The organism is Streptomyces sp. NPDC041191 (genome assembly GCF_055591945.1).
Genome location: NZ_JBVIZC010000003.1, coordinates 390,552 through 446,781, shown reverse-complemented (window position 1 = coordinate 446,781; position 56,230 = coordinate 390,552). Strand labels below are relative to the sequence as shown.

The following is a 56,230-nucleotide window of genomic DNA, read 5'->3' as shown; positions in this document are numbered from 1 at the left end:
CGGGCATCGGGACCGCTTCGAGGGCGGCGAAGGAGACGCGGACGCCGTTGGGCCGGTGGGCCGCGGGGCTGTCCATGAAGTCGGCGGCGGTGCCGGTGGAACCGTACGTGGAGTCCGTGCGGCCCAGTTCGCGGTCGCGGACCCGGTACTCCTTGCCGGCGCGGATCGTGCCGGTCTCGGGGAACGCGAGGTTGTAGACGTACGGGCTCTTCGCGGTGGCCTTCCACGCGAGGGTGACCGGGCCCGCCGCCAGCCTCGTCAGGAGCGCGGTCGCCTCCGCGGAGGGGACGGAGAGGGCCGGCAGACCGGCGCCCATGAAGCCGCCGATCGGGTACCAGCGGCCGGGGGCCGCGTGGTGGACGACGACGGCGACGGCTCCGGCGGCCTTGGCGGCGCGGACGACGGGGAGCACGTCGTTGGAGTCGTCCGGGAGGCGGACGAGGGCGATGCCGCCCTTGACGTCGGCGGCCTTCAGCTCGTCCGGGGTGCCCGTTCCGGCGTCGACGAGGCGGGCGGAGCCCGTGCCGTCGAGGTTGTCGGAGGCGATGGACGCGGTGAGCGGGTGCAGGGTCAGCCCGTCACCGGTGCGCAGGGAGGTGATCTGCGGGGCGGCGCCCCGCCAGTAGCTGCCGAACTCGAAGTCGCCCTCGTGGGCACGGCCTTCGACGGAGGCGTAGTAGCCGCGGACGCTGCGCGGTCCGGCGGCGGTGCCGGCGTGTATCCAGGAGTCTCCCCAGGTGCGGGCGAACCCCAGCGTGGCACCCCGGAGTTCGACCTCCCGGTCCGTCTTCACCGACAGCCTGTGGGCCTTGCGGGCGTCGAGGACGACCGTGGTGTCCTTCGTCAGCTCCAGCTGCGGACGGCCGAGGTAGGTGAGCGAGTCGTTCAGCGTGGCGCCCTCGCCCGCGTCGGGCGTGGTGACGAAGGAGGAGAGGAAGTAGCTGCCGGGGCGCAGGCGGTAGACCTGGTCGGCGGCGCCCTCGTTGAAGCGGCGCTCCCCGGTGGCGTCGTCCGTGCCGATGAGGTCGACGGAGGAGGAGCCGGCGGCGGGCTCGCCCAGGCGGTCGATCAGCTTGACGCGCAGGGTGACGGTCTCGGGCTCGACGTACAGGGAGAACGGGGTGGAGACGTGGACGCCTCCCCTGCCGGTGGCGATCACGCGGCCGGTCACGTCGCCGTACTGGGCGCGGTCCAGGCGGGCGGCGGGGTCGAGTTCCAGCGGGACGTTCACGGTGGCGCCGGCCGGGACGGTGACGGTCCGGGCGCCGGTGCGGGCGACGGCCGACCGCACGCGGGAGCCGTCGTTGCCGGTGACCTCCTCGACGGCCAGGTCCAGGGTGACCGGGGCGGCGGAGGTGTTGGTGTACGGGACGGAGACGGTGGTGCGGTCGCTCCTGTCCTGCGGCCAGGAGAAGGTGCCGCCCTGGACGGCGGGGGCGCCGATGACCTTCTGGTCGACGGCGGCCTTCACGTCGAGGCGGCCGGCGCCGACCTCGCGGACGTCGCCGGGGACGTCGCTCTCGGCGGAGGCGACGAGCGCGGCCTTGATCCGCTGGGCGGTCCAGTCGGGGTGGCGCTGCTTGACGATCGCGGCGGCGCCCGCGACGTGCGGGGTGGCCATCGACGTACCGGACATGGACTGGTAGGCGTACGGGCCGCGACCGCCGGCCGCGGCGGCGGAGATGGCGACGCCGGGCGCCGCGATCTCGGGCTTGAGGGTGTGGTTGACGAGCGTCGGGCCGCGGCTGGAGAAGTACGCGGTGGAGTCGTCGCGGTCGGTGGCGCCGACGGTGAGCGCGCTGGGCGCGCAGCCGGGCGAGGAGACGGTGTTGAGGGAGGGCCCCTCGTTGCCGGCGGCGACGACGAAGAGGGTGCCCTCGTTCTGCGCGAGCTGCTCGGCGGCGACGCTCATCGGGTCGGTGCAGTCGGTGGGGACGGGGCTGCCGAGGCTCATGGAGACGACGTCGGCGCCCTGGGCGACGGCCCACTCCATGCCGGCGATGATCCAGGAGATCGCCCCGGAACCGGAGTCGTCGAGGACCTTGCCGTTGAGGAGCTCCGCGCCGGGCGCGACGCCCTTCTTCTTGCCGCCGCTCGCCGCGCCGGAGCCGCCGACGGTGGAGATGGTGTGGGTGCCGTGGCCCTGGTGGTCGTCGGTGGTGCCGGAATCGGTGAAGTTCTTGGAGGCGGTGACGCGGCCCTCGAGGTCGGGGTGCTCCACGTCGGCGCCGGTGTCGAGGACGGCGACCCTGGTGCCCTTGCCGTCGTAGCCGGCGGCCCACGCCTCGGGGGCGTGCACCTGCTTCGTCGAACGCTCCAGGGTGGCCTCGACCTTGCGGTCGAGCCACAGCTTGCGGATGCCGGAGGCGGTGCGGGCCTTCGGGGCGTCGATCTCGGCCCAGAAGGTGGCGGCCCCCTTCTTCTCCGTCGTGAGCGCGACGCCGTCGACGGCCGCGAGGACCTGGCCGCGCCGGGCGCCCCGGGGGGTGAGGGGGACGGAGCGGGCGACGTCGGAGCCGTAGACCGCGATGAGGGGCAGGGTCGTGGTGGCGTCGTCGTCGTAGCCCTGCCGGATCAGGCCGGTGACGTTGAAGAGCTCCTCGTCGACGCGTCCGGCGGCGAGCGCGGCGGTGGCGGCCTCGGGGTACACGTACAGGTCCTTGCCGGAGCGGCGGGTCTGGACGGAGGGAACGGTCCCGTCCTCGCGGGGCAGGGCCGTGGCCGCCGGGTCGCCCTCGGTGTCGTGGGTGACCAGGACGCGGTCGCCGGTGACCAGGGTGACCGTGGTGGCCCGTGTCCCGGTGCGGGCCTGGGCCTCGCTGCCGACCAGTGGTCTCTTTCCGGTCGTGCCGTCCGTCGGCTCATTCGCCACGGACGGCGCGACCGCGGTGGCCGCCAGGACGACGGCGGTCGCCGCTCCCAGGGCCGTACGCGAAAACGGGCGCATCGCTCTCTCCATCTGATTCCGGGAAGAGGGCGCAAGAAACCCGCTCCCAGGGGCCGTTGGTGCTGCGGTGGCGCCACATTGGCAGAGGTGGGGGCGGTGCGGGGATGATGGGGCGGGCGGGAATACGCCGTGGCCGTTTCCCGCCAGGTCACCGACGGAACGAATGCCTCCGGTGGGCGTCCCCGGTTCGTCGGGGCGCCCGGCGGAGGGGGACGAGGGGCGGGCACCCATGCTGGGAGCGATAGGGCTCGACGAACGCCAGGAGTCCGCGTACCGCGCCCTGGTCGCGCTGGGCGCGGCCGAGGTCACGGACCTGGCGCACCGGCTCGCCCTGCCCGAGCGGGAGACCGAGCGGGCCCTGCGGCGCCTGGAGGCGCAGGGGCTCGCCGCCCAGTCCTCGGCCCGTACGGGCCGGTGGGTCGCGGCCCCGCCGGGGGTGGCGCTCGGCGCGCTGCTGACCCAGCAGCGCCACGAGCTGGAACGGGCCGAGCTGGCGGCCGCGCTGCTCGCCGAGGAGTACCGGGCGGAGGCGGCGGAGGCCGCCGTGCACGACCTGGTGGAGGTGGTGACCGGCGCGAGCGCGGTGACCCACCGCTTCCTCCAGCTCCAGCTGGGCGCGTCGGAGGAGGTCTGCGCCCTGGTGACGGGCAGGCCGATCGCGGTCTCCGGCCTGGAGAACGAGGCGGAGGAACAGGCGGCCGGACGCGGGGTGCGCTACCGGGTGGTGATCGAGCGCGAGGTGCTGAGCCTGCCGTCCGGGCTCCTGGAGCTGGCGGCGGCGCTGGGCCGCGAGGAGCGCATCCGGGTCGTGGACCGGGTCCCCACGAAGCTGGTGATCGCCGACCAGTCCCTGGCGATGGTCCCGCTGACCGGGCGGGGCGCGGAGCCCGCCGCGCTCGTGGTGCACGCGAGCGGGCTCCTCGAATCGCTCACGGGCCTCTTCGAGTCGGTGTGGCGGGACGCGCTGCCGCTGCGGCTCGGGGCGGGCGCGCGGATCACCGAGGACGAGGCGCCGGGCCCCGACGTACTGGACCTGGAGATCCTCTCCCTGCTGCTGGCCGGGATGACCGACGCGAGCGTGGCGAAACAGCTGGACCTGGGGCTGCGGACGGTGCAGCGGCGGGTGAAGGGGCTGATGGAGCTGGCCGGGGTCTCGACCCGGCTGCAGCTGGGCTGGCACGCGTACGAGAAGGGCTGGGTGGCCCGGAGCTGACTCCGGACCTCTGCCCGGACCCCCGGGTGCCGGGCCCCCGCGCTCGCCCGGGCGACCCGGGGTCGTCCTCTGCCCTCTCCCGGACGGCCCGGAGTCTCCCTCTGCCCCTCATCCCGGGCGGCCCGGGGTCGTCCCCTCTTCTCATCCCGGGCGGTCCGGAGCCGGCCCGGCCCTCTCCGCCCCGTGCCCGTGGTACTCCGTCCGCCCGCCGCGGCCTGCGGGAGTCCGTGCCGTCGTGCACGCTGGCACCGTGGGTGTGTGGCAGCTCCTGATGATCGCGACGGTGATGCTGCTCGGCCTGTCCGGGGTCCTGGTGCCCGGTGTGCCGGGAACGTGGCTGGTGTGGGCGGCGATGCTCTGGTGGTCGCTGCACGAGCGGACGGGCCTTGCCTGGACCCTGCTGGTCTCCGCCACGGGTCTGCTGCTCCTCACCCAGGTGATCGTCTGGCAGCTGCCGCCGCGCCGCTTCCGGGGCGTCGGGATCACCCGCCGGATGGTGGCGTACGCCGGGACGGGCGCGCTCCTGGGCTTCGTCGTCGTTCCGGTGCTCGGCGCGGTGCCCGGCTTCGTCGGCGGGATCTACCTCGCGGAACGGCTCCGCCTCGGCGGGCACGGACAGGCCCGGGCGGCGACCCGGGCGGTGATGCGGGCGGTGGGCACGAGCGTGCTGGTGGAACTGTTCGCCTGCCTGCTGATCGCGGGGGCGTGGACGGGCGCGGTGCTCTGGGGCTGAACCCGGGCGGGGCGGGGCGGGGGGTACGGGGGTCGGCCGACGCGGCTGTCCCGTACGGGAGCCGACCCCCGGGGGACGCGTACGGGAGTCGGCCCCAGGGGGGACCCGTACGGGAGTCGACCCCAGGGGGGACCCGTACAGGAGCCGACCCCTGGGTCCCGTACGGGAACCGGTCCGGGAATCCCGTACGGGAAGCAGCCCCCACCGGGTGGTCATCCGGTGCCGTGGCCCCCGGGCGGGGTCCCGAGGTAGCGGGCGGCGTACGAGCGCCACGGCCGCCACTCCTCCGCGCCGGGACCGGCACCCCGGAACGCGTACGGGCCGTCCGCCGGGGCCACGTCGGGGTCGCCGAGGGCCCGCATGCGGATCAGGGCGGCGGTCCCCGGGGTCACTCCGGGGACGGCGAGCAGCGCCCGCTCGGCCTCGTCGCGGTCGGCGCCGGGGTCGAGGCGTACGGCTCCGTCCGCGAGCGCGCGGGCCAGTGGGCCCGCGACGGGGTGGCCGGTCAGGTCCCGGGGCTCCGGGAAGAGGTGGGTGAGGCCGCCGCAGGCGGTGGCCAGGGGGGCGCCGTGCTCCTCGACGGCCCGCGCGGCCCCCTCGGCGCCGAGGAGGGCGCGCAGCGCGAACTCCTCCGGGTCGGCCGCGCCCGGGGACCGCACACCGGGGCGGGCGGCCACCTCGGCGGCGAGGGCGGGGACGGCCCCGAGGCGTTCGGCGACGGCGTACGGGTCGGCGTCCAGGTCGAAGAGGCGGCGCAGCCGGTGCACGGCGGTGGTCAGGTCGCGCAGTTCGGTGAGGTGGATGCGGGCGTCGAGCCAGCGTCCGGCGGAACGCTCGTCCACGGAGACGACACCGGTGCCGTACGGAAGGCGGAGGGTGCGCCGGTAGGTGCGGGCGCCCGGGACGCCGACGACCTCCTCGACGCGGGGCACGGCCTCGGCGGCGAGCAGGTCGAAGACCTCTCCGGCCGCGTAGGGGCCCCGGTGGGCGAGCCGCAGCGGCACCCCGGCGGCGAGGGCGGTACGGGCTCCCGCGCCGGCCCCGGCCTCGGCGCGCAGGGCGGTGGGGGTGCGGGCGTAGACGGCGCGGATCGTGTCGTTGAACTGGCGGACGCTGGCGAAGCCGGACGCGAAGGCGATCTCGGTGACGGGCAGGCCGGTGGTCTGGAGCAACAGCCGGGCGGTGTGGGCCCGCTGGGCGCGAGCGAGCGCGACGGGTCCGGCGCCGAGTTCGGCGGTGAGCTGCCGCTGGACCTGCCGGGCGCTGTAGCCGAGGCGTCCGGCGAGGCCGGGCACGCCCTCGCGGTCGACGACGCCGTCCCCGATCAGCCGTACGGCGCGCCCGACGACGTCGGCCCGTACGTTCCACTCGGCGGAGCCGGGCACGGCGTCCGGGCGGCAGCGGCGGCAGGCGCGGAAGCCGTGGCCCTGGGCGGCGGCGGCCGTCGGGAAGAAGGCGACGTTGCGCCGCTTGGGGGTGACGGCGGGGCAGCTGGGACGGCAGTAGATGCCGGTGGTCCGGACTGCGAAGAAGAACGCTCCGTCGAACCGCGCGTCCCTGCTGCTGACCGCCTCGTAGCGGGTGTCGTCGTCCCTCACGGGTTCCAGTGTGCGGCCGCCGGGCACCCGGGGCTCGCGGTTTTCGGACACCGCGTTCCCCGGGGCCGTACGGTCGCACCACCGGGCGCGTATGGGACGGTCGTACGCCGTGTGTCCCGTACGGGACACACGGCCACACGGCCACACGCGTACGTACGGGCTACCGCAGGCGGCCGTGGCGCTTGAACTCCACGGCGGCGCGGCCCGCGGTCATCGTGCGCTTCCAGTCCCTGCGGATCTCGCCGCGCAGACGGGCGTCGGTCTTGGCCACGATCCGCTGGTTCTCCCGCAGCAGCTTGCGGTAGCTGTCCAGGCGCCGCTCGGGCAGGGTGCCGTCCTCGATCGCCGCCGTCACCGCGCAGCCCGGCTCCGCCTCGTGGGCGCAGTCGTGGAAGCGGCAGTCCCGGGCCAGTTCCTCGATCTCCGAGAAGACCTGGCCGACGCCGGCCTCGGCGTCCCAGAGCCCGACGCCGCGCAGGCCGGGGGTGTCGATGAGGACGCCCCCGCCCGGCAGGACGAAGAGGTTGCGGGTGGTGGTGGTGTGACGGCCCTTGCCGTCGACGTCGCGGGCGGCCCGGACCGACATGACGTCCTCGCCGACGAGGGCGTTGGCGAGGGTGGACTTGCCGGCGCCGGAGACGCCGAGCAGCACGGTCGTACCGCCCGCGACCACGGCGGAGAGCACGTCGAGTCCCTCGCCCGTGGCCGAGCTGAGGGGCAGCACCTGGACGCCGGGGGCGACGGTCTCGACGTCCTCGACGAGGTAGGAGAGCCCGACGGGGTCGGGTACGAGGTCGGCCTTGCTGAGGACGACGACCGGCTGGGCGCCGGACTCCCAGGCCAGGGCGAGGAAGCGTTCGATCCGGCCGAGGTCGAGCTCGACGGCGAGCGAGACGGCGATGACGGCGTGGTCGACGTTGGCGGCGAGGATCTGCCCCTCGGACCGCTTGGAGGAGGTGGAGCGCGCGAACGCGGTCCGTCGCGGCAGGCACGCCCGTACGTACCGGGGGTCGCCGGCGCCCTCCGGGTCGAGGGCGGCCCAGTCACCGGTGCAGATGACCCGCAGGGGGTCGTGCGGGGTCACGAACGCCGTGTCGGCGCGGACGGTCCCCTCGGCGGTGGCGATGTCGCACTGACCGCGGTCGACGCGGACGACCCGCCCGGGGACGAGCCCCTGCGCGGCGTACGGCTCGAAGGCGGCGGCCCAGCCGGAGTCCCAGCCGTGGGCGTCGAGCGAGGAGGAGCCGGAGGTGCGGGAAGCACGGGAGGAAAGCGGGAAAGACAAGGGGGAACCCTTCGAAGGGCGGCCCCGGCGGCGCGCTCCGAGCGCGCGGAAGTGGAGTAGGTGTCAGCCGGAGACCACAGAGGTGGGAACGATGAACTCCTGAATGCGGGCAGAGCCCGTCACCGTGACAGTCATCAATGTCCTCACCTCCTGCTTCTTCTCAACGAACCGACACCGCTCGTTCGGAGCGGGCGAGCAGAACCATAGCCCCGTCCGGGGCGCGGCACCACCGATTAAACACGGGGCTCCACGCAGCGGTGCCTGCGGCCGGCGAACCGGAACCGCACCCACAAGGCCGCCTCGGAAGAGGCAAGTTCACGGACCGAGACGTCACGCACCCACCCACGAAACCGGTCAGGACCATCACTGGCCGCGCTGCGGACACGGTGGTGAGTCGATACGGCGGGGCGCCTCGCGGATGCGAGGCGGAACGAACCGCCCGACGCGCCGTCGCCCGGCCCCCGCGCCACACCGAAGACCCGGCGGACGGACCTGCCCGAAGGAGCGGAACCAGCCCCGCGTGCGCGGGGACCACTCGACCGGTCGCGCCCGGGGCTGTCGGTCTCCCGGACCACCCCCGCATGCGCGGGGACCACGAGACGGCCTGCCGGCGCCCCGGTTAGGCGCCGGGGCCACCCCCGCGTGCGCGGGGAACACAGGCCTCGACCTGGGGTTTCGTTCGGGCGGGCAGCCGATTTTACCCACTTCTTCAGATTGCGACCAATGAGGCTTAACGGTCATCGAACACCTCTGGTCGAAGCCCTGGCGGACCTCATCCCCCGGTCGGCCGTCTCACATGGGGAAGTGAAGTCTTCCGAATGGAGGCGAGAGCGGCCGTGATCGGCCCGGCCGCCGTGGCGGTGGCGTGAGCGGGGCTCCTCGTGCGGGCACGGTTCCTGTTCGCGGCGGTCGTCGGCCACGCCCCTCCTCCCTGCCTTCTCCCGCCCGCCCGGTCGTCGCCGTCGCCGCCGCGGACCGGCGTCCGATCCGTACAAGACCGGTCCGGCGGGGCCTCCTAGTCTGCGATGCATGGACACAGCACCCCGCGCCACGCCCACGCCCACGCCCGCCCCCACGCCCTGCCTCGATCTGATCGGGATCGTCGTCTCCGACATGGCCGCCTCCCTCGCCTTCTACCGGCGTCTCGGCCTGGAGGTTCCGGAGGGGGCCGAGGCCGCTCCGCACGTGGAGGTGGCGCTGCCCGGCGGGCTGCGGGTCGCCTGGGACACCGAGGACGTGGTCCGGTCCTTCGACCCGGGCTGGACGCGGCCCCGGGGCGGGCACCGGGTCGAGCTCGCCTTCCGGTGCGGGTCTCCGGCCGAGGTGGACGCGTTGTACGGGGAGCTGGTCGCCGCCGGGCACCCGGGGCACCTGGAGCCGTGGGACGCGTTCTGGGGGCAGCGTTACGCGGTGGTCCTCGATCCGGACGGCTGCGGGGTCTCGCTCTTCGCGGACGCCGAAGGTCCCGGTCCCGCCGGCGGGGCCGTCGCGCGCGCGTAGGCGCCGGGCGTCGTGCCCGCGAGCGCGCGGACCTCGCGGGCCAGGTGGGCCTGGTCGGCGCAGCCCGCGCGGGCGGCCGTCTCCGCGTACGGCACGCCGGTCCGGATCAGGGCGAGGGCGCGCTGGAAGCGGAGGATCCGGGCGAGGGTCTTGGGGCCGTAGCCGAAGGCGTCGAGGGAGCGGCGGTGGAGCTGCCGTGCGCCGAGCCCGGTCGCGTCGGCCGTCTCCGCGACCGGCCGGCCCGCGGCGAGGCGCGCCACGACGGCCCGCAGGAGCGGGTCGGGGGCGGGGGCGCCGACGGCCCGGAGCCGTACGAACTCCTCCAGGGCGGCGGCCGGGTCGGGGGCGGCGGCGATCCGTTCGCCGGCCCGGCGTGCCCCGGCCCCGTCCCCCAGGGCGTCGAGGGGGACCAGGCGGTCGCGCAGTTCGCGGGCCGGGACGCCGAGGACGCGGGGCGCGTCGCCGGGGGCGAAGCGGAGTCCGGCGTACCGGGCGGCGGTCTCCGCCGGCAGGTGCGCGCGGGTGTCGGGTCCGGCCACCAGGAGGCGGCCGTCGGCCCAGATCAGGTCCATGCAGCCGTCGGGCAGGACCGGCCGGGCGGGCGTCGCCGGATCGGTCCCGGCGGTCCACAGGACGGCTCCCGCGAGGAGGGCCGGGCGCTCCTCGTACCACGCCCCTCCCGGTGTCAGTCCTTCTCCCGGTTCGCGTTGAGGCGGGACTTCACGTCGTCCGGGGGGAGGAACTTCGACCAGCGTTCGGGGAACTCGGAGGGCATGTCCGGGTCGTCCTCGTCCACGTCGTCGGCCTCGGCCCGTACCCGGGCGACGAGTTCCGCCGCCTGGGCGGCGCGGGCCCGCTCGTTGGCCTCGCGGGCGGCGGCGGTGGCGACGGAGGGCCAGACGCGGTCGATGGCGGCGTTCACGGCGGCGCCGACGAGGACGGCGAAGGCGGAGACGCCGATCCAGAGGAGGACGGCGATGGGCGCGGCGAGGGAGCCGTAGATGGTCGGCCCCTCGACCTGGCTGGTGAGGTAGATGCGCAGCAGGAAGCTGCCGAGGACCCACATGGCGAGCGCGACGAGGGCGCCGGGGATGTCCTCGATCCACGGCGACCGTACGGGCACGGACACGTGGTAGAGCGTGGTGAGGAAGACGATGCTGAGGAGGATGACGGCCGGCCAGTACAGGACGGAGACGACCTCCGTGCTCCAGGGGACGAGTTCGACGACCCGGTCCGGGCCGACGACGGCGAGGGGCAGCACGACGGCGCCGACGACCAGGGCCACGAGGTAGAGCAGGAAGGCGAGGAGCCGGGTCTTCACGATGCCGCGGTGGCCGTCGAGGCCGTACATGACGGTGATGGTGTCGATGAAGACGTTCACCGCGCGGGAGCCGGACCAGAGGGCGATGGCGAAGCCGAGGGAGATCAGGTCGGGCCGTTTGCCCCGGGTGACGTCGTCCAGGACCGGTTTGGCGATCTCCTCGACGCCCCGGTCGGAGAGGACCGTTCCGGCGGCGCGGAGGATGTTCTCCTGGATGCTGGTGACGGTGTCGGTGTTGGTCCAGTCGTCGGCGTAGCCCAGGAGGGCGATCAGGCCGAGGAGCAGGGGCGGCAGGGACAGCAGGGTGAAGAACGCCGCCTCGGCGGCGAGGCCGAGGATGCGGTACTCGACGCAGGAGTTGACGGTGTCCTTGAGGAGCAGCCAGACCATCTTCCGCTTCGAGACGTTGCGGTAGAGGACGCGGGCGCGGTGGAGCCTGCTTCCGGGCCGCCGCTCGGGCCGTTCGGGTGTTTCTCTTGCTGCCTGCACCTGCTTACCGTATCCGCATGGCGCGGACCACCCACACAGTGACCAATCAGCCTCCTCCCCTCGTGGAGTACGACGTCTTCACGGGCGACCGGGCCCTGGCCGAGGCGGTCGAGCGGCACCTCGGCCCGGACCTGCGCGGGGAGGCGCGGGAGGAGCTGGCGCTGCTCGGCCGGGCGACGGGCTCGGAGCAGGTGCGCGAGTGGGGCGAACAGGCGAACGAGTACCCGCCGCGGCTGCGGACCCACGACCGGTACGGCAACCGGGTGGACGAGGTCCGTTTCCACCCGGCCTGGCACCGTCTCCTGGGGCGTTCCGTGTCGGCGGGGCTCACGGACGCGTGGGGCCGTCCGGGCGGTCACGTGCGGCGGGCCGCCGGGTTCCTGGTGGCGACGCAGGCGGAGGCGGGGCACGGCTGCCCGCTGTCGATGACGCACGCGGCGGTGCCCGCGCTGCGCGTCGAGCCGGAGCTCGCGGAGGTCTGGGAGCCGGCGGCCCGTTCGCACGTGTACGAGCGGGCGCTGCTGCCGGTCGCGGAGAAGCCGGGCGCGCTGCTCGGGATGGCGATGACGGAGAAGCAGGGTGGCAGCGACGTCCGGGCGAACACCACGGAGGCGCGTCCGCTGGCCGTGGACGGCGAGTACGTCCTGACCGGGCACAAGTGGTTCTGTTCGGCGCCGATGTCGGACGCCTTCCTGGTCCTGGCGCGGGCCCCGGCGGGCCCGACGTGCTTCCTGGTGCCCCGGGTGCTCCCGGACGGGTCGCGCAACGCCTTCGCGATCCAGCGGCTCAAGGACAAGCTGGGCAACCGGTCGAACGCCTCCGCCGAGGTGGAGTTCGACGGGACGACGTGGGCGCGCCGGATCGGCGAGGAGGGGTGCGGGCTCCGTTCGGTCATGGGGGCGGTGGCGGCGACCCGGCTGGACTGCGTGCTCGGTTCGGCGGCGCTGATGCGGCAGGCGGTGGCGCAGGCCGTGCACCACTGCGCGTACCGGAGCGCCTTCGGCGGGCCGCTGATCGGGAAGCCGCTGATGCGGAACGTGCTCGCGGACCTGGCGCTGGAGTCGGAGGCGGCGACGGTCCTCGGGATGCGGCTCGCGGCGGCGTACGACGCGGTGGACGCGGCCGGGGAGGACGCCGCGCGGGAGCGGGCGCTGCTGCGGATCGCGGTGCCGGTGGCGAAGTACTGGGTGACGAAGCGGTGCACGCCGGTGGTGACCGAGGCCCTGGAGTGCCTGGGCGGCAACGGGTACGTGGAGGAGTCGGGGATGCCCCGGCTGCTGCGCGAGTCGCCGCTCAACTCGGTCTGGGAGGGTTCGGGGAACGTGCAGGCCCTCGACGTGGTGCGGGTGCTGCGGACCGAGCCGGCCGCGCTCGACGCCTTCCTGCGGGAGGTCGGGGCGGCGCGGGGCGCGGACCACCGGCTCGACCGGGCGGTCCGGGGGCTGCTCGCCGAACTGGCGGACCTGGAGGGGATCGAGGCGCGGTCGCGGCGGCTCGCGGAGCGGATGGCGCTCGTGCTCCAGGGCGCGCTGCTCGCGCGGTGGGCCCCGCCGGAGGTGGCGGACGCGTTCTGCGCGGGACGCCTGGGCGGGGACGGCGGCGCGGCCTTCGGGACGCTGCCGCACACGCTGGACCTGGGGGCGGTGGTGGAGCGGGCCCGGGTGGAGGTCTGAGGGACACGGCGCCGGGGCGGAGGGGCGGGCCGGGGGCGCCGTACGCGGGCGGGCCCGGGGTCCGTACGCGGCCGGCCGGCCGGGGGCCGTACGAGGACGGGGGGGCCGGGGGCCGTACGAGGACGGGCGGCGGCCCTGGAGCCGTACCGCCGCCGGAAGGCCGCGGCGGGTCCCCCGCGCGGCCGGAAGCCGTCCCGCGCGCGCCAGGGGTGGGCCCGTCGGGACCGGCGCGCGCGGAAGAGCGGGGGTGGTGCCGCGCCGACACGGCACCACCCGCCGCTCGTAGCAGTGTCGTCCGGGGGGCGGCCGGCGGCGAGGGTTGCAGGGGGTTGCAGGATGGTCCGAACCGGGTCTCGGCGGACGGTCCCGGACGGCACGATGGGCACGACGTCCGGGACGTCCGTCCCGGACGGGGGGAGAGACCGATGAAGGACACGCGGCTCGACATGAGGCGACTGGCCGCCATGGACTCCGCCCGTGCCACCAGGCTGCTGCACCGGGTGCGGGAGGAGACGCTGGCGGGCCGGACGCCGCCGGTGGCGCCCCGGCCGGTCATCGACGCGTCCTGGCGGCGGATGGCCCGGCTCGGTCTCGACCCGGACCGGGGGACGAGCAGTGTGCTGCTCCACCGGGACGAGCTGGAGGAGCGGCGCAGGACCACCCTCCTCTCCGAGGTGATGGGGACGCTCACCCGGGGCCTCGCCGGCATCGCCGACGCGTCCTTCCAGATCATGGTGGTCACCGACGAGCAGGGCAGGGTGCTGTGGCGGCACGGGAACGCCGGGGTGCTGCGGCGGGCGAACGGCATCTGCCTGGAGGAGGGCGCGGCCTGGGCCGAGCACGCGACCGGCACCAACGCGGTCGGTACGGCGCTCGCCCTGGGCCGGGCGGTGCAGGTGCACTCCGCCGAGCACTACCTGCACACCCTGCACAGCTGGACCTGTGCCGCCGTGCCCGTGCACGACCCGCGCGACCGGCGGCTGCTGGGCATCCTGGACGTGAGCGGTCCGGCGTCCACCTTCCATCCGGCGATGCCGGCCCTGGTCGGTTCGGTGGGGCAGCTCGCCGAGGCCGAGTTGCGGGAGCGGCACCGCCGTTCGGTGGAGCGGCTGCGGGCGGTGGCCGCGCCCGTCCTGTGCCGGGTGGGCGGTCGGGCCGTGGCGGTGGACGCGTACGGCTGGACGGCGGCGGTGACCGGGCTCGCCCCGGTGGACCGCGTTCCGCTGCCCAAGTCCTTCGGGGCCGGGCGGGTCTGGCTCCCCTCGCTCGGCGTGTGCGCGGTGGAACCGCTGCCGGGCGGCTGGCTGCTGCGGGTGGAGGAGGAGGGCCGGTCCGGGGGGCCGGACGCGGAGGGGGCGCACCGGGTGGTGCTGGACCTGAGCCGGCCGCGTGGCTGGACGGTGACCGTGTCGGGACCGGCGGGCGGCTGGCGGCAGGAGCTGAGCCCCCGCCACGCCGAGCTGCTCTACGTCCTGGCGCTGCACCGGGACGGGCGGACGGCGGCGGAGCTGGCGGAGGGCGTGTTCGGCGACCGGACGCGGACGGTGACCGTGCGGGCCGAGATGTCCCGGGTGCGCAGGACCCTGTCCGGGGTCCTGGCCCACCGTCCGTACCGCTTCCGCGAGGAGGTGGTGGTGGAGGTCCTGCGTCCGGAGTCCCCGGCGGACCTGCTGCCGCACTCGACGGCGCCTGCGGTACGGGCCGGGGGTGCCGGGTAGCCCCGGCCCGCGGGCTCCGTGTCCACCATGCGGACAGCCGTCTTCCGGCCGGTGTCCGTTCTCCGGGCCGCCCTGGGAATCCCGCCCTCCGCATGATGCGATGAGCCCATGAGCATCACTCTCACCACCTGGTCCCTCGAACAGACCTCCCCGTCCGACCTGCGTCCCGCCGTCCCGCCGGAGGGCGACGTGGTGGTGCGGCGCGCCGAGGTCCCGTCGCCGGAGTTCGGCCGTTTCCTCTACACCGCCGTCGGCGGCGACGTCCACTGGTCCGACCGCCTGCCGCTGACGCACGCGCAGTGGCGGGAGATCGTGGAGCGGCCGGGGACCGAGATCTGGGTGGCGTACGAGAAGGGGACGCCGGCCGGCTACGTGGAGCTGGAGGCGCAGGCCGACGGCGTGGTGGAGATCGTCTACTTCGGCCTGATACCGGCCTTCCGGGGCCGCCGGATCGGCGGTCACCTCCTTTCGTACGGGACGGCCCGCGCCTGGGACCTGGCCGACCGGTGGCCGGGGCGGGAGGCCACGCGGCGCGTCTGGCTGCACACCTGCTCGCTCGACGGTCCGCACGCCATGGCCAACTACGAGCGGCGCGGCTTCCGGTTGTTCGACACGCGGGTGGAGGAGACCGAGGAGGGCGTGACGCCCGGCCCGTGGCCCGGCGCCCACGGCTGATCCCGACCGCCGGAGGGGGGCCGGTCGCGGCCCCCCTCACGTGACCCGGACCACATCATCTCGTCACATGAGACGGTAATGTCCATATCACGGACAATGGTGGACTGGGTCCAAAGTCCCGTGCCACGCTTCCGCCATGTCCGGAACTGGAATTGCCTTGGTGAGTCGGCGACACGTCGACCTCGGCCGCATGTCCAGCGCCATCTGTCCGGCCCGCTGAGAGAACCAGCACCGCCGAGACCGCCTTTCCGCCCGACTCTGCCCCACCCTGCTGCGCACCGCCGCGCCACCCTCCGACCTGAGCGCGCGTGTGCAGGTCAGAGCCGCCCTCCCGCAGTCCCGAAGGACAAGACGCCATGGCCGCCACCCCGGAAAACCCCACCCCCGCCACCGCCCGCCGCAAGGCCGGGCGGCACCGTGGCGAGGGGCAGTGGGCCGTGGGGCACTTCACTCCCCTCAACGGCAATGAGCAGTTCAAGAAGGACGACGACGGTCTCAACGTGCGGACACGCATTGAGACGGTCTACTCGAAGCGCGGCTTCGCCTCCATCGACCCCAACGACCTGCGCGGACGCATGCGCTGGTGGGGCCTCTACACCCAGCGCAAGCAGGGTCTCGACGGCACCAAGACGGGCGTTCTGGAGCCGGAGGAGCTGGACGACGAGTACTTCATGCTCCGGGTCCGCATCGACGGCGGCCGGCTGACCACCGGACAGCTCCGGGTCATCGGCGAGATCTCCGAGGAGTTCGCCCGGGGGACCGCCGACATCACGGACCGGCAGAACGTCCAGTACCACTGGATCCGCATCGAGGACGTCCCGGAGATCTGGGACCGCCTGGAGGCGGTCGGCCTGTCCACCACCGAGGCGTGCGGCGACACCCCGCGCACCATCCTCGGCTCCCCCGTCGCCGGCATCGCCGCCGACGAGATCGTCGACGGCACCCCCGCCATCGAGGAGATCCACCGCCGGATCGTCGGCAACAAGGACTTCTCCAACCTGCCCCGCAAGTTCAAGACCGCGGTCTCCGGCTCGCCGCTGCTCGACGTCGCGCACGAGATCAACGACGTCGCCTTCGTCGGCGTGCGCCACCCCGAGCACGGTCCCGGCTTCGACGTCTGGGTCGGCGGCGGTCTCTCCACCAACCCGAAGCTCGGCGTCCGCCTCGGCGCCTGGGTCCCGCTCGACGAGGTCGCCGACGTCCACGAGGGCGTCCTCTCGATCTTCCGCGACTACGGTTACCGCCGGCTGCGCAACCGCGCCCGCCTGAAGTTCCTCGTCGCCGACTGGGGCCCGGAGAAGTTCCGGCGGGTCCTGGAGGACGAGTACCTGAAGCGGAAGCTGACGGACGGCCCGGCCCCCGAGGAGCCCGCAGGCCGCTGGCGCGACCACGTCGGCGTGCACCGGCAGAAGGACGGCCGGTTCTACGTCGGCTTCGCGCCCCGCGTCGGCCGCGTCGACGGCGCCACCCTGACGAAGATCGCCGAGATCGCCGAGGGGCACGGCTCCGGCCGGGTCCGCACCACCGCCGAGCAGAAGATGCTCGTCCTCGACGTCGAGGAGGCGCGGGTCGACTCGCTGGTCGCCGCCCTGGAGGCGCTCGACCTGCGGGTCACCCCCTCGCCCTTCCGGCGCGGCACGATGGCCTGCACCGGCATCGAGTTCTGCAAGCTGGCGATCGTCGAGACGAAGGGCCGCGGCTCCTCGCTCATGGACGAACTGGAGCGCCGCCTCCCGGAGTTCGACGAGCCGCTGACCATCAACATCAACGGCTGCCCGAACGCCTGCGCCCGCATCCAGGTCGCGGACATCGGCCTCAAGGGCCAGCTCGTCCTGGACGACGCGGGCAACCGCGTCGAGGGCTACCAGGTGCACCTGGGCGGCGCGCTCGGCCTGGAGGCCGGCTTCGGCCGCAAGGTCCGCGGCCTCAAGGTCACCGCGGCCGAACTCCCCGACTACGTGGAGCGGGTCCTCAGGCGCTTCCAGGCGGAGCGCGAGGCCGGCGAGCGCTTCGCCGCCTGGGCGTCCCGCGCCTCCGAGGAGGCGCTGTCGTGAGCGACGCACGCGCGGCCGCCGGGCCGCAGCCGATGACGAAAGCCGCGCCTCCGCGCCGCGCGGGCGGAGAAGCGATCGAGGGGGCACGGTGAGCGAGCGCGCCGCCCCGTTCTTCTGCCCCTACTGCGGCGACGAGGACCTGCGCCCCAACGAGCGGGGTCACGGCGCCTGGGAATGCGCCGCGTGCGGCCGGGCCTTCCAGTTGAAGTTCCTGGGGCTGCTCGCCCCGGCGGCCTCGACCGAACCTCCCGGAGGGGAAGAGACATGACGGGCACCCAGGACATCACCGAGGACGGTCTCAGGGCACTCGCGGAGCAGGCCGGCCGCGACCTGGAGGACGCCTCCGCGACCGAGATCCTCCGGTGGGCCGCCGACACCTTCGGCGAGCGCTTCTGCGTCACCTCCTCCATGGAGGACGCGGTCGTCGCCCACCTCGCCTCCCGGGTCCGGCCCGGCGTGGACGTCGTCTTCCTCGACACCGGCTACCACTTCGAGGAGACCATCGGCACCCGCGACGCCGTGGACGCCGTCATGGACGTCAACGTCATCACCCTGACCCCGCGGCAGTCCGTGGCCGAGCAGGACGCCGCGTACGGTCCGAGGCTGCACGACCGCGACCCCGACCGGTGCTGCGCGCTGCGCAAGGTCGCCCCCCTCGAAGAGGGCCTGACCGCGTACCGCGCGTGGGCCACCGGCCTGCGCCGCGACGAGTCCCCGACCCGGGCGAACACCCCGGTCGTCGGCTGGGACGAGAAGCGCCGCAAGGTCAAGGTCTCCCCCATCGCCCGCTGGACCCAGGACGACGTCGACGCGTACGTCGCGGAGCACGGCGTCCTCACCAACCCGCTCCTCATGGACGGGTACGCCTCCGTCGGCTGCGCCCCCTGCACCCGCCGCGTCCTGGAGGGCGAGGACGCCCGCGCCGGACGCTGGGCGGGCCGCGCCAAGACCGAGTGCGGGCTGCACGGCTGATGACCACCACCCCCCGACCCCCCTCAGAGACCTCCCGGGAGAACCACGTGACCGGTGCCACCATCTGGCTCACCGGCCTGCCGAGCGCCGGCAAGACGACGATCGCGTACGAGCTGGCCGGACGGCTGCGCGACGAGGGCCACCGCGTCGAGGTCCTCGACGGCGACGAGATCCGCGAGTTCCTCTCGGCGGGCCTCGGCTTCACCCGCGAGGACCGGCACACCAACGTCCAGCGGATCGGTTTCGTCGCCGAACTGCTCGCCTCGCACGGCGTGAAGGTCCTGGTCCCGGTCATCGCCCCGTACGCCGACAGCCGCGAGGCCGTCCGCAAGCGGCACGCGGCCGGGGGCACCCCCTACGTCGAGGTCCACGTCGCCACCCCCCTGGAGGTCTGCTCCGCCCGCGACGTGAAGGGCCTCTACGCCCGGCAGGCCGCGGGCGAGATCAGCGGGCTCACCGGGGTGGACGACCCGTACGAGGCACCCGAGGCGCCCGACCTGCGGATCGAGTCCCAGGACCAGACCGTGCGGGAGTCCGCGGCGCGGCTCCACGCGCTGCTCACCGAGAAGGGCCTGCTGTGACCACCACTGTCGCCCACGTCCACGGCACCACGGACACGCCGTTCGCGCTGTCGCACCTGGACTCGCTGGAGTCCGAGGCGGTGCACATCTTCCGCGAGGTGGCGGGGGAGTTCGAGCGGCCGGTGATCCTCTTCTCCGGCGGCAAGGACTCCATCGTCATGCTGCACCTGGCGCTGAAGGCGTTCGCGCCGGCGCCGGTGCCGTTCGCGCTCCTGCACGTCGACACCGGCCACAACTTCCCCGAGGTCATCGAGTACCGCGACCGCACGGTCGGGAAGCACGGGCTGCGGCTGCACGTCGCCTCGGTGCAGGAGTACATCGACGCCGGGAAGCTCCGCGAGCGCCCCGACGGCACCCGCAACCCGCTGCAGACCGTGCCGCTGACCGAGGCCATCCAGGAGCACCGCTTCGACGCGGTCTTCGGCGGCGGCCGGCGCGACGAGGAGAAGGCCCGCGCCAAGGAGCGGGTGTTCTCGCTGCGCGACGAGTTCTCCCAGTGGGACCCGCGCCGCCAGCGCCCCGAGCTGTGGCAGCTCTACAACGGCCGGCACGCCCCCGGCGAGCACGTCCGGGTCTTCCCGCTCTCCAACTGGACCGAGCTGGACGTCTGGCAGTACATCCAGCGCGAGGGGATCGAGCTGCCGGAGATCTACTTCGCGCACGAGCGCGAGGTGTTCGCCCGCGCCGGCATGTGGCTGACCGCGGGCGCGTGGGGCGGCCCGAAGGAGACGGAGACGGTGGAGACCCGTCTGATCCGCTACCGGACGGTGGGCGACATGTCCTGCACCGGCGCGGTCGACTCCGACGCCGCCACCCTCGACGCCGTGATCGCCGAGATCGCCGCGTCCCGGCTCACCGAGCGGGGCGCCACCCGGGCCGACGACAAGCTGTCCGAGGCCGCGATGGAAGACCGCAAGCGCGAAGGGTACTTCTAATGAGCACGTCCACCGAGCGGCCGGCCGTCCCGGCGGCGGCCACCACCCTGCTGCGCTTCGCCACCGCCGGTTCCGTCGACGACGGCAAGTCCACCCTGGTGGGCCGGCTCCTGCACGACTCCAAGTCGGTCCTCGCCGACCAGCTGGAGGCCGTGGAGCACGCCTCGCGTTCCCGGGGCCAGGAGGCGCCCGACCTGGCGCTCCTCACCGACGGCCTGCGGGCCGAGCGGGAGCAGGGCATCACCATCGACGTGGCCTACCGCTACTTCGCCACGCCCCGGCGCCGGTTCATCCTCGCGGACACCCCCGGGCACGTGCAGTACACCCGGAACATGGTCACCGGCGCCTCCACCGCCGAGCTGGCCGTGGTCCTGGTCGACGCCCGCAACGGCGTGGTCGAGCAGACCCGGCGGCACGCCGCCGTCGCCGCGCTCCTGCGCGTCCCGCACGTGGTCCTGGCCGTGAACAAGATGGACCTGGTCGACTACGCGGAGCCCGTCTTCGCCGCGATCGCCGAGGAGTTCACCGCGTACGCCTCCGAGCTGGGCGTCCCGGAGATCACCGCGATCCCGATCTCCGCGCTCGCCGGGGACAACGTCGTGGAACCGTCCGCGAACATGGACTGGTACGGCGGCCCGACGGTCCTGGAACACCTGGAGACGGTCCCGGTCAGCCACGACCTGACGGCCTGCCACGCCCGCTTCCCCGTGCAGTACGTGATCCGGCCGCAGACCGCCGAGCACCCCGACTACCGGGGGTACGCCGGGCAGATCGCGGCCGGGGCCTTCCGGGTCGGGGAGGAGGTCACCGTCCTGCCGTCGGGGCGGACCTCCACGATCACGGCGATCGACGCGCTCGGCACCGGCCTCGGGTCGGACACGGCCGTCGACGTCGCGTGGGCGCCGCAGTCGGTGACGATCCGGCTCGCGGACGACATCGACGTCTCGCGCGGCGACCTGATCGCCCCGGTCGGTGACGCCCCCGCCACCAGCCAGGACGTCGAGGCGACCGTCTGCCACGTGGCGGACCGGCCGCTCTCGGTCGGCCAGCGGGTCCTGCTCAAGCACACCACCCGCACGGTCAAGGCGATCGTCAGGGACATCCCCTCGCGGCTGACCCTGGACGACCTCTCCCAGCACCCGGCCCCGGGACGGCTGGTCGCCAACGACATCGGCCGGGTCGTGGTCCGCACGGCCGAGCCGCTCGCGCTCGACGCGTACGCGGACTCCCGCCGCACCGGCTCGTTCCTGCTGATCGACCCGGCGGACGGCACCACGCTCGCGGCCGGGATGGCGGGCGGGGCGTTCGCCGCGGCCGGGGCCCCCGCCGCGGCGGACGAGGAAGAAGGGTGGGACTTCTGAGATGAGCGAGAACGTCTACGCGACCTTCGCGAAGGAAGGCGGCCGGGTGGGCTCCGGCGCCCTCGGCGCGGGCATGGGAGGTGTCGCGCGATGTGCGTGCTGACCTCGGCGTACCGCACCACCGGTACGACACGGCTCCACCCGCTCCACCCCGAACGACACAAACGCAGACTTCGCAGAAGCTGAATCGAGGGGAACACTTCCCGTGCCTGCCACCACCCGTACCACCCTGCGCCGCGGCCTGGCCGCCGTCGCCGCCCTGCCCCTGCTGATCGGCGCGCTCGCCTCCTGCGGCTACGGCTCCGGGGCCGAGAAGGACGACTCGCCGGAGAAGGCCGCGGCCCCGGCCGGCGCGAAGAAGCTCTCCGCCCCCGAGGTCCGGCTCGGGTACTTCCCCAATCTGACGCACGCCACCGCGCTGATCGGCGTCCAGGACGGACTGATCCAGCGGGAGCTGGGCGGCACGGTCCTGAAGCCGCAGACCTTCAACGCCGGTCCCTCCGAGATCGAGGCGCTCAACGGCGGATCCCTGGACATCGGCTTCATCGGCCCCTCGCCCTCCATCAACGCCTACGTCAAGTCCAAGGGCAAGAACCTGCGGATCGTCTCCGGCTCCGCCTCCGGCGGCGTGAAGCTGGTCGTGGACCCGAAGAAGATCAAGACCCTGGACGACGTCAAGGGCAAGCGGATCGCCACCCCGCAGAAGGGCAACACGCAGGACGTCGCGCTCCTCAACTGGATCTCCGGGAAGGGCTGGAAGGTCGACCCGGAGTCCGGCAAGGGCGACGTCTCGGTCGTCCGCACGGACAACAAGGTCACCCCGGACGCCTTCAAGTCCGGCTCGATCGACGGCGCGTGGGTGCCCGAGCCGACCGCCTCCAAGCTGGTCTCCCAGGGCGGGTCCGTCCTCCTGGACGAGACCTCCCTGTGGCCCGACAAGAAGTTCGTGATCACGAACGTCATCGTGTCGCAGAAGTTCCTCACGGAGCACCCGGACGTCGTCGAGGCCGTGCTGAGGGGGACGGTGAAGACCAACGCGTGGATCAACGCCAACCCGGACAAGGCGAAGGCGTCGGCCAACGCGGCGCTGAAGGCGGAGACCGGCAAGGCCCTGGCCCCCAAGGTCATCGACCCGGCGTGGCCCAGCATCGCGATCACCGACGACCCGCTGGCCGCGACGCTGAGGACCCAGTCCGAGTGGGCGGTCCGGGCCGGGCTCATCAAGCAGCCCGACCTGGCCGGCATCTACGACCTGACGCTCCTCAACAAGGTGCTGAAGGCCGCCGGCCGGCCCGGGGTCTCCGACGCCGGCCTCGGCGCCAAGTAACCGCCGGCCCATCCACGCACCCCAGGAGGTGACGACCATGGCCACGACACTCGCCAAGGCCCCCGAGGGCACCGCGGCGGAGCACGCGCACGCCGCCCGGATCGAGCACGTCTCGAAGTCCTTCCCCGGCCCGGCCGGTGCCCAGCTCGTCCTGGACGACGTCAGTCTCGACGTCGCGCCCGGCGAGTTCGTCACCCTCCTGGGGGCATCGGGGTGCGGCAAGTCCACCCTGCTGAACCTGGTGGCCGGACTCGACCGGCCGTCCCAGGGGTCCATCACGACCCCGGGCGGCCGGCCGGCCCTGATGTTCCAGGAGCACGCCCTCTTCCCGTGGCTGACCGCGGGCAAGAACATCGAGCTGGCCCTGCGGCTGCGCGGGGTACCCCGGGCCGAGCGCCGGCCCGAGGCCGAGCGGTTGCTCGAACTGGTGCGGCTCGGCGGCGCGTACGGCAAGCGGGTGCACGAGCTGTCCGGCGGCATGCGGCAGCGCGTGGCCCTCGCCCGGGCGCTGGCCCAGGACAGCCGGCTGCTCCTGATGGACGAGCCGTTCGCGGCGCTCGACGCCATCACCCGCGACGTGCTGCACGGCGAGCTGACCCGGGTCTGGGAGACCGCGAACAGCGGCGGTTCCGGCACGGGCGGCCTCTCCGTCCTCTTCGTCACCCACAACGTGCGCGAGGCCGTGCGCCTCGCCCAGCGCGTGGTCCTGCTCTCCTCCCGGCCCGGCCGGGTGGCCGCCGAGTGGACCGTGGACATTCCGCAGCCGCGCCGCGTCGAGGACGCGGACGTGGCCGAGCTGTCCGTCGAGATCACCGAACACCTGCGTGGGGAGATCCGCCGCCATGGCCAGCACTGACACCGCCGCCGCGGCGAAGCGGGACGACCTCGCCGGCCTGGAGGCCGGACTGGACGCCCTGGACGCGGTCGAGGTCCGCCGCACCCCGGTGCGCGAGGTCCTCGTCGGGAAGGTCCTCCCGCCCGTCCTGGCCGTCGCCCTGGTCCTCGTCGTCTGGCAGCTCCTCGTCTCCGCCGGGATCACCGAGGAGACCAAACTGCCCGCGCCGTCCGCGGTGGGGGACGGCCTGGTCGACATGTGGTTGCAGGGCACCCTCTTCGAGGTGATCTGGACCAGCGTGTCGCGGGGTCTGGCGGGCTTCCTGCTCGCCCTCGCCATCGGCACCCCGCTGGGCCTGCTCGTGGCCCGGGTGAGGTTCGTGCGCGCCGCGATCGGCCCGATCCTCTCCGGCCTGCAGTCGCTGCCCTCGGTGGCGTGGGTGCCGCCTGCCGTGCTCTGGTTCGGCCTGAACGACGCGATGATGTACACGGTGATCCTCCTGGGCGCCGTCCCCTCCGTCGCCAACGGCCTGGTCTCGGGCGTCGACCAGATCTCGCCGCTGTTCCTGCGGGCCGGCCGCACCATGGGCGCCACCGGCCTGAAGGGCACCCGGCACGTGGTGCTCCCGGCGGCGCTGCCCGGGTACCTGGCGGGCCTGAAGCAGGGCTGGGCGTTCTCCTGGCGCTCGCTGATGGCCGCCGAGATCATCGCCTCCTCCCCCGACCTGGGCCTGGGCCTGGGGCAGTTGCTGGAGAACGGCCGCAACAACATCGACCTGCCCGGCGTGTTCCTGGCGATCCTGCTGATCCTGGTCGTCGGCATCGCGATCGACCTGCTGATCTTCAGCCCGCTGGAGCGGTGGGTGCTCCGCAGCCGCGGCCTGCTGGCGAAGTGAATCCCGAGCGCTCCGTGAACCGCCCCGTCCTCCTCGTGATCGCCCACGGCAGCCGCGACCCGCGGCACGCGGCCACCGTCCGGGCGCTGGTGCGCCGGGCGGGCGCGCTGCGGCCGGGGCTGCGCGCGGAGACCGCGTTCCTGGACTTCGACCCGCCGTCGGCGGCGGCGGTCCTCGGCGGGCTCGCCGCCGAGGGGGTGCGGGACGTGGTGGCGCTGCCGCTCCTCCTGACCAGGGCCTTCCACGCGAAGACGGACGTGCCGGCCGTCCTGCGGCAGGCCCCTCCGTCGCTGCGGACGCACCGGGCGGAGGTCCTGGGGCCGTCGCCGCTGCTGGTCGCGGCGGTGGAACGGCGACTGTACGAGGCCGGGCTCGCGCCCGGCGACAAGAGCGCGACCGGGGTCGTCCTGGCCTCGGCGGGCTCCACCGACCCGGAGGCGATCGCGGCGATCGGGGAAACGGCGCGGGAGCTGCGGCGCAGCGGTTGGCGCTCCGTGCGGCCCGCGTTCGCCTCCGCCGTGACCGCCGGGGGTCCTCCGCGCACCGGGGACGCCGTACGGGCGCTGCGTGCCGAGCCGGGCGTCCGGCGGGTGGCGGTCGCCCCGTACGTGATCGCGCCGGGACGCCTCCCGGACCGGATCGCCGCCGGGGCGGCGGGGGCGGACGTCCTGGCCGACGTCCTCGGCCCCTCCCCCGAGCTGGCCCGGCTGCTCCTGGAGCGGTACGACGGGGCCGTACGGGCCGCCGGGCGGGTGGCGGCGGCCGTCTGATCCGGTGACGTGCCGCATCCGGTGCCCGGGGCTGGGCCGAATGCAGTACGGCGGGACGGGTCGTCCCGCGATCCCGGGTAGGTCCACCGCGACCCCTGCCGGGGAGTCGTACCGGGGCCCTCCCGGGGAGACGTGAGAAAGGTGGTGACGCGCGACCATGGCCGCCGGCACCGACGTGATCGTCATCGGGGCGGGCGCGGCCGGCCTCTCCCTCGCCTGGCGTCTCCTCGCCCCTCCGGAGGGCGTTCCCGTTCCCCGCGTCACCCTGGTCGAGGCGCCGCCGGGTCCCCTGCGGCCCCCGGAGCGCACCTGGTGCTTCTGGGAGGCCGGGCCCGGCCCGTACGAGCCGTTCCTGACGAGGAGCTGGGACAGGCTCCGCGTGCGGGCTCCCGACGGCTCCGGTCCGGTGCGTCCCCTCGGCGGCCTGCGGTACAAGATGCTCCGCTCCGACGCCTTCGAGCGGGGGATGCGGGCGCGGCTGGCCGGGCTGCACCGGGTCGAGGCCACCGTCGAGGAGGTCGCCGACGGGCCGGACGGCGCCGCCGTGACCTGCCGGGGTGCCGACGGCACCGTCGCCCGGCTCCACGCGGCGTGGGTCTTCGACTCCCGTCCGCCCGCCGTGCGTCCCCCCGCCCGCACCGCCCTGCTCCAGCACTTCCGGGGCTGGTTCGTCCGGGCCGACGCACCGGTGTTCACGCCGGACGTGGTGGAACTGATGGACTTCCGCACGCCCCAGCCCGCGCACGGCCTCTCCTTCGGGTACGTCCTCCCCACCACCCCGTACGAAGCGCTCGTCGAGTACACCGAGTTCGGCCGGGCCCCGCTGGCGTCCGCCGCCTACGACCGGGCCCTGGCCCGTTACACCGGGGACGTCCTGCGGCTCGGTCCCTTCCGGGTCCTCGCCACCGAGCAGGGGGCCATCCCGATGAGCGACGGCCGGTACCCCCGCCGGGCCGGCCGGCACGTCTTCCGCGTCGGGGCGGCCGGCGGCGCCGTCCGGCCCTCCACCGGGTACGCCTTCGCGGCGATCCAGCGCCAGTCCCGGGCCGTCGCGGACGCCCTGCACCACGGCCGGTGCCCGGTCCCCCCGCCCGCGCACTCCGGCCGGGCGCTCGCGATGGACGCCGTCCTGCTGCGCGGCCTCGACACGGGACGCCTCGACGGGCCCGCCTTCTTCGCGCGGCTCTTCGAACACGTCCCCTGCGAGCGCCTGCTCCGCTTCCTGGACGGCGCCACCGGCCCGGCCGAGGAGTTCTCCGTCGGACTCCGCACGCCCGTCCCCGCCATGCTGCGCACGGCGGTCGAACTCCCCCTACTTCCCCGGCGCGCCAGGCCGGAACGGCACGAGGAGCCCATCGATGACCAGCCGTGAACGCCGCTCCGCCCCGGCCCCGCGCCGGGGGCGGGACCGCAGGGCCGCCGTCGTCCCCGCCCACCGGGGGCGGGCGGCGGCGGGCCGGGACGCACCGCGCTGCGCCGTCGTCGGCGGCGGCATCGCGGGCCTGGCCGCCGCGACCGTCCTGGCGGAGCGCGGGGTCCGCGTGACCCTGTACGAGCGCGAGGCGTCGCTCGGCGGCCGGCTCGCCGGATGGCCGGTCGAGCTCGCGGACGGTTCCTCCGTGACGATGAGCCGGGGCTTCCACGCCTTCTTCCGCCAGTACTACAACCTGCGCGGTCTGCTCCGGCGTACCGATCCGGGGTTCGAACGGCTCCGGCCGCTGCCCGACTACCCCCTGCTCCACAGCTCCGGTCTGTACGACGGTTTCGCGCGCGTCCCCCGCACGCCGCCCTGGAGCGCCGTGGGCTTCGCCGCGCTCAGCCCCAGTTTCGGCCTGCGGGACCTCGTACGGATGAACCCCCGTGCGGCGCTGCCGCTCCTGGACGTCGGCCTGCCCGGGGTCCACCGCCGCTACGACGGGATCAGCGCCCGTGAACTGCTCGACCGGATCCGCTTCCCCGAGCGCGCCCGGCACCTCGCCTTCGAGGTGTTCTCGCGGAGCTTCTTCGCCGACCCCGGGGACCTCTCGGCGGCCGAACTCGCCCTGATGTTCCACATCTACTTCCTGGGCTCCTCCGAGGGACTCCTCTTCGACGTGCCCGACGAGCCCTATCCGCAGGCCCTGTGGGACCCCCTCGCCCGCTACCTCGAAGGACACGGCGCCGACATCCGCACCGGCTCCCCCGTCAGCCACGTCGAGGCCGCGCCGGGCGGCGGCCACCTCGTCCACGGTCCGGCCGGGGCGGAACGCGCCGACGCGCTCGTCCTCGCCCTCGACACCGGGGGGCTGCGGGCCGTCGCGGCGGCCTCGCCCGCGCTGTGCGACGAGGCGTGGCGCTCCCGGGTCGCCGGGCTCCGTACGGCTCCGCCCTTCCTCGTCACCCGGCTCTGGCTCGACCGTCCCGTGGCCCCGGACCGGCCCGGGTTCCTCGGGACCGGCGGGTACGGCCCGCTGGACAACATCAGCGTCCTCGGCGCGTGGGAGGGCGAGGCCGCCCGCTGGGCCGCGAAGACCGGCGGTTCCGTGGTCGAGCTCCACGCCTACGCGGCGGACCCGGCCGCCGGTCCGGGCCCGGTCGCGCGGGAGGTGGTCGAACAGCTCCACCGCGTCTACCCCGAGACGGCGGCCGCGCGGATCGTGGACCGGCGCGACGAGTGGCGGCAGGACTGCCCGCTCTTCGCGGTCGGCGGCCACGCCGGACGGCCCGGGGTCGGCACCCCCGACCCCACCGTCACCGTCGCCGGCGACCTGGTCCGCACCGACCTCCCGGTGGCCCTGATGGAACGGGCCGCCACCACGGGCTTCCTCGCGGCCAACGCGCACCTGCGGCGCTGGGGCCTGCGGGGACAGACGCTGTGGACGGTGCCCCGGCGGGGCCGGTCGGCCCTCCTGAGGGGGCTGGCCCGCGCGTACGGGGAGTACTGAGCGCCCCGGCCCCGGTCCCGCCCGCGCCGGGGCCGGTCACGGGGCGTCCCTGCCGGGGCGCGCCGTGACCGGCCGCCCTCAGCCGGGGAAGTCCCCCCTGGCCCGCAGGGCCCACCGCCGTTCCGCGTAGGCCAGGTCGTCGCGCCACAGGCGGCCCGCCGTCGCCCGCATCGCCGGACGCAGCAGCGGCGCCGCCAGGCGGGCGACGGCGAACCCCCGGCGGTCCGAGCCGGCGAGGACGGCCTCCACCACGGCGGTGCGCGGACGCGGCGCCCCGGGGGGCGTCAGGGGCGTCGCGTGCGTCTCGACCACCGAGCCCGCCCCCTCCCCCGCCACGATCCGCATGACGACCGTCCTGGGACCGGGCGCGGTGAACACGGCCCGGACCGGCACCACGACGCGCCCGGCCACCTTGAACGACACGTCCACCACCAGCTCGTCGTCCTCGTCCGTGGGGGTCCGCACCACGTCCAGGTCGACGAACGAGTAGGGGTGGAGCCACGCCCCGTGCCAGGGGTCGAGCCGGTTGGCGACGACGTCCTCCGGCTCGCACGTCCCCACGCCCGTGTAGACCGCGTCCACCGCCCCGGCCGCCGGAGGCCGTCCGGGCACGGGGGGCCGCTCCGTCGGGGGCTCGCCGCCCGCGCGGTCCAGCCTGACCCACAGCAGCACCCCGTCGTCGTGCGCGGGCCACGGCGACCAGCCCGCGAAGGGGCCGCCGTCCAGGGCGAGTCCGTGCCAGTGGCAGATCAGCGTCCCGCACCGCACGACGCTGTCCTTCAGGGGCGCCCCCAGGTGCGGGCAGGCACCGGGCCCCGCGTGGGGCCGACCCTCCCGGTCGCGCCACAGGACGATCTCGGTGCCCGCCACGGTCCGCCCGAGCGGCCTGCCGTCCGCCAGGTCGCGGCTGCCGCCGACGACGTACCAGTTGCCCGAGGGCCGCTGCCCGGCACGGGCCAGCGCCCCGGCGATCAGCGCCGGGGATGCCTCGCGCCACGTGGGCCGCTGCCGCTCCCACGGAACGGCGTCCCGGCGCAGCCGCAGCGGCACCAGGGACCGGCGCCCGGGTCCCTTCCGGACGCTCACCTCGGATCGCCTCCCGCCGTGCGGTCCAGGTCCGTCCCGCTGCGTGCCGGGGCGCCCCGTCCCCCGGCCGGGGCGTCCGCCGGGTACGGGGCGGGACGGCGCGGCAGGGTGCGGGCGGCGAGGGCGCCCACCAGGCCGCGCGCCGCGACGGACGCCCTGCGGCGGCGGCCGACGACCGCCCTGCGGTGCACCACCGCGTACCCGTCCCTCTCGATGGCGCCCAGGATGTCGCCGTACAGCACGAAGGCGGCCCGCACGCACGGCACCGAGACGGGGGCGAGGCGGGCGATGCCCGGCTCCGCCTCGCGGTAGACGTCCCTGGTCAGCGCGGCGGCGGCCCTCAGGGCGGCGGTGATCCGCGCGTCCCGGGCCCCGGTGAGCCTGCTCCACATCAGCAGGTCGGCGTCGGCCCCGTGCGCGGCGAGCAGGTCGGCGGGGAGGTAGACGCGGCCCCGGTCCAGGTCCTCTCCGACGTCCCGGAGGAAGTTGGTGAGCTGGAACGCCCGCCCGAGCGCCGCCGCGTACGGCTCCGCCTCCGCGCGGGGGACGACGGTGCCCAGGACGGGGACCATCTGGAGCCCGATGACGGCGGCGGAGCCGTGCATGTAGGCGAGCAGGTCGGCGTACGTGGCGTACCGCCGGACCGTCAGGTCGCTGCGCATCGACGCCAGGAAGTCGGAGAAGTGGCGGGCGGGGATGGCGTACCGGGCGCGGGTGTCGGCCGCGGCGAGGACCACCGGTTCCCGGACCCCGCCGCCCCTGAGGGCGGTCCGCCACTGCTCCTCCAGTCTCCCCAGCGCGGCGGAGCGCTGTTCCGTCGTCGCGCCCGGCCCCAGGTCGTCCACGATGTCGTCGGCGCGCCGCGCGAAGCCGTACAGGGCGTGCACGGCGGCCCGGCGGTCGACGGGGAGCAGCCGGGTGGCGAGGAAGTACGTCTTGCCGTGCCGCGCGTTCAGCCGCCGGCAGACGGTGTACGCGGCCCGCAGGCGCGGGTCGGTGATGCCCGCCGCGTCCAGTTCCCGGGCCGTCACCGCGCCGCTCCGTCCACGCGGGCGCGCGCGGGGGCGCGGCCCGTTCCCGTCGAGGGCGCCGCGGGTCTCCCGCCGCCCCCGGTCCGGCCGCCGGTGACGCGCGCGGCGGCGAGCTTCCCGGAGAGCAGGACCGTCGGGACGCCCACGCCGGGCGTGGTGCCGCAGCCGGCCAGGACGGCGTTGACGGTGCCGCGCACGAGGTTGCGCGGCCGGAAGGGGCCCGTCTGCGCGAAGGTGTGGGCGGCGGAGAAGGGGGTGCCGGCCGCGTGGCCCAGAGCCGTCCAGTCCGCCGGTGTCACCAGGGTCTCCTCCTCGATCGACGCGCCGAGGCCGTCGAGCCCCCGGCGTTCGAGTTCGCGGACGAGCGCGTCGCGGTAGCGCGGGCCGAGTTCGCCCCAGTGGGCGGCGTCCGGGCCGGTCCGGGTGTTCGGGCACGGCGCGAGGACGTAGTGCAGGTGGCGGCCGGGCGGGGCGAGGGACGGATCGGTGGCCGTGGGCCGGGTGATCAGCAGCGAGGGGTCGCTCATCAGGCGCCCCCGGTTGATCAGTTCGTCGAACGTGCCCTCCCACGCCGCGCCGAAGGAGAGGGTGTGGTGGGCCAGCCGGTCCCACGTCCGGTCCGTCCCCACGTGGAGCACGACCGCGCTCGGGGAGTGCCGCAGCCGGACCGGGCGCCGGGGAGCGCGTCCGAGGAGGCCGTGGGCGACGGGCAGGTCGGGGGTGAGGACCACCGCGTCGCAGGGGATCCGGTCGTGTCCGGTGACCACGGCGGTGATCCGCTCGCCCCGGCGTTCGAGCGCGGTGACCGGTTCGCCGTACCGGACCGTGCCGCCGGCCCGGGTCACCGCGTCCGCCATGGCCGCCGGTACGGCGTGCATCCCGCCGCGCGGGAAGTACACCCCGGCGACCGTGTCCATGTAGGAGATCACCGCGTAGGCGGCCAGCGCCCGCGAGGGCGCCACCCCCGCGTACAGGGCCTGGAAGGAGAAGACGCGCCGCAGCCGTTCGTCCGTCAGGAACCGCGCCACGGCGCCGTCGAGCCGCCCGAAGCCGCCGAGGGCGGCGAGCCGCGCGAGGTCGGGATGGAGGAGTCGCAGGGGGGAGTCGAAGTTGGTGTCGATGAAGCGGCGCATCTGCACCGCGTACAGCTTCTCCAGCCACCGGCGCAGCCTCCGGTACCCCTCGGCCTCGCGGGGGCCGGCGAAGGCGGTGATCTCCGCCTCCATGGCGCCGGGTTCGGTGTGCACGTCGAGGCGGGTGCCGTCGGCGAACAGCGCCCGGTAGGCCGGGTGGAGGGGGACGAGTTCGACCCGTTCGCGCAGGGAGTCCCCCACCGCCCGGAAGGCTTCGTCCAGGATGTCGGGCATGGTGAGGACGGTCGGGCCGGTGTCCGTCCGGTAGCCCCCGAGGTCGTGCCGGCCGGCCCGCCCGCCCGGGAGCGGGTCGCGCTCGACGACGGTCACCCGGCGTCCGGCGCCGAGGAGGTGGAGGGCGGCGGCGAGCCCGGCGAGGCCCGCGCCCACCACGACGACGTGGTCCGTGGGTCCCGCGACGGTCCTCAACGGGCCTCTCCCGTCAGGACCGGCACGGGGCCGCCGGCGGCGGCGGGGCCGCCCTCGGAGGCAGGGCGGCCGGTGGACGAGGAGCCACCGGCGGGGGCGGGGCCGCCGACGGACGGGGAGCCGCCGGTGGAGGCAGGGCCGCCTGCGGGGGCAGGGCCGCCTGCGGACGAGGAGCCGCCGGCAGGTGAGGGGTCCAGTCCGCACGCCCTCCTGAAGAGCGCGCCGATCCTGTCCGCCGCCTCCGGCGAGAGCCCGGTGCGCGCCACCGCCTCCGCGCCCCGGCCGCACAGCTCCTCGATCCGCCGGGCGACCCGGTCCCGGGCCCCGCACGTGACGAGCAGGTCGAGGACCCGGCGCACGTCCTCCTCGGCCGCACGGGGACCGGCGCCCCGGGCCCCGGGGGCGGGCGGACCGGCCGGAGGGGACCCGTCCGCGCGGGGGCCGTCCGGAGGGGACCCGTCCGCTCCGGGGCCGGCGGCGCGCGCGCCGGCCGTGCCGGGTCCTCCGGTGATCCTCTCCAGGAGGTCGAGGCCCGCGCGGTCCCCCAGTTCGGCGCACCGCTCCCCGGCGACGGCCAGGAGGTACGTCGCCCTGCCCTCCCGGATGTCCTCCCCGACCGGCTTCCCCGTGGCCGCGGGGTCGCCGAAGGCCCCCCGCACGTCGTCGTACAGCTGGAAGGCGAGCCCCGCGGACCTTCCCGCCTCCCGGAGCCGGCGGGCCGTGTCCCCGGGCGCGCCCGCCAGCGTCGCCCCCAGGGCCAGGGGGTGGCCCACCGAGTACAGCGCCGTCTTCAGGACGGCCGTGCGCTCCGCCCGTCCGGCCGAGCGGTCGCCCGTGGCCCGGGACCGCAGGTCGAGGTACTGGCCCGCCACCATCTCCGTGCGCATCGCCCGCCAGACGGCGGCCGCCCGGGCCGCCGGGGGCCGTCCGCCGACGGACTCGGCGAAGACGTCGTCGGCCCAGGCCAGGGCCAGGTCGCCGGCCAGGACGGCGGCGGCGGCGCCGAACGTGCCGCAGGGCAGTTCGCGCGCCCGCGTACCGAACCGCGCGTCCAGCCCGACGTGCACAGCGGGCCGTCCCCTGCGCAGGGGTGAGCCGTCCATCACGTCGTCGTGGATCAGCGCGCACGTCTGGACGAGTTCGAGCGCCGCCGCGACGCCCAGGGCGGACGGCGTCTCGACGGCTCCGCCGCCGCAGCCGCGCATCGCCCACCACAGGAACTCGGCGCGCAGCCGACGGCCTCCCGTCAGCGCGAAGTCCGCCACCCGGCCGGCGATGTCGGCCGCGAACTCCGGGTCGACGGCCGGCGCCTCCTCCGTACGCCGTCCGAGCACGGCCGCGAGGTGCGCCTCGACGGCGGCCGGCACGTCGTGGTCGACTTGGAGCGGATCGGGTACGCGCATGGGGTCATCCCTCGCTGGGGGGCGGCATCGCTTCGGGCTTCACGGGTCATTCAGTACCGCCGACGGGATCGGATGCACCGCTCCTTGAGCCGTCCGGCCCAATCCCCGGCCGGTGGCGCCCCCGGTGGCGCGGGTCATGGGCGACACTGCGGGCGTCACCCCCAGCGGAGGAGCACCGGTCATGTCCTTGTTGCGCGACGCCGACCTCGCCCACGCCTTCGACCACGCCTCGCGGACGTACGACCGGATGACCTCGGCGAGCCCCGGCTACCACCGGCACCTGCTCCGCTCCGCCCGCCGCCTCGCCCTGCCGGACGGCGGGCGGGGCCGGTCGGTCCTGGACCTCGGCTGCGGTACGGGGGCGTCGACCCGGGCGCTGCTGCGGGCCGCGCCCGAAGCCTCGGTCACGGGCGTCGACGCGTCCGCCGGCATGCTCGACCGGGCGCTCCGCAAGCCGTGGCCCCCGAACGTCACCTTCGTGCACGCCCCCGTGGAGGGTCTGGCCGGGGCGGGGGTGGACGGCCCGTACGACGCGGTCTTCGCCGCCTACCTCTTCCGCAACGTCGCGGACCCGGACGACGTCCTCGACCGGGTCCGGGGGCTCCTCCGTCCGGGCGGGCGCCTGGTCGTCCACGAGTACGCCCTCGGCGGCCGGGCCGTCCACCGGGCGGTGTGGTCGGCGGTGATGGGGGCGGTCGTCCTGCCGTGGGGCCGCCGCCACGGGGACGAGGCGCTCTACCGCCACCTGTGGCGCAGCGTCCTCGGCTTCGACACCGCGCCCGCCTTCGCCGACCGGCTGCGCCGCGCGGGTTTCGGCGGTGTGCGCGTCCTCCCCCAGCCGGGGTGGCAGACCGGCATCACCCACACGTTCACGGGATTCCGGCGCCGGGGGCCCTTCCGGGGTTAGGCCCTGTGCCGGACCGTGCTCGACGGGCTCGACGGGCGCGACCGGCTCGACGGGCGCGGCGGACGCGGCGGACGCGGCGCGTCAATGCTCGTGCGTTTCGGTTCACGCGATCGAGGGGCGCACTTCTGTCGCTTCGTGTCCTTTTCCGGCCAGTCATGGGGTGACGGCTGATCGGTCCGGTGTCCGAGCGGCGCATGGGGCACGGACGGGGCGGACGGCGGGTGCGGCGGCCCGTCACGTGTGCCCCGCACGTGCCCGTCAAACCCGCCCGGCCGGGATGGCCGGGACGGGCGGTCGGTCCCTGTCGGCCACCCTCCGCCACGTGCTGCTCTTCGGGGGCATCGGCCACCGCCGACCGCCCCGTTCGCGGGTCCGGCCGGCGGGGCCCCCGGCAGCACCGAAGGGGAAGAGCATGACCACCCCCGTCCGCAACACCGGCCCCAACGCGGCCACCGGCGCCACCGTCACCGACCGGCTGCCCGAGGGCCTCGCCTTCCTCTCCACCACCGCGGACGCCGACGAGACCGACCCCCGCCCCGGGAACAACACCGACGCCGTCACCGTCTGCGTCGAACGCGCCTCTTCCTGCTGCGACCCCTGCGGCGAACGGCCGCTCCGGGACCGCCAGGACGTTTCTTCTGGATCACTCCCGCAGGGGCCGGGTGTCGGTGTGGTGCGGGAGAGTCCTGGCCATGACGACGCCGGAGGGCCTTGAGCGAGCGCTGCCTGTGCTCGTTGCCCGCCCGGGCCGACGCCGAGGACGACGCCTCATGCGGTCCTCGCGGACAAGGCGCACTCGTCCCGCGCGATCCGTGCGCACCCGCGCCCCCTCGCGGCGCGTACCGTCACCCCCGGGGCGCGTGTCTCCTCCGCGTCCCGCCCCGCCGCCCGGCTCATCGCCCCACGACGACCGGCCGGGCGGACCCGACCTCGTGCGGCGGCTCAGCGGGCCTCGCGGCGTTGCTGGTGGTGGAGTCTGTCGGGTGAGTCCGGTACCGGGTGGCCGAGGGCGACGGCTCCGCAGTAGATGCCGTCACCGAACACGTGGTGGAAGTGGGCCCGGTTCGGGTCGCGGATGTTCGGGTTGACATAGGCGGTTGCCAGCCCGAGGTCTGTGGCACGGAGCATGACCTGCTGGATGATGCACCCGGCGTCGAGGTACGGCATGAACTCGATCTCGTTACCGGCTTTGTAGGCGATCGGGTCTGCCATCATCAGCAGCACGAGCGGGGCACGGTGGACCCAGCCGGTTCCGCCGACGAGGAGGCCCCCGAGGAGCGCGAGCTGGTCGCGGCTGTCCACGGGCACGGCGCGTACGCCTCGACGGTCACAACTGGACGGGGCGAGGCTGACGGCCTCTTCCAGCGCGGCCCGCTCCTCGGCCCCGACGGGCCGGCTGTCGTACATGCGGTCGCTGTGACGGCGCCGCATGATCTCGACGAGGGTGTGCTTCTTGCGTTCCTGGTGGGCCAGGTAGCGGGCCTGATACGGGTCCCGGCCGGAGTCGGACAGGGGGTCGGCCTTCTCTGAACTCACTCTGCGTTACCCCGATTTGAGCACCTGTGACCATCCTGCACGGTGCTCAACGCGGAGATCGGACGGGGGTTACGTTCCTGCGCCCCCGGCATACCGCCCGCCCATCGCCTCACGACGACCAGCCGGACGGTGCCGCCTCCCGCACGGCGGGGCCGGCCCCCTGCCACCGCGTCCGGCCGTACGCCTGTCCTCGCCGGTAGGTCATCGCCTTGCGACGCGCCTCGCCCAGCTCCTCGCCCGGATCGTCGGCCTTGGACCCCCACGCCCCGAAAGCGTGGACCATCTGTGCGGACCGGTCCCCTACGCGCCTGAGCTGCTCGCCCCTCAGCCGCTCGGCGCCCGCACCGTCCTTCGCGGGCCCCTGGAGCCTCCGCTCCACCCGGGTCGCCACCCCTTCGAACCGGCGTCCGGCCTCGACCTCCCTCCTCGCGATGGCCCCCTCGAACAGCTCGGCCGCGGCCGTGACGGCATCCGGCACCCCGCGCACCCCGGCCCGCAGCCCGGACACCTGCTCTTCTGCCGCCGTCCGCAGCTCACTCACGAACACCGCGAACCGGTCCGGGTCCTCCTGGCCGACCGCGACGGACTGCTCGCTCAGGTCCCGGGTCGCGGCCTGCGCCCCCTCGCGCCCGGCGCCGTCGGCCAGTACTGCGACCGTCACCACGAAGACCGTTGCGAACCAGGGCGTGTGCCGGAAATCCCGTCTGCCCGGCCGGACAAAACCGGGTGCGGCCGGTCGCCGCGGTGGTGTGGGATGCGAGCCATGACGATCGTTCTGAACGAGCCCGGCACCGACGGGCTGACCGAGGTCCTGGACGCCCTCCGCGCATGGCAGGACGACCGCGCGCCGCTGCAACTCCATCCGGGCGACCTCGGCTGGGCCTGGGCGCTGGGCGCGGAGAGGCTGGCCGCGGCCGTGCGCACCTGGAGCGCGGACGGACGGATCGTTGCCGTCGGATACCTGGACGACCCCGACCTGCTGCGCCTGACGACCGCGCCGGATCTGCGACGGGACGGTGATCTGGCGCGCCGGCTGCTGGCGGACCTCGACGATCCGGGGCGCGGGGTCCTGCCGCCCGGAAAGGTCGGCCTCGAAATCCCCGACGGAGCCCTGCTCCGCGAGGTCCTCCTGGAGGCGGGCTGGGTTCCGGACGAGCCGTGGACGCCACTGCGCCACGACCTCGCCCGGCCGGTGAAGGACTCCGGCCTGCGGATCGAGGTGGCCGGTCCGGAGACGGCGGGGATACGGACCGCGGTGCATCGCTCGGCGTTCGGCAGCCCGGCGTTCACCGAGGAGAGGTGGCACGCCCTCGCGGCCGGGCCGGCCTATGCCGACGCCCGCTGCCTGATCGGCTACGACGACCGGGACAACGCGGTGGCCGCGGCGACGGTCTGGTCGGCCGGGCCCGGCAGGCCCGGTCTGCTGGAGCCGGTGGGCGTGCACGCCGACCATCGCGGTCGCGGCTACGGGACGGCGATCGGCGTCGCCGCCGCGGCGGCGCTGCGCGAACTGGGCGCGTCGAGCGCCCTCGTCAGCGCTCCGACCTCGAACGCTGCCGCCGTCGCCGCCTACAGGGCGGCGGGATACGAGCCGTCGGCCGAACGACTGGACATCTGTCGGCCCGCCTGAAAACGGCCGGGCGGCGGTGGCGGCCGGGCGGGGGCGCCGGTCGGCTCCGCCGTCCTCCGGGCCCGTCGGCGTGCGGCGGGGGCCCGGAGGGAAGGGGGCCGCACACGGACTAGCCGAAGTCGAGGCCGCCCGTGCGGGTGCGCTTCAGTTCGAAGAGGTCGGGGTGGGAGGCCAGGACCCGGAAGGAGTCGAAGAGTTCGGCCGCCCGCTCGCCCCGGGGGATGGCGCGCAGGACCGGGCCGAACCAGGCCGTGCCGTCGACGTGGAGCGTCGGGGTGCCGACGTACGCCCCGGCGTCGGGGTCCTTCCCGGCGTCGTGGCTACGGCGGACCGCCTCGTCGTACGAGGGGTCGTGGGCGGCGTCGGCGAGTTCGGCCGGAAGACCCAGTTCGGCGAGCGATTCGGTGATCACGGCGTCGAAGTCCTTCCGCTTCCCCTCGTGGATGCGGGTGCCGTACGCGGTGTAGAGCGGGCGCAGGACCTCTTCGCCGTGCCGTTCGGCGGCGGCCACCGCCACGCGCACCGGGCCGATGGAGGCGTCGACGAGTTCCCGGTACCAGTCGGGCAGTTCGTTGCCCTCGTTGTGGAAGTACAGGCTCATGACGCGGAAGCGGACGTCGACGTCCCGGTGGCGTTCGACCTCCAGGATCCAGCGGGAGGTGATCCAGGCGAAGGGGCAGGCGGGGTCGAAGTAGAAGTCCACGGTGGTGCGGGGACGGGTCCCGGTCTTCTCGGTGCTCCCGGCGCTCCCGGTGTTCCGGGTGTTCGGGACGGCCTGGGGGTCCTGGGCGCTCTGGGCGTTCTCGGTGGTCGTCATGCGGACGAATCTAGTCGGCGGATGGCCCGCCTCCGTGGTCCATTCGGGAGCCGTCGGAGTGGGCCACTTCACCGTCACGCTTCCCGGACCATCTCCACCAGCCTGAGGACCGTGTTCCAGTTGCGCGCGGTGACCACGAGCCCCTCGGAGAGGGCCGGCCGGGAGACCGCGTCACCCAGCCGGGAGGTGCCGAGGCCCCCGGGGGCGTAGAGGTAGAGGACCCGGTCCCCGAGGGCGAAGTCCTCCGGGCGGTAGGCGTCCCGGTCGATCGCGGCGAAGCGCCCGGCGTCCGGGGGGCCCGAGAAGTAGAGGGCGTGGAGCTGCCTGCCCTCCAGTTCGGCGGCGGGGAACGGACACGCCTCCGCGACGGCCGCGAGGTAGGCGCCGTCGCGGACGAGGCAGTCGACGCGGAATCCGAAGCGCTCCTCGATCGCCCCTTCGAGCGCGGCCGTCAACTCTTCCTCGGAGGCCGCCGAGTCGGTGGTGAAGACGGCGTTCCCGCTCTGGAGGTAGGTGCGGACGTTCCGGTGGCCGATGTCTTCGAGGAGGGTCCGGAGGTCCGCCATGGGGACCTTCCGGCGCCCGCTCACGTTGATGCCCCGGAGCAGGGCCGCGTACGTCTGCGTCATGTTCCCAATCTAGAGCGGCCACCGCGCCTCGTGGGGGGCGGCGCGGTGGCCGGTTCGAACACTGTCCGACGGAGGGGAGCGGAGAGAAGGCCCGTCACCCTTCTGTGACTTGTTCAACAAGGTTTCGTAATGGCGGACGGAGCGCGAACCGCTCATGTGCGCCGATAGCGGGCGGGCACCCGGGGGCCGTCCTCGGCCGGGTGTCCGCGCGGCCGAGGGGGCGCGGGGCCCCCGGGGCGGCCCCGCGGGACGGGCCGGACGGATGCGAGACTTTGGCGCGAACACACAGGTGAGGGAGAGAGCGATGGACGAGGCGCGGGCGCGGGAGATCCTGGACGGGGCGGGGCTGCCGGCCGGGGAGGCCCGGCTCCTGGCCCTCGGGGAGAACGCGGTCTTCGCCGTGGGCGACCTGGTGGTGAAGGTCGGCCGGGACGCCGGGCTGCTGGACCGGGCGGAACGGGAGCTGGCCCTCGCCGCCTGGCTCGCCGCGGCCGGGGTCCCGGCGGTGCGGGCGGCGGAGGAGCGGCCCCGGCTCGTGGCGGGGCATCCGGTCACCCTCTGGCACCGGCTGCCCGAGGCGGTCCGGCCGTCCGAGCCGCGTGACCTCGCCCCGCCGCTGCGGCGGGTGCACGCCCTGCCCGAGCCGGAGGGCTTCGCGCTCCCCCGCCGCGAACTGCTGGGCGGGGTCGAGCGGTGGCTGCGGCTCGCGGGGGACGCGATCGACCCGGCGGACGCGGCCTTCCTGCGCGAGCGGCGCGACGCCTTCGCCCCGGCGGCGGCCGCCCTGACCCCGCACCTGCCGCCGGGCCCGATCCACGGGGACGCCCTCCCCCGGAACGTCCACGTCGGACCGGACGGCCCGGTCCTGGTCGACCTGGAGACCTTCTCCTCGGACCTGCGCGAGCACGACCTCGTGGTGCTCGCGCTCTCCCGGGACCGGTACGGCCTCGACCCGGCCGCGTACGACGCCTTCACCGAGGCGTACGGCTGGGACGTCCGCGAGTGGGAGGGGTGCGCGGTGCTGCGCGGGGCGCGGGAGACCGCGAGCTGCGCGTGGGTGGCGCAGCACGCGCCGGCGAACCCGAAGGCGCTGGCCGAGTTCGAGCGGCGGGTGGCCTCGCTGCGGGACGGCGACCCCTCGGTGCGCTGGTACCCGTTCTGATCCGGCGCCCCGCCCCGGCCTTCGCGCTCCCCGCCCTTCGCGCCCCCGCCTCTGCCATCATGATCCCCGTCGAACCGGTCGGATGGGACGGGGTGTTGTGATGCGGGTGGAACTCTCGGACGTCACGCTGGACGTCGAGGTGAGCGGCGAGGGCCCGGCGGTGCTCCTGGTGCACGGTTTCCCGGACAGTCATCACCTGTGGCGCCACCAGGTCGCGGCCCTGACCGCGGCGGGCTACCGGTGCGTCGCCCCCACCCTGCGGGGCTTCGGCGCGTCGGACCGGCCCGAGGGCGGCCCGGAGGCGTACCACCCGGCGAAGCACGTCGGCGACCTGCTGGAGCTCCTCGCCCGGCTGGACGTCGAGCGGTTCCATCTGGTCGGCCACGACTGGGGCTCGGGCGTGGCCCAGGGCCTCGTCCACGCGGCGACGGACCGGGTGCGGAGCCTGAGCCTGCTGTCGGTGGGCCACCTGACGGCGAACCTGGACGCCGGATGGGAGCAGCGGCAGCGCTCCTGGTACATGCTCCTGTTCCAGTTCGCCGGGGTGGCCGAGGACTGGCTGGCCCGGGACGACTTCGCCCATCTGCGCGCGATGCTGGCCGAGCACCCGGACGCGGAGGCCGTGATCGAGCCGCTGCGCGCGCCGGGCGCGTTGACGGCCGCGCTGAACATCTACCGCGCGGCGCTGCCCCCGGAGGCCCTGTTCGGCCCCCGTCGGGCGGTGCCGCCGCTGCCGGAGGCGGTGCCGGTGATGGGCGTCTGGTCGACGGGCGACCGTTTCCTCACCGAGTACTCGATGTCCGGTACGGGCGAGCACGTCGCCGGTTCCTGGCGTTACGAGCGGATCGAGGAGGCGGGCCACTGGCTCCAGCTCGACCGCCCGGAGAAGGTGAACGAGCTGCTGCTCTCCTTCCTCGGGAAGAACTCCTGACGTCCGGGGAGCGTCCCCGTCCGCGCGGGGGAACCCCGCCCGGCCCGGTCCCTCAGGAGGGGTCCCCGACGCGCCCGGCCCAGTCCGCCGGCACGGCCTCCCCGCGCAGGGGCCAGGACGCGTCGACGACCGCCTCCGCGTCGCCCTTGCGGCGCAGGAACGCCTGGAAGTCCTCGGCCCACGCGCGGTACCAGTCGATCTGGCGCGCGTGGAGCTCGGCCGGGTCGAGGTCGGCGACCCGTCGGTGCCGCTCGGCTATCGCGACGGCTACCCGGACGGCGGCCAGCGCGTCGGCGGCGGCCTCGTGGGCGGCTTCGAGTACGACGCCGTACTCCCCGCAGACGGCCTCCAGGGTCCGCTTGCCACGCCGGTAGCGGTCGACGGCCCGGTCGATGGTGTACGGATCGACGACCGGGCCGATCGCGACCCCGCCCAGCCGCTCGTCCATCGGGGGCAGCCCGTGGCGGCGCAGCTCGGCGGCGAGGAGCGTCAGGTCGAACGAGGCGTTGTACGCGACGACCGGAACGCCGTCCTCCCAGTACGCGGCGAGGACCTCCGCTATCTCGTCGGCCACCTCGCGCGCCGGCCGCCCCTCGGCCGCGGCCCGCTCGGTGGTGATGCCGTGGATCGCGGCGGCCTGGTCCGGGATGCCGACGCCCGGGTCGGCGAGCCAGTCCCGCCGTCGTACGACGCGTCCCCCGCCGTCCACCTCCACGACCGAGGCCGTCACGATGCGGGCCTCCAGCGGGTCGGTGCCCGTCGTCTCCAGATCGAAGCCGACCAGCGTCTCGCCGTGCCAAGCCATCGGGTCCTCCTTGCGTGATCTCCCCCGTGGTACCGACCACCCTCGCACGCGCCACTGACAACCGCTCCGGGTCCCCCTCCGGCGGAGGTCCCCGTCCGGGCGGGCGAGGGGTCAGGAAACGGGCCGGGAGTCGAGCCAGACCGACTCGAACTCCTCCCGGTACGTCTCGAAGAGCCCGTGGTCCCCGTCGCCGGACCGCGGGTCGTGCCGGACCACGTTCCGGCCGCCGCCGCGCAGCACCAGCACCGGGGCCTCCATGCCCCGGGCCCGGCGCAGGTAGGACTGGACGACGCCCACCCCGTCCGGGCCGTCGCCGTCCACCAGGTAGGCGGTGAAGCGGGGGGTCTCGTCGAAGACGTGGATCTGGAAGGCGTCCGGGTCGCGGAGCTTGGAGCGGACCCGGCGCATGTGGAGGATGTTCATCTCCACCGAGCGGCTCAGCTCGCCCTTCTTCAGACCGAGTTCCCGCTCGCGCCGTTTGACGGCGCTGCTCGCGGGGTTGAGGAAGAGGAGCCTGGTCCGGCAGCCGGACTCGGCGAGGCGCACCATGCGGCGGCCGGAGAAGTTCTGCACGAGCAGGTTGAGGCCTATGCCGGTGGCGTCGAGGCGGCGGGCCCCGCCGAAGAGGTCCTCGGCGGGCAGCTGCCGCTGGAGCCGGACCCGGTCGGGGTGGACCTGGACCACGTCGGCGTACCGGTCGCCCACCAGGTCCTCGACCGCGTCCACGGGCAGCCGGTCGGCGGACGGCACCCCGGCCCCGCTGCCGAGGATCTCCAGGATGCGGGCGGAGGCCCGCTCGGACTGGGCGAGCACGGTCAGCGAGAGGGCCCGGTTGCGGGAGACCACGTTGCGCGTGACCTCCAGTTCGTCGAGGGCCAGCTCGACCTCGCGCCGGTCGTCGAAGTAGGGCTCGAAGCAGGGCCAGTGCTGCACCATCAGCTCGCGCAGCTGCGGGAGCGTGAGGAAGCTCAGGACGTTGTCGTCGGCCGGGTCGAGGAGGTAGCCCTTGCGCCGGGAGACCTCGCGCACGGCGACCGCGCGCTGCACCCACTCCTGTCCGGCCGGTCCCGCCGCGGCGACGACCCACTCCTCGCCGTGGACCGGTTCGTACACGGGCCTCAGGACGGCGGCAACCACGGCCCGCAGCCGCTGTTCGACCAGATTCAGCCAGATGTAGGCGCGGCCGGCGCGCTGGGCCCGGACGCGGACCTCGCTCCACGCCTCGGCGTCCCACTCCAGCTCGGCCCCCATCCCGACCGGGCGGGCGACGGCGACCGCGCCGGGCGGCACGTCGGCGCCCGGCGGCGCGGCCGCTCCGGGCGGCGCCTCGACGGGGCCGCCCGGCCCCCCTTCCCGGTCCGCGTCCCCTGGGGGCAGCTCCAGACCTCCCGAGCTCACCCGCGCACCGCCTTCTGCTCCTGGACGCTCGTTTCGACCACTCCGGCAACGATCAAGGAAGGGTACTCCGCGAGCGGGAGGCGATGCAGCAGGATCGGCGGGCTCCTTCCCCAACTGCCCGGACCGTCGCGCCCGTTCCGGAGGCGAGATCATCCGGAGTGAGCCGATTCATAGCGGTTGCGCCCCCTCCTTCCTCCCCCGGGGCCGGGCGCGGGGGCGGCGGACCGGCGCCGGGCAGGGCGGCGGACCGGCCGGCCCGGCCCTCCCGCCGGGCGGCGGACCGCCTTTTCGCACACGTTTTCTTTGGACCCCCCGCGCGGTGGGCAGTCACCCGGTAGGACGGGGCGAAGTCCTAGGACCTCGCGTCCCTCTCGGGCAGTATCTGGCCGAAGACCATCCAGAAGAACCCGGACAGAAGAGGAAGAGTCGTATCCATGCAAGTCTGGCCGGGACAGGCGTACCCCTTGGGCGCCACCTATGACGGCGCGGGAACCAACTTCGCGGTCTTCTCGGAGGCCGCCCACAGGATCGAGCTGTGTCTGATCCACGACGACGGCTCGGAAACGGCGGTGGAGCTGCGCGAGACCGACGCGTTCGTACGGCACGCCTACCTGCCGGGCGTGATGCCCGGACAGCGGTACGGGTTCCGGGTGCACGGTCCGTACGCCCCCGAGCGGGGGCTGCGCTGCAACGCGGCGAAGCTGCTGCTCGACCCCTACGCGCGGGCGGTGTCGGGGCGGGTCGAGTGGGGCGAGGCGGTGTACGGCTACCCCTTCGGGAAGCCGGAGGCGCGCAACGACCTCGACTCGGGCCCGCACACGATGACCTCCGTCGTGGTCAATCCCTACTTCGACTGGGGCGACGACCGGCGCCCGCGCACCGAGTACCACCACACGGTGATCTACGAGGCCCACGTGAAGGGCCTGACGATGCTCCACCCCGACCTCCCCGAGGAGCTGCGCGGGACGTACGCGGGGCTCGCGCACCCGTCGGTGATCGGCCACCTGAAGGAGCTGGGGGTGACGGCGCTCGAACTGATGCCCGTCCACCAGTTCGTGAACGACCACCGGCTCGCGGACGCGGGGCTCTCGAACTACTGGGGCTACAACACGATCGGCTTCTTCGCCCCGCACAACGCCTACGCCTCCTGGGGCGACCGGGGCCAGCAGGTCCTGGAGTTCAAGTCGGCGGTCCGGGCGCTGCACCAGGCGGGCATCGAGGTCATCCTGGACGTGGTCTACAACCACACCGCCGAGGGCAACCACCTGGGCCCGACGCTCTCCTTCAAGGGCCTGGACAACCCTTCGTACTACCGGCTCGTGGACGACGCGCCCCAGCACTACTTCGACACCACCGGCACCGGGAACTCGCTGCTCATGCGGTCCCCGCACGTCCTCCAGATGATCATGGACAGCCTGCGGTACTGGGTGACCGAGATGCACGTGGACGGCTTCCGCTTCGACCTGGCGGCCACCCTGGCCCGCCAGTTCCACGAGGTGGACCGGCTGTCGTCCTTCTTCGACCTGGTGCAGCAGGACCCGGTGGTCAGCCAGGTGAAGCTGATCGCCGAGCCGTGGGACGTGGGCGAGGGCGGCTACCAGGTGGGCAACTTCCCGCCGCTGTGGACCGAGTGGAACGGCAAGTACCGGGACTGCGTGCGGGACCTGTGGCGGGGCGAGCCGCGCACCCTCGCGGAGTTCGCCTCCCGGCTCACCGGCTCCTCCGACCTCTACCAGGACGACGGGCGGCGGCCGCTCGCCTCGGTCAACTTCGTGACCTGCCACGACGGCTTCACGCTGCGGGACCTGGTGTCGTACAACGAGAAGCACAACGAGGCGAACGGCGAGGAGAACCGGGACGGCGAGAGCCACAACCGCTCGTGGAACTGCGGGGCCGAGGGCGAGACCGAGGACATCGGGATCAAGGAGCTGCGCGCCCGCCAGATGCGCAACTTCCTCGCCACCCTGATGCTGTCGCAGGGCGTGCCGATGCTCAGCCACGGCGACGAGTTCGGGCGGACGCAGGGCGGCAACAACAACGCGTACTGCCAGGACAACGAGGTGTCCTGGGTCCGGTGGCCCAAGGAGAACAGCGAGGCGGAGGCGACGCTGCTCCGCTTCACCCGGGCGATGGTGCGGCTGCGCCGCGAGCACCCCGTCTTCCGCCGCCGCCGCTTCTTCCACGGGCGGCCGGTCGAGGGCACCCACGACGAGCTGACCGACATCGCCTGGTTCACGCCGGAGGGCGAGGAGATGACCTCCCGGGACTGGCAGGCGGCGCACGCCAAGGCGCTGACGGTCTTCCTCAACGGAAACGCGATCTCGGAGCCGGGCACGCAGGGCGAGCGGATCACGGACGACTCCTTCCTGCTGATGTTCAACGCCTCGTCGAAGGAGCTGGAATTCTCGGTTCCGGACAGCCACGGCCACTACTGGCGCACGGTCGTGGACACCTCCGACCCGGAGGGCATGCCGCCGCAGGAGGGTCCCGAACTGGTGGGGGGCGAACGGGTGAAGCTCGCTCCCCTCAGCCTGACCGTCCTGAGGCGACCGGCGTGAGGTGACCGGCCCGGAGTGACCGGCGCGCCCCGGAGCGGAGCGATCCGGTCCGGGGCGATCCGGTCCGGGGCGATCCGGCCCGGGGCGATCCGGCCCGGGGCGATCCGGCCCGGGGCGATCCGGCCCGGGGCCGCCGCCCGCTCCACGGCCCCGCCGGCCCGTCCCGGCGGGGCCGTCCTCGTCGGCCCGTCCACCCGACATCACCCTTCCGGGTGGATTGCGGGGAGGGGACGCGATCGGACGCGAAGGCGATGAAACAGAAGCCTTCCGGCGGGGTACGTACGTTCGCATGACCTCCCTTCGGGCCTCTTCCCCTCGGACCGCTCCTCCCACCGCCACCTACCGGCTCCAGCTCCAGCCGGACTTCCCGTTCGCGGCCGCCGAGCGGGCCGTGCCGCACCTGGCCGGTCTCGGGGTCTCCCACCTGCACCTCTCCCCCGTCCTGGAGGCGGTGCCCGGCTCGACCCACGGTTACGACGTCACCGACCACCGGTCCGTGCGGGCCGAACTCGGCGGCGAGGAGGGGCTGCGCTCCCTGGCCGCGACCGCGCGGGCGCACGGGCTCGGCCTGGTCGTGGACCTGGTGCCCAACCACATGGCGGCCTCCCCCGTCCACAACCACGCGCTGCGCGCCGTGCTCCGCGACGGTCCCGACTCCCCGTACGCCCGCTGGTTCGACGTGGACTGGCGGGCGGGGGACGGGCGGCTGCTGCTCCCGGTCCTGCCCGCGCGCCTCCCGGAGGTCCGGGACCGGTTCCGGGTGTCCGGCGGGACGCTGCGCCTGGACGGGCAGGAGTTCCCGCTGCGTCCGGGCACGGAGGGGCTGCCGCTGGACGAGCTGCTGGACGCCCAGTGGTACCGGCTCGGCTGGTGGCGTCTGGCCCGTACCGAGCTGAACTACCGCCGCTTCTTCACCGTGTCGGACCTCATCGGGGTGCGCGTCGAGGACCCCGGGGTGTTCGCGGCGACGCACGCGAAGATCGTGGAGCTGGTCCGGGACGGGGTGGTCGAGGGGCTGCGCATCGACCACCCGGACGGTCTCGCGGACCCGCAGGGCTACCTGGAGGACCTGGCGGAGGCGACCGGAGGCCGGTGCTGGACGGTGGTGGAGAAGATCCTCACCGGCGACGAGACGCTGCCGGCCGCCTGGCCGGTCGCGGGCACCACCGGGTACGACGCGCTGCGGCGGCTCGACGGGGTCTTCACCGACCCCGTGGGCGCCGAGGCGCTCACCGGGCTGTACCGGGAGTTCGTCGGCAAGGCCGGGGACCGGGGCGGGCGCTGGGAGGAGACCGAGCGGCGCGCGGCGTACGAGGTGGCCGGTCACGACCTGGCCGCCGAGACGGCCGCGCTGACCCGGATCGCGGAGCGGATCTGCGCCGCCGACCCCGCCCTGCGGGACCACGCGCCCTGGGCGCTGCGCACCGCGGTCCGGGAGCTGCTCGTCCGCGTCCCGGTGTACCGGACCTACCGGACCGGCGGCGAGGAGGTGCTGACCCCGGAGGCGGCACGCGGCGCGAAGGCCGCGTTCGCGGTGGAGGAGGAGGCGGCGGCGGTCGACCTCGTGCGGGAGCTGGCGCTCGGCGCGCGGGGGGACCGACCGGAGCACCGGGCCTTCCGCGTGCGGTTCGCGCAGACCTCCTCGGCGCTGCGGGCCAAGGCCGTGGAGGACAGGGCCTTCTACCGGTACACGCCGCTCCTCTCGGCGAACGAGGTGGGCGGCGACGCGGGGCGTCCGGCGGTGCCGGTGGAGGAGTTCCACGCGTACTGCCTGCGGATCGCCCGGGACTGGCCGGCCACGGGCACGGTCCTGTCCACGCACGACACCAAGCGGAGCGCCGACGTGCGGGCGGCGATCGCGGTCCTCTCGCAGTGCCCGGAGGTGTGGGCGGACCTGCTCGCGGAGGTCGCGGAGGTGCCCGCGCCCGACCAGCACCTGGCGTGGACGGCCTGGCAGACGGCCTTCGGCCTCGGCACGCCGGACGCGGACCGGCTCGTGCCCGCGATCGTCAAGTCCGTGCGGGAGGCGGGGCTGCGGACCGGCTGGACCGAGCCGGACGAGGAGTACGAGCGGGCGGTGGCCGAGTTCGCGGCGGCGGGGCCCGGCCGGATTCCGCTCCGGGGGGCCTCGGAGGCGGCCTTCGCCCTGGAGCCGCACATCCGGGCGCACGCGCTCGGCGCGCTGCTCGCGCAGCTGACGATGCCGGGGGTGCCGGAGCTGTACCAGAACACGGAGCGGGAGTACCGGGCCCTGGTGGACCCGGACAACCGGGCCCCCTTCGCGCCCGGTCCGGACGACGACCGGACGGCCCTGGTCCGGGCGGCGCTGCGGCTGCGGCGCGAGCGCCCGGAGGTCTTCGGGCCGGGCGGGACGTACACCCCGCTGACGGCCGGGGGGCCGGCCGCCTCCCACTGCCTGGCCTTCGCCCGCTCGGACGCGGTGGTGACGGCCGTGACCCGCCTCCCGCTGCGCCTCGCGGAGGCGGGCGGCTGGCAGGACACGGAGCTGGTCCTGCCGGAGGGCCACTGGGCCGACGCCCTGGACGGCGTGCGGGAGTTCACGGGCGGTCCGGCGACGGAACTGAAACTGGCGGAGCTCTTCGCGGAGCGGCCGGTGGCGCTGCTGGTGCGGACGGACTGAGCCGCCCCGGGGCCGGGGTGCGGGGTGGCGCGCTCCACGGACGCGCGTCGCCCCGCCCCCCCTCGGCGGGTCAGGACCGGCACGCCCGGGGGAGGAGGGCACCGGTCGGGGTGGCGAGCGCGATGCCGGGAGCCCGGAAGCGGCGCGTGCGCGGAGGTGACGCTTCCCCATGGTTCGAGCCCCGTTGCAAGGGGTGCGAGATACGGCCCGGTCGACGAGCGCACGCCACCCTCACAGGGGGGAAGGAGCCTCCGGTCAGCCTCCGGGACGGACGATCAGCGTGCGTGGGGCCCGGGTGATCAGGCCCGCCGGGGTGGGACGGAAGCCGTCCGCGAGGCGCAGTCGGGGCATGGCCCTGAAGAGGGCGCGCAGGGCCTGCTCGGCCTCGATGCCGGCGAGGAGGACGGCCGGGCAGAAACCGGGACCGTAGGTGAGCTGGCCGGGGTCGTCGCGGAGCGGGTCGAAGCGGTCGGGTTCCCGGAAGCGTTCCGGGTCCCGGCCGGCCGAGCCGATGAGCAGCGCGACGGACGCGCCCGCCGGAATCGTCCCTCCGCTCACCGGGACCTCGGCCGCGGTGCGGCGCACCGCGATCTGTACGGGCGGGTCGCGGCGCAGCGACTCGGCCCAGGCCCGGGCCACGAGCCCGGTGGGGGCGTCGCGGAGGGCGGCGACCTGGTCGGGGTCGGAGAGGACGTTGCCGAGGAAGGAGGCGAGCGCCTTCTCCCGTACGGCGATCTGGCCGCCGCACTCCCCGGCGAGGGCCCCGGCCGCCCGGCCGCGCACGAGCCGCATCATGTCCCGGTAGGGCATGCCGGCGGCGGCGGCGACGGTGCCGGCGGGCAGCCAGTGGCAGAAGTCGGCGACCAGGTCGGCCTGCGGCCGCCCGGCGATCCGGCGGGCGAGGAGGTGGGCGGTGCGTTCGGTGACGGATCTCAGCGCGGCGATGTCGACGTCCACGTGGGCGCGGGCGCAGGGCGGGTCGCCGGGCCGGTGCCCGTGGGTGAGGCGGCTGTCGGTGAGGGCCGTGGCCACGTCCGCGTACCGGCTGAGGACCCAGGCGCGCAGCAGCGGATCGTAGGTGAGCGGGAACTCCTCGCGCAGCGTCCGGTGGATGCCGTGCGGGTCGCGCGAGGCGCCGGGGTCGAGGGGGCTCGGCGCGACGGTCCGCCCGCCGGGGCCGGGACCCGCGCCCGTGATCGGGTCGGGCACGGCGCGGACGCGGCCGGGCAGGGGCGCGGCGCTGCGCGCGGGCCGCGCGGGGCCGGTGCGGCCCGCCGTTCCGGGGCCCTCCTCCCCCGGGCGCGCCGCCGAGGGGGTCGCCGGGCTCATGGACGGCAGCCGGGTCCAGGGGTCCCCCGGCGTCGCCGGCCGGCCACCGCGTACGTCCCGCTTCGGTTCGTCGGTCATCGCGTCCCCTGTCGGTCGGCGGTGGGTGCCGCGGCCGGAGGTCGTGGCGCGCGTCCGTCCAGCTCATCACCGGTCGGACCGCGCCGCCCTCCACGTACCGCCGTACGGGTGAACCTTTCCGGCCTCCCGGAGGGTCTCGCGGTCGGCTTCAGTCGTGCGACAGCCGGAACGTCACCTGTCCGAACCCGACCACGTCGCCGGGCCGCACCACCACCGCGCCGGTGACCCGGCGGCCGTTGACGGTGGTGCCGTTCGTCGAGCCGAGGTCGCGCAGGACCCACATCCCGCCCTGGAGGGAGAGTTCGGCGTGCAGCCGGGAGGCCGTCTCGTGGCTGAGCCGCAGCCCGTTGGCCGGGTCGCGGCCGATCCGCAGCGGGTACGGGCCGGGACGGGGCAGCAGCAGTTTCGGCAACCGCTCCGCCTGCCAGGCGCGTCCGAGCCTGGCCGTGAACGCGGACATCCGCTCCACCGCGCCCACCACCCGCCGGGACCAGGTGCCCTCGGTCCTCAGGTCCGCGGTGAGCAGGTCGAGTTCGTCCGGCCGCCGGGCGCGGAGCGCGCGTTCCATCCGGAAGAGGAAGGTGTCGTGCGAGAGGCGGCCCTGGGCGGCGCCCTCACGGAGCAGCACCAGCGCGCGGTCCCGCTCGGCGTCGGTCAGCCGGGGGGAGTTCGCCGGAAGCTCGAAAGGGGTCGTCACACCCGCGATTGTCCGTCCGCCGGACCCGAAGTGTCCAGAAGGGCCGCCGGGTCCGTGACTCCGTACCGTTCCCGTGGCAGCGCTGTCACGGTCCGCGGTCCCCGCGCCGGGGGCGCTCGGCTCCTTCGCCCGGCCGCGGAACCGCCCGCCGGGGAACGCGCCGATGACGGCGGCCTTCGCCCGGGCGGGACACGGCACGTTCGAGCGCGCCGTCCACCACGTGTGGGACGCGCCGGGCGTGCCGGGGTCCTGACTGCCAGGATGGTCGCGGTAGTCATCCGTTGACCCGCCGAGCGGCCGGTCCGACGACGAGGGGATTCCCGTGCTCTTCGAGGTGTGGGCGCCGAACGCCCGTGACCGGGTGGTGCTGGAGCTGAACGGCGACGACCACCCCCTGGAGAGGGACGCCGGGCGGGACGGCTGGTGGACGGGCGTGGTGCCCGCCGGGGACGGCGACCGGTACGGCTTCTCCGTGGACGGCGGGCCCGTGCTGCCCGACCCCCGGTCGCGCCGGCTGCCGGACGGCCCGGACGGCCGGAGCGCGGTCGTGGACCACTCCGCGTACGCCTGGCGGAACGAGTCCCCGGCGCTGCGGCTGCGGAGCGCGGTCCTCTACGAGCTGCACGTCGGCACCTTCACCCCGGAGGGCACCCTCGACGCGGCGGCCGGGCGCCTGGGCGAGCTGGCGGACCTCGGCATCACCCATGTGGAGCTGATGCCGCTGTGCCCCTTCCCCGGGGTGCGGGGCTGGGGGTACGACGGGGTGGCGCCGTGGGCGGTGCACGAGCCGTACGGGGGCCCCGGGGCGCTGAAGCGCTTCGTGGACGCGGCGCACGGGCTCGGCCTGGGCGTGGTCCTCGACGTGGTCCACAACCACCTGGGCCCCTCCGGCAACTGTCTGCCCGCCTTCGGGCCGTACTTCACGGACGCCCACCACACGCCGTGGGGGGCGGCGGTGAACCTGGACGCGCCCGGTTCGGACGAGGTGCGGGCGTACTTCCTGGGCAGCGCGCTCGCCTGGCTGCGGGACTACCGGATCGACGGGCTGCGCCTGGACGCGGTGCACGCGCTCGCGGACACCCGGGCCCTGACCTTCCTGGAGGAGCTGTCGGCGGCCGTGGACGAGCTGGCGCGGGAGCAGGGCCGCCAGCACTTCCTGATCGCCGAGTCCGACCTCGCCGACCCGCGCACGACGACCCCGCGCGCGCTCGGCGGGCTCGGCGTCCACGCCCAGTGGAACGACGACTTCCACCACGCGCTGCACACCGCCCTGACCGGCGAGTCCCAGGGCTACTACGCCGACTTCGCGCGGGCCCCGATGGCGGCGCTCGCCAAGACGCTCACCCGCGTTTTCTTCCACGACGGCACGTACTCCGCGTTCCGGGGCCGCCGCCACGGACGTCCGGTGGACCGGGAGCGCACCCCCGCACACCGTTTCCTCGGGTACGCGCAGACGCACGACCAGATCGGCAACCGGGCCGTCGGCGACCGCCTTTCGGCCACGCTCTCCCCCGGGCTGCTCGCCTGCGCGGCGGCCCTCGTCCTGACCGGCCCCTCGGTGCCGATGCTCTTCATGGGCGAGGAGTGGGGGGCGGGGACGCCCTGGCAGTACTTCACCGACCACACCGATCCGGAGCTGGCGGAGGCCGTGCGGCGGGGCCGGCGGCGGGAGTTCGCGGAGCACGGCTGGGCCGAGGAGGAGATCCCCGATCCCCAGGACCCGGCCACCCGGGACCGTTCGGTCCTCGACCGGACCGAACGCGAGCGGGACCCGCACCGGCGGCTGCTCGCCTGGCACCGCGAGCTGATCGCCCTCCGCCGCACCCTGCCCGACCTGACGGACCCGGACCTGGCGGGCGTGCGGACCGCCTTCGACGAGGAGGCCCGCTGGCTGGTCTTCCGGCGCGGGGTCCTGCGGGTGGCGGTGAACCTGGGCAAGGAGCCGGCGGTGATCCCGCTCGGTTCCCACGGGCGCGACCGGGTCCTGCTGTCCTGGGAGCCGGTCGATCCGCCGGGGGCGGACGGGGTCCTGACCCTGCCCGCCGAGTCGGCGGTCGTCCTCGCGGACGGCTGACGCGCGCGCCCGCCCGGCCGGTGTGTCAGCGCCGGTCGGGGCCCTGCGCGATGAGGTGTTCCAGGAGTTCCTGGAAGTCGTCGCCGACGACGATCCGCAGGTCTCCGCGCTCCTCGTCGTACTCGCTGAGCTGGGTGAGGGTGCCGCCGCGCCACCAGAAGACGTACGGGCTGATGGCGCCCGGCGTGTCCTCGTACCCGGTGGCGGCGAAGGAGGCCATCGCGCCGAGGGCCGGGACGATCGTGGTGTCCCGGATGGGGTGGAAGGCGAGCTGGTGCCGGAAGGGGAGGGCGACCAGGGCGCCGTGCTCACCGAGCGGGAGGCCGGTGACGCGGCGGGCGACCCCGTCGAGGTCGAGGACGCGGCTCGCGGTGTAGAAGGAGTCGCCGAAGACGACCTCGAAGCACATGCCGTCGGCGTCGCGGACCGTCTCGTGCCCCTCGACGGGCAGTCCGCGCAGGTTGCGCAGGGCCCGGTCGCGCAGGTGCGCGCGGTCGCCGAGCCGGTCGAGGGCGTCGTCGGTGAGCGTCATGACGCTCTCGGGCAGGTCGAGGGCGAGGACCTCGTAGAGGCCGGGAGCGACGGTCCTGGCGTAGCCGAAGGAACCGGCGTCGATGCCGTCGCCGCTGACGATCCGGGGGTAGAGCTGGGCGCGGATCTGTTCGGGCGGGAGGGTTTCGAGCGCGGAGGGGCCGTCCATGGTCCGGACGACCAGCTCGACGTGGCGGCGGATCAGGCCGGGCCAGGCGCGGGGGCCGCGCCGGTCCTGGTGGCAGATGGCGGCGAGGTTGGCGAGCCACAGGCGGCGTCCCCGGTCGTCCGTGACGTGGTCCGCGTAGACGGTGACCTCCAGGCCGAGTTCGGCGAAGGTCTCCCGGACCCGGCGGCGGAAGAGGGCGGCCTCGTCCCGGGAGAAGTACGCGAACACGGGGTCCCTCGGCGCGTCGTCGCCGTCCCGCCCGGACCCCCGTCGCAGCCAGTCCACGCCCGTCCGCCTTCCGTCGCCGTTGGGCCCAGGGTAGCGACTGCGGGTGTCGGGCTCCGGGCTGTCGGGCGAACTCGGCCGCCGGGCGGGCGGGTTCGCCGTACGGACCGGCCTGCGGCTCTTCGTGCGGCCTTCCGTACGGCCCGCCGCACCGCCCCCGTACGGGCCGGGCGGTCAGGCGCCGTCGGGGGCGGTGAGGAGCGCGCGGGCGTAGTGGGCGAGGGAGCGGTTGTAGCGGGGCAGCAGGGGTGCGAGGGCGCCCAGGGCGAGGGAGGCGGCCTCCCGCTCGCGGCCGGTGTCGGCGAGGGCGAGGGCGAGGAAGGCGTCGACGGCTCCGCCGAGGGCCCGCTCGTCGGCGTCGAGCCGGTCGGCGGGGACGTCCCGTTCGGCGGTGAGGAGTTCGACGCTCCGGTCGGGGCGGCCGAGGTTGCGCAGGCTGCTGGCGAGCTGGATCACGGCCCGGCGACGGCGCGGGCCGGTGAGTCCGAGGTCGAGGGCGCGCCGGTAGAGCGCGACGGCCTCCTCGGGCCGCCCGGTGGAGTCGTGGGCGGCGCCCCGCTCGAAGAGCGCGGCGGCGTCACCGTCGGGCCGCTCGGCGGCGAGCGCGTCCATGCGGGCGCGGAAGTCGGCGGGTTCGTGGTCGTCCAGGCGGTCCCAGAGCGCGGCGACCCGGCGCTCCCAGTCGTGGTCGTCCGTCATGGCGCAACCCTACCCATCCCGTCTCCGGGCCTTCCCGGCGAACGGCGCGGCGGTGCCTCGGGGCGTGCGCGGCGTGCGGCGGACCCGCCGGGCGGTCACGGGCGCGCGTCGCCGGCCGGATCGTGGGAGGCCGGCCGGCGCTCCCGCGAGTGGCGGTGCCGGGCCGGGGAGCCCGCCGGTTCCGGCGGCGGGGACAGGTCGAGGATCATGTCGAGCGAGGAGGAACCGTCCGCCTCCGTGAAGGGGCCCACGTGCCGGAAGCCGTTCTTCTCGTAGTAGCGGACGGCACGGAGGTTGTCGGCGCGGACACCGCCCCACAGGATGATCCTCGTCCTGCCGAGCAGTCGCGCGACCTCCGCGGCGAACGGGAGGACGAGCGTTCCGACGCCCCGGTCCTGGTGGTCGTCGGCCAGGGTGATGCCGAAGCGGCAGTCGGTCGCCCCGGTGAGGCGGATGCCCGCGTCCCGGTAGCGCGCGGTGTCCGCCGGGGTCATGTCGAGACCGAATTCGAGGAGGCCGACGATCCTGCCGGCCGGTACGTCCTCGATCACCAGTCTGAGTTTGTCGTAGCGCGCGATCGCGGCGCACAGCTCCCCGGCGGTCGCGAGGCCGTACCCGTCGAACGTGCTGAACCGTCTCGTTCCGGAAGACAGGGCCCCGAGGAATCCGGCCAGGCGCTCCGTGTCGGCGTGTACGAGGGGGCGGAGGAGGACGGCCGGTCCGTCCCGGGTCTCCAGACGGCGGGACAGGCGCCCGGGGTTCCCGGCGATGTCCGTCAGCGTGAGCATCCCATTGTCCTTCCTCCTCGTCGGTGCGCTCTTTCCGGCCCGGCGTTCCGGTGTCCGGGCGCGGGGTGCCGCCCTTCGGCCCGGCGTTCCGCGCGCCCGGCTCCCCTCCGCGTCGCCGGTCCGGTCAACGGTCCGGCTCCCGGCCCCGGGGCGGGAACGGCGGCCCGCCCGGGGAACAACGTCCTACGACAGGTCCTTGCGCAGGAGGGTGCACATCGTCTCGTGACGGCGCAGTGTCCCGTCCGGGGCCTGTTCGTCCCACGCGTCCGGCCGGCGGTCGTAGGCGCGGTACCCCAGCCTCTCGTAGAGGGCGCGGGCACGCGGGTTGTCGTCCTCCACGCCCAGCTCCGCCCGGCGCAGCCCCCGGTCCCTGATGCGCTCTTCTGCCGCCCGGACGAGAACGGTGCCCACCCCGCAGGACCGCAGCGCGGGGTGGACGGCGAGCTGCCAGAGGGTGCCCGCACCGGGCTCGGCCCGGTAGTCGACGCCGCCCTTGGCGATCGGGACGCCGGCGCGGGCGCAGACCGCCAGGTAGTCGACCTCGCCGTGCCGCCTGCGTTCCAACTGCTGTGCGACGACAGTGAGATGGTGGGCGGAACCTGCCCATCCGCACGACACCAGGTCGGCGTGCACCAGATCGCGCACGGTCAGCTCCATGGTGATCTCTCTCACCCGTGACACCTCCGGCCCGTCAGCATCCTCTTCCGTCCCGAACCGGCGCAACGCGGTTTTCCCCGCTCCGCGCCGTCTTCTCGACGGGCCGCCCCCGCGCTGGAACGATGAGAACACCGAGAACACCAAGAACACCGAAAACACTGAGGACACCAAGAACACCGAGAACGCCGGGACGGACGGGACACGCGCACGAAGGGGTCGGCATTCCATGGAGGACACGCCGACGGGCGGCATCGTGGGCGGGAGCACCTCGCTCGTTCCCGCCACGGAGGAGCACCTGCCGCTGCTCGCCGGGTGGTTCGCCGACCCCGAGTTCGTCCGCGGCTGGGGCGGGCGGCCGCTCACCCGCGAGGAGGTGGCCGCCAAGTACGTCGGGAGACGGCGTCCCGCGGTGGTGTCGCTGCTGGTCCTCGTGGGCTTCGAGCCCGTGGGTTACGCCCAGTACGTCCCTGCCGGGCCGCGCGAAGGCGGGATCGACATGGTGCTCCTGCCCCGCGTCCGGGGCCGGGGCCACGGGCCCGACGCCGCCCGCGCCCTCGTCCGGCACCTCCGTGCCGTCGTGGGCTGGGACCGTGTGACCGTCGATCCCGAGGCGTCCGACCGCCGTGCCGTCAGGGCGTGGAGCAAGGCGGGCTTCCGTCCGGTCGGCACGCGGGGAAGCCAGTTGCTGATGGAGTGCGGGCCCGCGCACGACGACCCGCCACGGGCGGCCCCGGGGAACGTCCGCCCCTGAACGGCACGGCCCCGCGTCCCCCGGCCGGGCCTGCGACGTCGCGGGTCAGCGCGCCCGGTCCGCCACCACGAGGTCCGCCCGGTCCCGGCCCCGGGCGACCAGCCGGGCGTTGGCCTCGTCGGAGACGCGGACCCACTCCTCGGCGCGGGCCGGGTCCTTGCCGAAGCGGACATGCCGTTCGACGAGCCGGGGGACGCGGAGCCGGTCGTCCAGGTCGAGGTACCAGACCTCGTCCAGGAGGGGCCGGACCCGGGCCCAGGCGCCCTCGTC

The 56,230-nt window shown here is 74.9% G+C and carries 51 protein-coding genes (2 of these 51 only partly in view); 29 read left to right on the top strand and 22 right to left on the bottom strand.

The window, feature by feature from the left end:
- Nucleotides 1–2,947 carry the 5' portion of a S8 family peptidase gene (locus ACZ6AQ_RS08095; RefSeq protein ID WP_468758358.1) on the bottom strand. Its footprint begins 815 nt before the window's first position, so 2,947 of the gene's 3,762 nt are visible here — the first part of the coding sequence; the start codon lies at nt 2,945–2,947; its stop codon lies off the left edge, out of view.
- A 229-nt stretch (nt 2,948–3,176) separates the two neighbouring features.
- Here ACZ6AQ_RS08095 and ACZ6AQ_RS08090 point away from each other — a divergent pair, with 229 nt between their 5' ends.
- The gene (locus ACZ6AQ_RS08090; protein ID WP_468758356.1) at nt 3,177–4,160 is read left to right on the top strand and encodes a helix-turn-helix domain-containing protein; all 984 of its coding nucleotides are present in this window, start codon (nt 3,177–3,179) and stop codon (nt 4,158–4,160) included.
- A gap of 250 nt (nt 4,161–4,410) precedes the next feature.
- Nucleotides 4,411–4,893 (top strand): DUF456 domain-containing protein, encoded by a 483-nt coding sequence (locus ACZ6AQ_RS08085; protein WP_388696868.1) that lies wholly within the window; start codon nt 4,411–4,413, stop codon nt 4,891–4,893.
- A gap of 212 nt (nt 4,894–5,105) precedes the next feature.
- On the opposite strand, the gene ACZ6AQ_RS08080 is transcribed toward ACZ6AQ_RS08085, so the two are convergent.
- The gene (locus tag ACZ6AQ_RS08080; RefSeq protein ID WP_468758354.1) at nt 5,106–6,491 is read right to left on the bottom strand and encodes a bifunctional transcriptional activator/DNA repair enzyme AdaA; all 1,386 of its coding nucleotides are present in this window, start codon (nt 6,489–6,491) and stop codon (nt 5,106–5,108) included.
- 160 nt (nt 6,492–6,651) lie between these two features.
- Entirely contained in the window at nt 6,652–7,776 is a 1,125-nt protein-coding gene (gene rsgA / locus ACZ6AQ_RS08075) for a ribosome small subunit-dependent GTPase A (RefSeq protein ID WP_468758353.1), read from the bottom strand.
- Nucleotides 7,777–8,805: 1,029 nt separating this feature from the next.
- Here rsgA and ACZ6AQ_RS08070 point away from each other — a divergent pair.
- Nucleotides 8,806–9,276 carry a VOC family protein gene (locus ACZ6AQ_RS08070; RefSeq protein WP_468758352.1) on the top strand — a complete coding sequence of 157 codons (471 nt, stop codon included), beginning with the start codon at nt 8,806–8,808 and terminating at the stop codon, nt 9,274–9,276.
- Here the strand turns inward: ACZ6AQ_RS08070 and ACZ6AQ_RS08065 are convergent.
- Both ACZ6AQ_RS08065 and ACZ6AQ_RS08060 read right to left on the bottom strand, forming a co-directional pair.
- Nucleotides 9,180–9,848 (bottom strand): helix-turn-helix domain-containing protein, encoded by a 669-nt coding sequence (locus ACZ6AQ_RS08065; protein ID WP_468758350.1) that lies wholly within the window; start codon nt 9,846–9,848, stop codon nt 9,180–9,182. The two genes, ACZ6AQ_RS08070 and ACZ6AQ_RS08065, sit on opposite strands and share 97 nt — an antisense overlap.
- Before the next feature lie 113 nt (nt 9,849–9,961).
- A complete protein-coding gene (locus ACZ6AQ_RS08060; protein ID WP_468758348.1) occupies nt 9,962–11,086 on the bottom strand; it encodes a YihY/virulence factor BrkB family protein in 1,125 nt (374 codons plus the stop codon).
- 17 nt (nt 11,087–11,103) lie between these two features.
- Here ACZ6AQ_RS08060 and ACZ6AQ_RS08055 point away from each other — a divergent pair, with 17 nt between their 5' ends.
- From ACZ6AQ_RS08055 to ACZ6AQ_RS07980, 16 genes are all read left to right on the top strand, one after another.
- Nucleotides 11,104–12,759 (top strand): acyl-CoA dehydrogenase family protein, encoded by a 1,656-nt coding sequence (locus ACZ6AQ_RS08055; protein WP_468758346.1) that lies wholly within the window; start codon nt 11,104–11,106, stop codon nt 12,757–12,759.
- Nucleotides 12,760–13,184: 425 nt separating this feature from the next.
- On the top strand, nt 13,185–14,477 hold the full coding sequence (locus tag ACZ6AQ_RS08050) for a helix-turn-helix domain-containing protein (RefSeq protein ID WP_468758345.1): 1,293 nt from the start codon (nt 13,185–13,187) through the stop codon (nt 14,475–14,477).
- A gap of 108 nt (nt 14,478–14,585) precedes the next feature.
- Nucleotides 14,586–15,152 (top strand): GNAT family N-acetyltransferase, encoded by a 567-nt coding sequence (locus ACZ6AQ_RS08045; RefSeq protein WP_468758344.1) that lies wholly within the window; start codon nt 14,586–14,588, stop codon nt 15,150–15,152.
- A gap of 136 nt (nt 15,153–15,288) precedes the next feature.
- Nucleotides 15,289–15,372, top strand: coding sequence for a putative leader peptide (locus ACZ6AQ_RS08040; RefSeq protein WP_310591794.1), 84 nt, complete (start codon nt 15,289–15,291; stop codon nt 15,370–15,372).
- A 136-nt stretch (nt 15,373–15,508) separates the two neighbouring features.
- Entirely contained in the window at nt 15,509–17,206 is a 1,698-nt protein-coding gene (locus tag ACZ6AQ_RS08035) for a nitrite/sulfite reductase (protein WP_468758343.1), read from the top strand.
- Between the two features lie 88 nt (nt 17,207–17,294).
- Nucleotides 17,295–17,474: a hypothetical protein gene (locus tag ACZ6AQ_RS08030; protein WP_388696844.1), complete on the top strand. Its 180-nt coding sequence runs from the start codon at nt 17,295–17,297 to the stop codon at nt 17,472–17,474.
- The gene (locus ACZ6AQ_RS08025; protein ID WP_468758341.1) at nt 17,471–18,178 is read left to right on the top strand and encodes a phosphoadenylyl-sulfate reductase; all 708 of its coding nucleotides are present in this window, start codon (nt 17,471–17,473) and stop codon (nt 18,176–18,178) included. The genes ACZ6AQ_RS08030 and ACZ6AQ_RS08025 overlap by 4 nt, the downstream gene beginning before the upstream one ends.
- On the top strand, nt 18,178–18,759 hold the full coding sequence (gene cysC / locus ACZ6AQ_RS08020) for an adenylyl-sulfate kinase (RefSeq protein WP_388696840.1): 582 nt from the start codon (nt 18,178–18,180) through the stop codon (nt 18,757–18,759). The genes ACZ6AQ_RS08025 and cysC overlap by 1 nt, the downstream gene beginning before the upstream one ends.
- A complete protein-coding gene (gene cysD, locus ACZ6AQ_RS08015; protein ID WP_468758340.1) occupies nt 18,756–19,694 on the top strand; it encodes a sulfate adenylyltransferase subunit CysD in 939 nt (312 codons plus the stop codon). Before cysC ends, cysD begins: the two co-directional genes overlap by 4 nt.
- Complete coding sequence (locus tag ACZ6AQ_RS08010; protein ID WP_468758338.1) at nt 19,694–21,055, top strand: sulfate adenylyltransferase subunit 1; 1,362 nt, start codon at nt 19,694–19,696, stop codon at nt 21,053–21,055. The genes cysD and ACZ6AQ_RS08010 overlap by 1 nt, the downstream gene beginning before the upstream one ends.
- A gap of 205 nt (nt 21,056–21,260) precedes the next feature.
- Nucleotides 21,261–22,382 (top strand): aliphatic sulfonate ABC transporter substrate-binding protein, encoded by a 1,122-nt coding sequence (locus ACZ6AQ_RS08005; RefSeq protein ID WP_468758337.1) that lies wholly within the window; start codon nt 21,261–21,263, stop codon nt 22,380–22,382.
- 37 nt (nt 22,383–22,419) lie between these two features.
- Nucleotides 22,420–23,238: an ABC transporter ATP-binding protein gene (locus ACZ6AQ_RS08000; RefSeq protein WP_468758335.1), complete on the top strand. Its 819-nt coding sequence runs from the start codon at nt 22,420–22,422 to the stop codon at nt 23,236–23,238.
- On the top strand, nt 23,225–24,112 hold the full coding sequence (locus ACZ6AQ_RS07995; protein WP_468758334.1) for an ABC transporter permease: 888 nt from the start codon (nt 23,225–23,227) through the stop codon (nt 24,110–24,112). The genes ACZ6AQ_RS08000 and ACZ6AQ_RS07995 overlap by 14 nt, the downstream gene beginning before the upstream one ends.
- Nucleotides 24,113–24,126: 14 nt before the next feature.
- Nucleotides 24,127–24,882, top strand: coding sequence for a sirohydrochlorin chelatase (locus tag ACZ6AQ_RS07990; RefSeq protein WP_468758333.1), 756 nt, complete (start codon nt 24,127–24,129; stop codon nt 24,880–24,882).
- Nucleotides 24,883–25,039: 157 nt separating this feature from the next.
- The gene (locus ACZ6AQ_RS07985; protein ID WP_468758332.1) at nt 25,040–26,254 is read left to right on the top strand and encodes a lycopene cyclase family protein; all 1,215 of its coding nucleotides are present in this window, start codon (nt 25,040–25,042) and stop codon (nt 26,252–26,254) included.
- Nucleotides 26,241–27,806: an FAD-dependent oxidoreductase gene (locus tag ACZ6AQ_RS07980; RefSeq protein ID WP_468758331.1), complete on the top strand. Its 1,566-nt coding sequence runs from the start codon at nt 26,241–26,243 to the stop codon at nt 27,804–27,806. Before ACZ6AQ_RS07985 ends, ACZ6AQ_RS07980 begins: the two co-directional genes overlap by 14 nt.
- Before the next feature lie 78 nt (nt 27,807–27,884).
- Here the strand turns inward: ACZ6AQ_RS07980 and ACZ6AQ_RS07975 are convergent, their stop codons facing one another.
- The 4 genes from ACZ6AQ_RS07975 to ACZ6AQ_RS07960 are packed head-to-tail and all read right to left on the bottom strand — an operon-like array spanning nt 27,885 to nt 32,888.
- Entirely contained in the window at nt 27,885–28,892 is a 1,008-nt protein-coding gene (locus tag ACZ6AQ_RS07975) for a DUF5914 domain-containing protein (protein ID WP_468758330.1), read from the bottom strand.
- Entirely contained in the window at nt 28,889–29,923 is a 1,035-nt protein-coding gene (locus ACZ6AQ_RS07970) for a phytoene/squalene synthase family protein (protein ID WP_468758329.1), read from the bottom strand. The genes ACZ6AQ_RS07975 and ACZ6AQ_RS07970 overlap by 4 nt, the downstream gene beginning before the upstream one ends.
- Entirely contained in the window at nt 29,920–31,485 is a 1,566-nt protein-coding gene (gene crtI / locus ACZ6AQ_RS07965; protein WP_468758328.1) for a phytoene desaturase family protein, read from the bottom strand. The genes ACZ6AQ_RS07970 and crtI overlap by 4 nt, the downstream gene beginning before the upstream one ends.
- Nucleotides 31,482–32,888, bottom strand: coding sequence for a polyprenyl synthetase family protein (locus ACZ6AQ_RS07960; protein ID WP_468758326.1), 1,407 nt, complete (start codon nt 32,886–32,888; stop codon nt 31,482–31,484). The genes crtI and ACZ6AQ_RS07960 overlap by 4 nt, the downstream gene beginning before the upstream one ends.
- A gap of 181 nt (nt 32,889–33,069) precedes the next feature.
- Between ACZ6AQ_RS07960 and ACZ6AQ_RS07955 the strand changes: the two genes are divergently transcribed.
- Together ACZ6AQ_RS07955 and ACZ6AQ_RS07950 are read left to right on the top strand one after the other, a co-directional pair.
- Complete coding sequence (locus ACZ6AQ_RS07955) at nt 33,070–33,795, top strand: methyltransferase domain-containing protein (protein ID WP_468758324.1); 726 nt, start codon at nt 33,070–33,072, stop codon at nt 33,793–33,795.
- A 412-nt stretch (nt 33,796–34,207) separates the two neighbouring features.
- The gene (locus ACZ6AQ_RS07950; RefSeq protein ID WP_468758323.1) at nt 34,208–34,510 is read left to right on the top strand and encodes a hypothetical protein; all 303 of its coding nucleotides are present in this window, start codon (nt 34,208–34,210) and stop codon (nt 34,508–34,510) included.
- Nucleotides 34,511–34,737: 227 nt separating this feature from the next.
- On the opposite strand, the gene ACZ6AQ_RS07945 is transcribed toward ACZ6AQ_RS07950, so the two are convergent.
- Nucleotides 34,738–35,331, bottom strand: a complete 594-nt coding sequence (locus ACZ6AQ_RS07945) for a nitroreductase family protein (protein WP_468758322.1) — start codon at nt 35,329–35,331, stop codon at nt 34,738–34,740.
- 109 nt (nt 35,332–35,440) lie between these two features.
- Nucleotides 35,441–35,992, bottom strand: coding sequence for a hypothetical protein (locus tag ACZ6AQ_RS07940; RefSeq protein WP_468758320.1), 552 nt, complete (start codon nt 35,990–35,992; stop codon nt 35,441–35,443).
- Nucleotides 35,993–36,094: 102 nt separating this feature from the next.
- Here ACZ6AQ_RS07940 and ACZ6AQ_RS07935 point away from each other — a divergent pair, with 102 nt between their 5' ends.
- The gene (locus ACZ6AQ_RS07935) at nt 36,095–36,961 is read left to right on the top strand and encodes a GNAT family N-acetyltransferase (RefSeq protein ID WP_468758319.1); all 867 of its coding nucleotides are present in this window, start codon (nt 36,095–36,097) and stop codon (nt 36,959–36,961) included.
- 109 nt (nt 36,962–37,070) lie between these two features.
- On the opposite strand, the gene ACZ6AQ_RS07930 is transcribed toward ACZ6AQ_RS07935, so the two are convergent.
- Together ACZ6AQ_RS07930 and ACZ6AQ_RS07925 are read right to left on the bottom strand one after the other, a co-directional pair.
- Nucleotides 37,071–37,778: a mycothiol-dependent nitroreductase Rv2466c family protein gene (locus ACZ6AQ_RS07930; protein WP_468758318.1), complete on the bottom strand. Its 708-nt coding sequence runs from the start codon at nt 37,776–37,778 to the stop codon at nt 37,071–37,073.
- 74 nt (nt 37,779–37,852) lie between these two features.
- Nucleotides 37,853–38,407, bottom strand: coding sequence for a DUF1697 domain-containing protein (locus ACZ6AQ_RS07925; RefSeq protein ID WP_468758316.1), 555 nt, complete (start codon nt 38,405–38,407; stop codon nt 37,853–37,855).
- 304 nt (nt 38,408–38,711) lie between these two features.
- Between ACZ6AQ_RS07925 and ACZ6AQ_RS07920 the strand changes: the two genes are divergently transcribed.
- Both ACZ6AQ_RS07920 and ACZ6AQ_RS07915 read left to right on the top strand, forming a co-directional pair.
- On the top strand, nt 38,712–39,569 hold the full coding sequence (locus ACZ6AQ_RS07920) for a phosphotransferase (protein ID WP_468758315.1): 858 nt from the start codon (nt 38,712–38,714) through the stop codon (nt 39,567–39,569).
- A 100-nt stretch (nt 39,570–39,669) separates the two neighbouring features.
- Nucleotides 39,670–40,500 (top strand): alpha/beta fold hydrolase, encoded by an 831-nt coding sequence (locus tag ACZ6AQ_RS07915; protein WP_468758314.1) that lies wholly within the window; start codon nt 39,670–39,672, stop codon nt 40,498–40,500.
- Between the two features lie 52 nt (nt 40,501–40,552).
- Here the strand turns inward: ACZ6AQ_RS07915 and ACZ6AQ_RS07910 are convergent, their stop codons facing one another.
- Both ACZ6AQ_RS07910 and ACZ6AQ_RS07905 read right to left on the bottom strand, forming a co-directional pair.
- Nucleotides 40,553–41,305, bottom strand: a complete 753-nt coding sequence (locus tag ACZ6AQ_RS07910) for an exonuclease domain-containing protein (RefSeq protein WP_468758313.1) — start codon at nt 41,303–41,305, stop codon at nt 40,553–40,555.
- 111 nt (nt 41,306–41,416) lie between these two features.
- A complete protein-coding gene (locus ACZ6AQ_RS07905) occupies nt 41,417–42,703 on the bottom strand; it encodes an SAV2148 family HEPN domain-containing protein (protein WP_388696790.1) in 1,287 nt (428 codons plus the stop codon).
- A 434-nt stretch (nt 42,704–43,137) separates the two neighbouring features.
- Between ACZ6AQ_RS07905 and glgX the strand changes: the two genes are divergently transcribed.
- Entirely contained in the window at nt 43,138–45,261 is a 2,124-nt protein-coding gene (gene glgX / locus ACZ6AQ_RS07900) for a glycogen debranching protein GlgX (protein WP_468758312.1), read from the top strand.
- Between the two features lie 289 nt (nt 45,262–45,550).
- Nucleotides 45,551–47,902 (top strand): malto-oligosyltrehalose synthase, encoded by a 2,352-nt coding sequence (gene treY / locus ACZ6AQ_RS07895; protein WP_468758311.1) that lies wholly within the window; start codon nt 45,551–45,553, stop codon nt 47,900–47,902.
- Between the two features lie 255 nt (nt 47,903–48,157).
- On the opposite strand, the gene ACZ6AQ_RS07890 is transcribed toward treY, so the two are convergent.
- Together ACZ6AQ_RS07890 and ACZ6AQ_RS07885 are read right to left on the bottom strand one after the other, a co-directional pair.
- Nucleotides 48,158–49,309: a cytochrome P450 gene (locus tag ACZ6AQ_RS07890; protein WP_468758309.1), complete on the bottom strand. Its 1,152-nt coding sequence runs from the start codon at nt 49,307–49,309 to the stop codon at nt 48,158–48,160.
- Nucleotides 49,310–49,457: 148 nt separating this feature from the next.
- Complete coding sequence (locus ACZ6AQ_RS07885; RefSeq protein WP_468758307.1) at nt 49,458–50,006, bottom strand: FHA domain-containing protein; 549 nt, start codon at nt 50,004–50,006, stop codon at nt 49,458–49,460.
- A 73-nt stretch (nt 50,007–50,079) separates the two neighbouring features.
- Here ACZ6AQ_RS07885 and ACZ6AQ_RS07880 point away from each other — a divergent pair, with 73 nt between their 5' ends.
- Nucleotides 50,080–50,259: a hypothetical protein gene (locus ACZ6AQ_RS07880; protein ID WP_468758306.1), complete on the top strand. Its 180-nt coding sequence runs from the start codon at nt 50,080–50,082 to the stop codon at nt 50,257–50,259.
- 69 nt (nt 50,260–50,328) lie between these two features.
- Nucleotides 50,329–52,080: a malto-oligosyltrehalose trehalohydrolase gene (gene treZ / locus ACZ6AQ_RS07875; protein ID WP_468758305.1), complete on the top strand. Its 1,752-nt coding sequence runs from the start codon at nt 50,329–50,331 to the stop codon at nt 52,078–52,080.
- Nucleotides 52,081–52,105: 25 nt separating this feature from the next.
- Here the strand turns inward: treZ and ACZ6AQ_RS07870 are convergent, their stop codons facing one another.
- From ACZ6AQ_RS07870 to ACZ6AQ_RS07855, 4 genes are all read right to left on the bottom strand, one after another.
- The gene (locus tag ACZ6AQ_RS07870) at nt 52,106–53,065 is read right to left on the bottom strand and encodes a DUF1444 domain-containing protein (RefSeq protein WP_468758304.1); all 960 of its coding nucleotides are present in this window, start codon (nt 53,063–53,065) and stop codon (nt 52,106–52,108) included.
- 174 nt (nt 53,066–53,239) lie between these two features.
- Complete coding sequence (locus ACZ6AQ_RS07865) at nt 53,240–53,764, bottom strand: tetratricopeptide repeat protein (protein WP_468758303.1); 525 nt, start codon at nt 53,762–53,764, stop codon at nt 53,240–53,242.
- Nucleotides 53,765–53,859: 95 nt separating this feature from the next.
- Nucleotides 53,860–54,552 (bottom strand): GNAT family N-acetyltransferase, encoded by a 693-nt coding sequence (locus ACZ6AQ_RS07860; protein ID WP_468758302.1) that lies wholly within the window; start codon nt 54,550–54,552, stop codon nt 53,860–53,862.
- Nucleotides 54,553–54,735: 183 nt separating this feature from the next.
- The gene (locus tag ACZ6AQ_RS07855; protein ID WP_468758574.1) at nt 54,736–55,209 is read right to left on the bottom strand and encodes a GNAT family N-acetyltransferase; all 474 of its coding nucleotides are present in this window, start codon (nt 55,207–55,209) and stop codon (nt 54,736–54,738) included.
- A 226-nt stretch (nt 55,210–55,435) separates the two neighbouring features.
- On the opposite strand from ACZ6AQ_RS07855, the gene ACZ6AQ_RS07850 reads away from it, so the two are divergent.
- Entirely contained in the window at nt 55,436–55,960 is a 525-nt protein-coding gene (locus tag ACZ6AQ_RS07850; RefSeq protein WP_468758301.1) for a GNAT family N-acetyltransferase, read from the top strand.
- Nucleotides 55,961–56,005: 45 nt separating this feature from the next.
- Here ACZ6AQ_RS07850 and ACZ6AQ_RS07845 read toward each other — a convergent pair whose 3' ends face one another.
- Nucleotides 56,006–56,230, bottom strand: the 3' end of a protein-coding gene (locus tag ACZ6AQ_RS07845) for a nucleoside/nucleotide kinase family protein (RefSeq protein WP_468758300.1). 420 nt of this gene lie beyond the right edge of the window; 225 of the gene's 645 nt are visible here — the last part of the coding sequence; its start codon lies beyond the right edge, outside the window; it ends in the stop codon at nt 56,006–56,008.

Excerpts from the sequence above, each read along its gene's own strand:
- ACZ6AQ_RS08090 (WP_468758356.1), top strand. The coding sequence starts at position 3,177 with ATGCTGGGAGCGATAGGGCTCGACGAACGCCAGGAGTCCGCGTACCGC.
- ACZ6AQ_RS08070 (WP_468758352.1), top strand. The coding sequence starts at position 8,806 with ATGGACACAGCACCCCGCGCCACGCCCACGCCCACGCCCGCCCCCACG.
- ACZ6AQ_RS08065 (WP_468758350.1), bottom strand. The coding sequence starts at position 9,848 with ATGGACCTGATCTGGGCCGACGGCCGCCTCCTGGTGGCCGGACCCGAC.
- ACZ6AQ_RS08055 (WP_468758346.1), top strand. The coding sequence starts at position 11,104 with ATGGCGCGGACCACCCACACAGTGACCAATCAGCCTCCTCCCCTCGTG.
- ACZ6AQ_RS08050 (WP_468758345.1), top strand. The coding sequence starts at position 13,185 with ATGAAGGACACGCGGCTCGACATGAGGCGACTGGCCGCCATGGACTCC.
- ACZ6AQ_RS08045 (WP_468758344.1), top strand. The coding sequence starts at position 14,586 with ATGAGCATCACTCTCACCACCTGGTCCCTCGAACAGACCTCCCCGTCC.
- ACZ6AQ_RS08040 (WP_310591794.1), top strand. The coding sequence starts at position 15,289 with ATGTCCGGAACTGGAATTGCCTTGGTGAGTCGGCGACACGTCGACCTC.
- ACZ6AQ_RS08035 (WP_468758343.1), top strand. The coding sequence starts at position 15,509 with ATGGCCGCCACCCCGGAAAACCCCACCCCCGCCACCGCCCGCCGCAAG.
- ACZ6AQ_RS08025 (WP_468758341.1), top strand. The coding sequence starts at position 17,471 with ATGACGGGCACCCAGGACATCACCGAGGACGGTCTCAGGGCACTCGCG.
- cysC (WP_388696840.1), top strand. The coding sequence starts at position 18,178 with ATGACCACCACCCCCCGACCCCCCTCAGAGACCTCCCGGGAGAACCAC.
- ACZ6AQ_RS08010 (WP_468758338.1), top strand. The coding sequence starts at position 19,694 with ATGAGCACGTCCACCGAGCGGCCGGCCGTCCCGGCGGCGGCCACCACC.
- ACZ6AQ_RS08000 (WP_468758335.1), top strand. The coding sequence starts at position 22,420 with ATGGCCACGACACTCGCCAAGGCCCCCGAGGGCACCGCGGCGGAGCAC.
- ACZ6AQ_RS07995 (WP_468758334.1), top strand. The coding sequence starts at position 23,225 with ATGGCCAGCACTGACACCGCCGCCGCGGCGAAGCGGGACGACCTCGCC.
- ACZ6AQ_RS07985 (WP_468758332.1), top strand. The coding sequence starts at position 25,040 with ATGGCCGCCGGCACCGACGTGATCGTCATCGGGGCGGGCGCGGCCGGC.
- ACZ6AQ_RS07980 (WP_468758331.1), top strand. The coding sequence starts at position 26,241 with ATGACCAGCCGTGAACGCCGCTCCGCCCCGGCCCCGCGCCGGGGGCGG.
- ACZ6AQ_RS07960 (WP_468758326.1), bottom strand. The coding sequence starts at position 32,888 with ATGCGCGTACCCGATCCGCTCCAAGTCGACCACGACGTGCCGGCCGCC.
- ACZ6AQ_RS07955 (WP_468758324.1), top strand. The coding sequence starts at position 33,070 with ATGTCCTTGTTGCGCGACGCCGACCTCGCCCACGCCTTCGACCACGCC.
- ACZ6AQ_RS07950 (WP_468758323.1), top strand. The coding sequence starts at position 34,208 with ATGACCACCCCCGTCCGCAACACCGGCCCCAACGCGGCCACCGGCGCC.
- ACZ6AQ_RS07935 (WP_468758319.1), top strand. The coding sequence starts at position 36,095 with ATGACGATCGTTCTGAACGAGCCCGGCACCGACGGGCTGACCGAGGTC.
- ACZ6AQ_RS07930 (WP_468758318.1), bottom strand. The coding sequence starts at position 37,778 with ATGACGACCACCGAGAACGCCCAGAGCGCCCAGGACCCCCAGGCCGTC.
- ACZ6AQ_RS07925 (WP_468758316.1), bottom strand. The coding sequence starts at position 38,407 with ATGACGCAGACGTACGCGGCCCTGCTCCGGGGCATCAACGTGAGCGGG.
- ACZ6AQ_RS07920 (WP_468758315.1), top strand. The coding sequence starts at position 38,712 with ATGGACGAGGCGCGGGCGCGGGAGATCCTGGACGGGGCGGGGCTGCCG.
- ACZ6AQ_RS07915 (WP_468758314.1), top strand. The coding sequence starts at position 39,670 with ATGCGGGTGGAACTCTCGGACGTCACGCTGGACGTCGAGGTGAGCGGC.
- ACZ6AQ_RS07910 (WP_468758313.1), bottom strand. The coding sequence starts at position 41,305 with ATGGCTTGGCACGGCGAGACGCTGGTCGGCTTCGATCTGGAGACGACG.
- glgX (WP_468758312.1), top strand. The coding sequence starts at position 43,138 with ATGCAAGTCTGGCCGGGACAGGCGTACCCCTTGGGCGCCACCTATGAC.
- treY (WP_468758311.1), top strand. The coding sequence starts at position 45,551 with ATGACCTCCCTTCGGGCCTCTTCCCCTCGGACCGCTCCTCCCACCGCC.
- ACZ6AQ_RS07890 (WP_468758309.1), bottom strand. The coding sequence starts at position 49,309 with ATGACCGACGAACCGAAGCGGGACGTACGCGGTGGCCGGCCGGCGACG.
- ACZ6AQ_RS07865 (WP_468758303.1), bottom strand. The coding sequence starts at position 53,764 with ATGACGGACGACCACGACTGGGAGCGCCGGGTCGCCGCGCTCTGGGAC.
- ACZ6AQ_RS07860 (WP_468758302.1), bottom strand. The coding sequence starts at position 54,552 with ATGCTCACGCTGACGGACATCGCCGGGAACCCCGGGCGCCTGTCCCGC.
- ACZ6AQ_RS07855 (WP_468758574.1), bottom strand. The coding sequence starts at position 55,209 with ATGGAGCTGACCGTGCGCGATCTGGTGCACGCCGACCTGGTGTCGTGC.
- ACZ6AQ_RS07850 (WP_468758301.1), top strand. The coding sequence starts at position 55,436 with ATGGAGGACACGCCGACGGGCGGCATCGTGGGCGGGAGCACCTCGCTC.